The sequence below is a fragment of the uncultured Bacillus sp. genome, from assembly GCF_958411575.1.
In the GTDB taxonomy this organism is placed as follows: Bacteria; Bacillota; Bacilli; order Bacillales; family Bacillaceae; genus Bacillus; species Bacillus spizizenii.
Genome location: NZ_CATYRA010000010.1, coordinates 1 through 57,247 on the forward strand (window position 1 = coordinate 1; position 57,247 = coordinate 57,247).

Here is a 57,247-nt window from a genome sequence, read left to right on the forward strand (position 1 = left end):
ATAAAAATGAATTAACAGGTACGTTTTGTCTTGTTTAGTTTTCAAAGATCATTTTTCACTTCTTGCCGAAGCGACTTTATTAATATAACATTTTGACTTTCTTTTGTCAAATGTTTTTTTGATTTATTTCTCCGCCGCTGTGAGCTTGTTTTTTCAGAAGCGCATCAGCGACGTTTAATAATATAACACGGTCAAGAATCAGAGTCAATATCTTTTTTAAAAGAATATCCTCGATGATAAATGGCCTGTCCTTTTGTTTCTATCTGGCAGACGTTGATAAGTCCCTTGTCCGTCAGGTAATCAAGCATAACACCAAGGTCTTGGGTAAAGTGCTTTAAGTCAGGATGCTGAAGAAGCTCACCGAATTGCCAAATGCCTTTTTCTTTCATTACTTCGAAAAGATGAGCCGAACCGATCTCAGCTTTGGAATGGATGAGAAAATCATTTGCTAAGAATAATAATTCGAGCCTTTTTTCCAAGCTCTCGTGGCTTTCGATCAACTCGGAATATAATTTGTACACTTGAGGCTCCATCTGGCGCACTTGGCTCCATACCGTGGTTTCCGGATGAAATCCCCTGTCAATTACTTCAATACGCGCTAAATGATGCAGCGCATGAACAACCGCGTTGTAGGCATCTAAAAATTGATTCGCTTCAAAAAAAGCTTTGCCTTCAACATATCTTCTGATTAATTTGCCGTATTCGAGCCCGATCTTCAGTTTGCGTTCGGCAAACGGAAATGTATTCAGCCTGTCAATCAGCTCGACAATGTATTCGTTACGGTCAAACAGGACTCTGCCATTTACAATCCAATCTATGATTCTTCTATTTGTCCCGAGCAAAATCCATTCTTGAATCTGAGAATCTGTTACCACATGCAAAGAAGCTGTTTTTTGATCAAATTCATAATGCTTTATAAAAACAGGCTCGTCAGCCTCCTTTACAATCACCAGCAAAGCAGCATCAAAGTTATCTGTTAAGGAAGAGGTTTTGTTTCTTCTCTCAATCATAATGACAGCCAATGTATTGGGATGACTTGCTCTTTCTTGGTAAATTGGACGGAGAAGATTATCCATCACTATTCCTCCAATGCAATTGTTCAAAATTTTTTATTCTCTATTTGATTCAATTCTATGGTCAAAACGAAATCCCTCTTTTTCTAAACACATTGAACTATTATAAACAATTTCACAGTAAGTCTCCATATATAAATTCCAGTTCAACCGAAAACATGAAGAAAATCCCATTGGGTTTGTGCTATAGTTAAATCAGAGGGGGATGGACATGGCGAAATACTCCAGCAAAATTAATAAAATCAGAACATTTGCGTTAAGTTTGGTTTTCGTTGGGTTTATCATTATGTACATCGGTATCTTTTTCAAAGAGTCCGTTTTGTTATCTAGTTTGTTTATGATACTTGGGCTTCTATCCATCGGTCTCAGCACGGTTGTTTACTTTTGGATCGGAATGCTTTCGACCAAAGCAGTTCGTGTCATATGTCCGGCCTGTGCAAAAGAGACAAAGGTTTTGGGAAGAGTGGATATGTGCATGCATTGCAGAGAGCCGCTGACTCTAGATAAGGGTTTAGAAGGAAAAGAATTTGATGAGTCTTATAATAAAAAGAAAATGTCCAAATAAAATAAGCTGACCGTTTCGTGCGGTCAGCTTATTTTTAATGGTTTTCTTTTTTCGAACACTCTTGGCAGACGCCGTAAATTTCTAAACGGTGGTGGCTTACTTTAAAGCCCGTGACATGGGCAGCGAGCTGCTCCACTTCATCAAGGCCCGGGTAATGGAAGTCCACAATTTTACCGCAGTTTTCACAAATCGCGTGATAGTGATCGGATGTGACAAAATCGAATCTGCTGGAAGCATCACCGTATGTGAGCTCTTTTACCAAACCGGATTCTCGGAACACACGCAAATTGTTATATACCGTCGCTACACTCATGTTAGGAAATTTCCCTTCCAGAGCTTTATATATATCGTCCGCTGTTGGATGAGCCATAGAGTTAACGAGATATTCCAGAATCGCATGACGTTGAGGAGTAATGCGAACTCCGGTTTCCTTCAACGTTTCTAAGGCTTCTTTTAGTTCATGTGCAGCCATCCGTCATGCACCTCTCTTCTAAAAAAAATTCTTACATTGTAATGTTTATAATTAGTGTAACTCTTTCTACGATAATTTGTCAATTGATATCAGGGTAAAAGTAAGCATATCATTTGAGGCTGACAGACGAATTTACTTTTCCGACATATCTTTGAGGGTTTGAAGCGCTTCGGCTACATGGTCTTTCACTTTTACCTTTCTCCATTCTTTAACGAGCCGTCCTTCTTTATCAATTAAAAAAGTGGAACGCTCAATTCCCATATATTCTTTCCCAAAGTTTTTCTTCAGCTTCCATACATCAAACGCTTCCGCCAGCTTATGTTCGTCATCAACAAGAAGCAGAAATGGAAGGTTATGCTTCTCTTTAAATTTTCCGTGTTTTTCCTGACTGTCAGGGCTGACGCCGATAATAACGGCATCCAGTTCAGCGAAGCTTTCGTGGCTGTCCCGAAAATCGCATGCTTCAGTTGTGCATCCCGGTGTCATGTCTTTTGGATAAAAGTAAAGCACGATATACTTTCCTTTATAATCCGATAATGTTACTGTTTCCCCATGATCGCCTTTTAACTCAAGATCAGGTGCTTTTTGTCCGATTTCTATAGTCATTACGTTACCTCCGGATGTTTTTTTATTAAGCGTATCCAATTCTTGTCCAGATTACAACTGTGTCCCTTGCATCTTAAGCCCGAATCCGTTGTTCTTGTTCGGAAGCATGCTACAATAGAAAGGACGCATGGAGATATAGGAGGTTTTTATTCTTGCATACAAAATCAATTGAACTTCACAATGAGGCATTAGAGCACATTGTCGGCGGTGTAAACAGTCCGTCTAGATCATATAAAGCGGTCGGCGGCGGTTCTCCCGTCGCAATGGAAAAAGCAAACGGCGCTTATTTTTGGGATGTGGACGGCAACAAATACATCGATTACTTAGCGGCGTACGGTCCGATCATTACCGGACATGCCCACCCGCATATTACAGAAGCGATTAAAAAAGCAGCAGAGAACGGTGTATTGTATGGAACACCGACAAAACATGAGGTTACATTTGCAAAGATGCTCAAAGAAGCCATTCCTGCTATGGACAAAGTAAGATTCGTCAATTCGGGAACAGAAGCTGTTATGACGACCATCCGCGTGGCTCGCGCATATACAGGCCGGACAAAAATCATTAAATTTGCAGGCTGTTACCACGGACATTCAGATCTTGTGCTTGTCGCAGCCGGTTCCGGTCCATCTACTCTTGGCACACCAGACTCAGCCGGTGTACCAAAAAGCATTGCCAACGAAGTGATCACAGTTCCATTTAATGATATCGAAAGCTATAAAGCGGCCCTTGATAAATGGGGCAGTGAAATCGCGGCGGTTCTCGTCGAGCCGATTGTCGGCAACTTCGGAATTGTTGAGCCGAAAGAGGGCTTCTTGGAAAAAGTAAATGAACTGACACACGATGCGGGCGCTCTCGTTATTTACGATGAAGTCATTACGGCTTTCCGCTTTATGTATGGCGGCGCGCAGGATCTGTTACAGGTGAAACCGGATTTAACAGCACTCGGAAAAATTATTGGCGGCGGACTTCCGATTGGCGCCTATGGCGGTAAAAAAGAAATCATGGAGCAGGTAGCTCCGCTTGGACCGGCTTATCAGGCTGGAACAATGGCCGGTAACCCCGCTTCGATCCTATCAGGCATTGCTTGTCTGGAAGTGCTCAAAGAGGAAGGCGTGTATGAAAAGCTTGATCACCTTGGGGCTATGCTGGAAGAAGGCATTTTACAGCACGCAGAAACACACGGCATCACAATTACTGTCAACCGCTTAAAAGGCGCACTCACGGTTTATTTCTCTGATGAGAAAGTCGAAAATTACGAGCAGGCTGAACGCAGTGACGGAGAAACATTCGCTACGTTTTTCAAGTTGATGCTGGAACGCGGAATTAATTTAGCACCTTCTAAATATGAAGCCTGGTTTATTACAACAGCACATACAGAGCAGGATATTAAAGACACGCTTGCAGCGGTCGAGGATGCTTTTAAACATCTTAAAAAATAGAATCAGACACCTTGGACAGGAGCATTGAGCTCCTGTTTTTTTATGGATTCAAACAGCGTGTAAGATTTTGGTCTTTTTCTAGAAAAATAGCTTGAATATTTGTATTGATCCCTGTATATTACTTAATTGTTTAGTAAATAAACTAACCGGGAATTTTAAGGATTAGCCATTTGCTATGTTACACAATTTACTATAGAAAGGAATGCACGCACAAACCAATGAAACTTGGTGCCCGCATTTTCAAAACCGGGATTGCGATTACACTTGCCCTTTATTTAGCTTCGTGGATCGGGCTTCCCGCGCCGATTTTCGCTGGGATTGCAGCGATATTTGCGATCCAGCCGTCGATTTACCGCTCTTTTCTCATTATTATTGACCAGGTTCAGGCAAATATCATCGGAGCTGTGATTGCCACAGTGTTCGGCCTTATTTTCGGACCCAGCCCAATTATGATCGGGTTAACAGCAGTTATTGTCATTACAATCATGCTGAAACTTAAAATTGAACATACAATTTCGATTGCTCTTGTAACAGTGATTGCGATATTAGAATCTGCCGGTGACGACTTTTTAATGTTCGCGCTGATCAGAACAAGCACAGTTATCTTAGGGGTGCTTTCTTCCTTTATCGTCAACCTTGTGTTTTTGCCTCCTAAGTACGAAACAAAGCTGATTCATAATACCGTCGAAAACACCGAAGAAATTATGAAGTGGATCAGATTGTCCATGCGGCAGTCAACAGAGCATTCGATTTTGAAAGAGGATATTGAAAAACTGAAAGAAAAAATGATCAAGCTTGATCAGACATATCTTCTATATAAAGAAGAAAGAAGTTACTTTAAGAAAACGACTTATGTGAAATCAAGAAAGCTTGTCCTGTTCAGACAGGCCATTATTACTGCAAATCGGGCGCTTGATACATTGAAGAAGCTGCATCGTCTGGAAAACGAGATCTATCATATGCCGGAAGAGTTTCAGGAAACACTGACTGAAGAGCTTGATTACCTGCTTTACTGGCATGAACTGATTTTGATGAGGTTTGTCGGCAAAATCAAGCCGCATGATGACGCGGATGAAGAAGGCATTCGATATAAGCGGCTTTTAACAAAGTCATTTTTAAAAAATCAGCAAAACACGGATGATGAGCTTATTGATTACAACATGCTCAATATTATGGCAAGTGCCGTAGAATATCGCGAGCAGCTCGAACATTTAGAAACACTCATCACAAGTTTTCAAACGTATCATCCGAAAGACTGCGAAATAGAAACAGAAGAGTAACCCGGTTAACCAGCCGGGTTTTTTTATATACAAAAAAATCTTATATCCTTCGTTAAAAGGATATAAGATTGATGTTCAGCTCAAATTTTGAATGGTAAATAAGTGTTTGTATTGACTGTCATAGTCCATGAGTTCATCATGGGTTCCGATTTCGATGATTGTACCGTTTTCCATGACGACAATCTTATCCGCATGTGTGATCGTCGATAAACGGTGGGCGACAACAAAAGTTGTTCTGTCCTTCGCCAGTTTGTCCATCGCTTCTTGAATATAATGCTCACTTTCCAGATCAAGAGCTGATGTAGCTTCATCTAAAATAAGGAGCGGCGGATTTTTCAGAAATACCCGCGCGATTGAGATCCGCTGCTTTTGTCCGCCTGACAGCTTAACACCTCTTTCTCCCACCCGGGTCTCATACCCTTCAGGAAAACTCATAATAAATTCATGGGCATTAGCAGCTTTGGCGGCTTTCATAATCTCTTCAAGGGTGGCATCAGGTTTGCCGATTGCGATATTTTCCCGAATTGTTTCACTGAATAAAAAGGTATCCTGAAGCACCATGCCAACCTGGTTGCGAAGGCTTCTCGCCTCATAATCGCGAATATCTGTTCCGTCAATCAGCAGTCTGCCACTTGTCACATCATAAAATCTCGGGATCAGACTGACGAGTGTTGATTTACCTCCTCCACTCATGCCGACAAGGGCTACGGTATCTCCTCTATTTACTTTTAAAGAGACATCATGGAGAATGTTTTCTTTTTCCTTTTCATATTGAAACGAAACGTTTTGAAATTCCACTTCTCCGCGGATCTGGTCAGCTTTAATGGCATTTGGTTTGTCAGTGAGTTCATATGGCTCGTCAATAAATTCAAACACCCTGTCCATTGATGCGATTGACTGTGTCAATGTTGTTGAGGAATTAATCAGCCTTCTCACAGGGTTGTACATTCTGTCTATATATCCGACAAACGCGACCATCGTTCCAACTGTCAGCGGTCCATTAATGACAAAATAGCCGGCGCACGCAATTACGATGAGCGGCGCCAAATCTGTAATGGTATTGACGACCGCAAAGGTTTTGGCATTCCAATTCGTGTGGCTGATGGCTTTGTCTAAGAAATGGCTGTTTTTCTCATTAAAATTAGCCTGTTCATGATCTTCTATCGCAAAGCTTCTGATGACCGGCATGCCTTGGATGCGCTCGTGCAAATGCCCCTGCACTTGAGCAAGCGCCTGCGAGCGCTCCCTTGTCAGCTTTCTTAAACGGCCGTAAAAATACTTCACTGATATGCCGTATAATGGGAATAAAACGATAGAGATCAGCGTTAATTTAATGTCCAGTGTCAGCATGATAGAGATCACAATCAAAATCGTCAGCATATCAAGCCATATATTCATCAGGCCTGTGATGACAAAATCCTTTGTTTGTTCCACATCATTAATCACTCGGGAAATGACTTCCCCTGTTCTTGTATTCGCATAAAAACGAAGGCTCAATTTCTGTATATGGTCAAACAGCTTGGCTCTTATATCGTAGAGCACCTTGCTGGCTGTCCACTGGGCAAAATATTGCCTATAGTATTCAACAGGCGGACGTAAAATTAAAAATAAGGCGAACATGATCGCCATAATGGTAAACAATGACGTTGTTTTGTCACTGGCCGTGCCGCCTCCTTGAATAATGTCGTCAACTACGTACTTCAGCAGCAATGGGAGAGCAAGCGGAATGGAGAATTTTACGATCCCGATTAACACCGTAACGAAAATTTGCTTCTTATAAGGTTTGACGAATTGCATGTAGCGTTTCATAACCCCCACGTTGATTCCCCCTCTCTCTTTATCATGATGTGTGTGAGCCCATGTGAAAAACCTGTTGTACCCCGCAACAGGTTTTTACGTAACCATTATTTTGTATAGCGCAAATACCGTTCATACCACATATCGACAAACTCGGGCGCAAACGGTCCCTGACGCTGGTGAATCCAGTGGAGCAGCGTGTTTAAGTAGTCTCTTAAAATACTGTCGATTTCTTTTGGATAATTCATGGCTTTCCGATGATCATCATATTCGTCTTCATCGAGAATATTGTAGGTCATATCAGGAAAAACCTTAACATCTAGGTCATAATCAATATATTTAATTGCTTCGCCATCATAGGCAAACGGAGAACTGATGTTGCAATAGTAATGGACCCCGTCTTCCCTCAGCATTCCGATGACATTAAACCACTGTCTTGCATGAAAATAACAGATTGCGGGCTCTCTGGTTATCCATGTCCGGCCGTCCGATTCGGTTACCATCGTCCGGTCATTGGCTCCGATGACACACATTTCTGTACTTTTTAAGATTGTTGTCTCATTCCAAATTCTATGAATCAGCCCGTTATGCTTATAGCTGTGAATTTGAATGGTTTCTCCTTCCTTGGGATAACCCATATTTCTCCCCTACTTTCTATAAAGCCCTACAGTTAGTATGTCCAAATTTGCTTACCGACAACGTCTTTTACCTATTATAACGTTACAAATTGAAAAATGAAAATAAAAGAGCCATTCCGGCCGGGGAATGGCACATTCCTGCTCTACACAAAGGAAGACGGCTTTTCTGAGCTGCGATAAGAACGAATCACTTGCTCTGTCTGCTTTTGAAACATATCCTGTATATCGGCAAGTTGTTTCCGTTTTACCGCAATTTCATCCTGAATGCCGCGCAGCCTTGCATCCCTTTCCAAATGCCGGAGTTCTGCTTCAATTTGTTTGCAGCGGTCGAGTTCTGATTGGAGATCGAGAAGCTTATCCATCGTTTTCATCTGTTCGCTTACCAGCTTTTCAAATTCCGTCATCGGTTCCTCCTTCAGCCTGTTGAAAATATAAACGAATCCTCCTTTTATCATTTCGATCCCAATACAGCAAACCCTTTGACTCATTCTGTAGACCTTTCACAAGTTTTGTCGTTTTACAAACAGAAAAAAAGCACTTCCACCCGAAGATGAAGTGCTTTTTTCTGTTTCAGTGATTAGCTGTTTTGTTGTTTGTTTTGTTCAGCAGATTGGTTTTGCTGTCTTACCTGCTGTACGTCAGTTTCACTAGCGAATTCAGTGCCGAATTGACCTTGTTGGCCAGCAGCTGATTGCTGGTTTTGTTTTCTGACTTGCTGAGCGTTTGTTTCGCTAGCAAATTCAGTGCCGAATTGACCTTGACCAGCAGCTGATTGTTGGTTTTGTTTTCTAACTTGTTGTGCGTTTGTTTTGCTGAAATTGTTTGAGTTAGCCATTGTTATCACCTCCACGGTCATTAGAATGTGCAGGTGATCGTATGGCTATTCCTCTTTTTTAAAAATTTTTAAACGAGCAGTGAGCGTCCGCCGTCAACGATTATTGTCTGTCCGCGGATCATGTCAGCCTTGGAAGAGACTAGAAATTCAACAGTATCAACCATGTCTTTAATTTCGACCATGCGTCCTGCCGGCGTGTTTTGACGCGCATCCTCAAGCAGATCCTCTCTGTTCGGGAAGTGTTTGAGCGCATCTGTGTCAATCGCTCCGCCTGATACGGCATTGACGATAATTTGTTTTGGCGAAAGCTCAACCGCAAGATAACGGGTTAAAGCTTCTAACGCCGCTTTTGATACGCCAACTGTCGTGTAGTTTTCAAGGTAGCGGATTGAACCTAATGAACTGATGCTGACGATATGCCCACCTCCGTTCTTTTCCATAAGCTTGGCCGCTTCCTGAGCGCAGAAAAGCAATGCTTTCGCATTAATGTTCATCGTCCAGTCCCAGTGAGTCTCTTCTAGTTCCATGACAGGTCTCAGAACGCCTGAAGCGGCATTATTAACAAAAACATCAAGTCTGCCGAACGTTTCATCGATTTGCTGAAACATTTCTTTGATTTTTGCCGGCTGTCCTACGTTTGCTTTTACAACAAGCACTTTGACGCCAAGCTTTTCGATTTCCTCCGCCGTTTCTAAAGCGGCTTTTTTGCTGCGTGCATAGTTAATGACAATGTTATAGCCGTTCTCAGCAAGTCTGATCGCGGCCGCTTTTCCGACACCGCGGCTGCTTCCTGTTACGAGTGCGCATTTATTTTGTTCCATTTTTCCTCATCTCCTTGTAGCGTATAGTTCTTATATTTCCACAAACAATAATGGCAAGAACTTAAAAGGGGGTCTTCTGTTATGTATGTCGGACGTGATATGAGCGAATTAAACATGGTTTCCAAAGAAGATTGGAAAAACAGTGAACTCGCCTATTTTCATCATGCCTTTCAGCAAATTATGCCTTATCTGAACGAAGAAGGCCAATCAAAATACCGGGAATTAACGCAAGAAATTGAAGCGCGCGGCGGAATGAAGCGCAATGAAGCTGACTACAGCCACGGCACGCGCGTCTCCTACGATTAACAATGTTTACGGAGCAGCCGAGTATGCGGCTGCTTCCACTGCCATCTTCCAGATTTTTTGATGTGATACCGGGAACGCAAATTGTTCGAGTTCTTCCTTCGTTACTTTTTTCAGCTCTGAGGTATCCGACACTTGTTTTACTTTACCGAAAAACACAGAAATATTCCATACCAGGTGGGTGAAAACGTGCTCAACTACACCTTGCAGATCACTGATATCAGCTTGTATCCCGCATTCGTTTTCTAAAAATGCTGTAAGCTGTTCACGCTCGGTTTTGATCCCTTTTTGTGTTTCAAGATTAGGGAATTCCCACAGGTTGGCGAGCAAACCTTTTGACGGCCGTTTGTGTATAAACACTCGTCCATCTTCATCAGTCAGCACGATCGCGGCCATTGTTTTGATGCCGGGCTTTTTCTTTTTGCTTTTTACCGGAAGCTCCCGTTCAGTGCCTTCTTCAAATGCTGAGCAATGCTTCTGAACCGGGCATAGCAGGCATGAAGGTGATTTAGGCGTACAGATCAAGGCTCCAAGCTCCATCAGACCTTGATTGAACTCTGATGGTTTTTCTTTGGAAATAAATGCACGGACTGCGTCTTCAAAGATCGTTCTTGTTTTCGGTTTGGCGATATCATCCCAAATGGAAAGAATTCTGGACATGACACGCATTACATTTCCGTCAACCGCGGGAATGGGTTTATTGTAGGCAATGCTGAGCACCGCTCCCTTTGTATATGGGCCGACGCCTTTTAAGCTGCCAAAGTCTTTCTCGTCTGGAGGAACAATGCCCCCGTACTCCTGTTTCACTTCTTTTACCGCACTTTGCAGATTTCTGACTCGCGAATAATAGCCGAGTCCTTCCCATGCTTTTAACACTTTTTCTTCATCAGCATCAGCGAGCGCTTCCACTGTCGGGAATTGTTCCACAAACCGCAGAAAGTAAGGAATCACTGTCTCTACTCTCGTTTGCTGCAGCATCACTTCAGATACCCACACTTTATATGGATCTTGGTCCTCTCTCCACGGCAGAACGCGCTGCTCTCGTTCGAACCATGAAATTAAATCATCGCGAAATCGCTGTATGTCTTTTTGTTTTAATTTGTCTTCAAGTACGTTCATATGTGTTTCTCCCCAGTCTTTCGCGCCCCGCTTTTCTTTAGACTGTTTTTTGTTGTACACTAAGGGCACAGTACGATAATATGTTACATTAAATAGAAGTAAAGAAAAAGCGGAAACATATGAGAACGATTGAATCAGGTTAAAAATTGGGTATATGAAAATGGGGAATATCTTACAAAAGTGAATGTGCAGGACAATCCTGCAAGGAGGTCACCTATGGATACGGGCACACATGTCGTGATGGGCATCGCACTTGGCGGTATTGCGACGCTTGACCCTGTTGTCGGATCAGATCCGGCAATGGCTCACGCTGTTATGATCGCAACACTTGCGGGCTCTCAGGCTCCGGATATTGATACTGTGTTAAAGCTAAAAAATAATGCTGTTTATATAAGAAATCACAGAGGATTTACCCATTCAATTCCCGCCGTTTTGTTTTGGTCTATCATCATTCCGGCGATTCTGTATTTATTTTATCCGCAGGCCGATTTTCTGCACCTGTGGCTGTGGACGCTGCTGGCAGTCGTTCTGCATGTCTTTGTTGATATATTCAACGCGTACGGAACACAGGCCATCCGTCCGTTTTCGAAAAAATGGGTTGCGCTCGGGCTGATTAATACGTTTGATCCGTTTATTTTCATCAGCCATCTGGCGGCTATCGCGATTTGGTATGCGGGCGGCAGCCCCGGCATCACGTTTCTCAGCTTATATATCATATTGGCAGGCTATTATTTGGTGCGCCTGATCATGCAGCTGAGAATTAAACGGAAGCTTCATGAGATGATTCATGATGAGATCGAAAGCATTATTATTTCTCCAACGATGAAATTCAGGCAATGGCGGATCGCAGTTACGACAGCCCATGCTTTCTATGTAGGAAGAAGCATGGAAGGGCATGTAGTGATTCTGGATACGTTTAATCGGGTGCCTGTTCCTGAAACCGAAGTGATGCATGCGGCAAAGCAGGATGATAACATCGCGGCGTTTCTGTCATTTTCTCCGGTTTACCGGTGGGAAGTCGATACGTTTAAAGATCATTATGAGGTGAGATTTATTGACCTGCGTTATCGGAGCAAAGGCCATTATCCGTTTGTGGCCATCGTTCATATCGGCCATGATCTCACGATTCGCTCATCCTATACAGGATGGATATTCAGCGAAGAAAAGCTTCAGAAAAAATTAAAGCTCGGCTCTATTTAGAGCCGGGCTTTTTTTCGTCTTATATATAAAACAGCAAGCAGCAGACTGACGAGAGATATGAGCGCCGATATTTTAAAGTATGGCGGATAGTAGGCCAGCTCAATGTGATTGTCTCCCTTTTGCGCCTTAAAGGCGATGAAAGCATAGTCCGCTTTTTCGATCGTCTGTGTTTTCCCGTTAATCTTTAACTCCCAGCCTTTTTCATAGGGGATCGGAAGCATGATGTACTGATTCTTTGGAAGACGATACGCGAACGTCAACTTATTTTTATCCCGTTTCAGATTGTCTTCTTTGTCTGTTTTATTTTGCAGCACAGCGCTTTTCAACGTTTGGTAATTTTCTTCATAGAGCGCTATATTTTTAAGCTCATACGTTCCTTTCGGGAGTTTGATTGAAATATGGTCTGATTTAGGCACTCTGACCGTGATATCATTTACTCCAGTTTTATAAATCGATTGGTTCGATTTCCTTGTTGTGACATAATCATTGACTCTTAACGTAAATCCTTTGTCTTTCGCTTTGCTTTTCAAATAAAAGCTGACATAGTAGTCTCCAGGAGAGGATGACGCCTGTTTCGGAGTGATGATTAATTCTCCTCCGTTTTCTCCAGTCACAGTAAGCAGTCCGTTTTGATACTGTGCATGTTTTGCAGTGGTGTCCGACTTAGGAATGAGATTAGCCAGTTTTGGTGTCTGCTCCGTTTTTCCCGATGGATTTTCTAATACAATTCCTTTCAGCATTGCCTGTTCTTTCGCAAGAGCGGGCAATTTGTCCAGCTCGCTTTCACTGTATATGGCATCGGCTGTTTTGATGAAAGGAAGCATGTATTGATTTTCATAAACCGCATAATGCTCTGATTCCAAGTGCTTTTTGAAGCCGTACGGGACACTGGCTTCGTTTGTTTTTTCCGTCATATAATATTTGCCGTAAAGCAGGCTGTATAAATTCGCCCTGTCTCCCAATGACGCATAACGGCTGACGCTTTCTCTCCCCATATCGATGCTCAAATCATTCCAATAGAAAGTCAGCAGATGTTTGTTTAAAATGCTGGAATAAGCACTGAATCCATTAAACCCGTAAATAATTGGCGTATTATTGCGAACCCCGTTCATCCAATCGATTCTCATGAGCGAATCATCGTCTTCCTTCTGCAAACGCCTGATGAGCTCAGATGATTCTTGCCCTTTGTATTCCTCACCCGTAAGATATGCTTTTGTCACACTGTCCAGCCCGCCACCTTCTGAGAGTGCGTATTTTTGATAGGTGTTGGCAACAAACAGCGAAGAAAGAATGATCACACCGTACACAGCCACCTTTGCCCTTTTTTTCGCAAAAGCTGCAGCAAATAAGGCTGCGATTGTCAGCAATAATAGCAATAAAATGCTTTCATTCGCAGGCTTCCATATATCCAGCTTATACCTTTGGATATGATACAAGTAAAGAAGCAGCACAACAGCTATGGCCGGTAGCAGTTCTTTCCATTTCAGTTCAGACAGCTGTGACAAACCAGCCGCAGCTGCTCCCGCAATGGTAAAGGCCAGAACATATTCAAACCGGTTTTGCGGGGCGGAAAAACCGTTAAATACGCTTGCCGCATACGGGCTGAAATGAAAAAGAATAAACAGCAGGCTCAATCCGGCAAAGAGACGAAATACGCGGTTTTTGTAAAAAGAAACTAGAAATAAAAACAGCAGAAAGGCTGCCGGCACAATAATGATCCGGCTCGAAAATAAGATATTATCATCGAAATTAAGCCATTCTATTTTCTGGCTGTACGGAGGGCGCAGGTTGTTTAAATAACCGTATACCACCGGCACAAACACCACCGCACTGATGCCAAAAGAAATGAGGCCTGAAACCAAAAACGTTCTGCATTGAATCCATCTTTTCTCTTCATGCTTTTCCAGTCGGATCAGCCATCTGAACAGCACGTAAATCCCGATGAATATGAGGTTTATGTATGCAAAGTAAAAGTTGTTGATTAACGTCAGCGAGCACGCAATGATAAACCATGCCGGACGCCGCTCTCTAATGATTTTTTCTGCTCCGAGAACAAGGAGCGGAAGCCAAATCATTGTATCGGTAAAGAATTCCCAATACGCTTCGTGGCGGAAATAAATGATGGAGGCACCGTATAATACGGCCCCCGTAAACGACGCCGCTCTATGTTTGAGAAGATAATGAAAAACAGCAGCGGCTGTAAACATGATCAGACTCAGTTTGAAAATACTGATAAAAACAGCTGACTCCGCCCAAAAAAGCGTATCCGCTTCTCCGATCAGCTGGACAGCTTGAAGAAGCCAGACGGCGGCGGATACCGCAAGAAAAAGAAAGGAAGCAGAAAAATAATAGCCGAGTTGACTGAACGTGCCGCCGCCGAGTCCGAATGAATAATTATAGAAAAAATTCCCGTGTGTATATTGGTCATATAATAATTTTTTAAATACGATCATTTGCGCAAGCCCGTCACCCGGACCTGTCATATATCTGCCGTCCGCCCATTCTTTCACAAAAAAAGCGTGTGCCAGAACGGAAACCAGCAGACTGGCCGCATAGATCATGACATATTTTCTTTTCATATGAATTCTCCAGTCTTGCTTTTAAGATGGTAGGCACGCAAAAAAAAGCACTGCCGATGGCGCTTGGTGATTTCAGTGCATTTTTGTCAGACGCCGCATGCTTTTCAATTCGTTCGTTTCAGGCAGGTCTTTGTTCGGGATATTCGCTTCTTTAATCAAATAATGCGGGCGTTTTTTTGTTTCATAATAGATTCGGCCGATATATTCACCTATGATTCCGAGACTTAACAGCTGAACCCCGCCGAGAAATAACACTGCTGAGATAATTGTGAAATAGCCGGGTACAGAAATGCCGTTTGTCAGAATTTTAACGAATGTGGCAATGATATAAATGATGGAAAGCAGCAAGATGAAAATGCCGGTATAAAAGCATATTCTCAGCGGCTTATGGTTAAATGAAACGACGCCGTCCATTCCGTAGTTAAACAGACTGCTGAACGACCATTTGGATGTGCCATTTTTTCGTTCGACATTTTCATAAAACACAATTTTCTGATCGAAGCCGATCCAGCAAAACAGACCTTTGGAGAAGCGGTTGCCTTCGCTCAGCTTTAAAAGAGCGTTCACAGCTTGGCGGCTTAACAGCCGAAAGTCTCCGACACCATCACGCAAATCAACCTCCACCGCTTTATTGATGAACTTGTAATAAAGAGATGACAGGAGTGAGCGGACAGGGCTGTCCCCTTTTCTGTTCCTTTGGGCAATGACTTGATCATAGCCTTCTTCATAGCCTTTGATAAATTCCTTCAGCAAATAGGTCGGATGCTGCAGATCGGCGTCCATAACAATAACCGCCTCGCCTTGAACATGTTCAAAGCCCGCAAGAATTGCGGCTTCTTTTCCGAAGTTCCGAGAAAAAGATATGTATTTTACTCGGCTGCATCCGGCTGCCAAGTCTTTGATCTGCTGAAGCGTGTCATCAACACTTCCGTCGTTTATGAAGAAAATTTCATAGTCATAATGAATGGTCTTGAATTCCTTTTTCAAAGATTCATGAATGAGTTTGACATTATACCCTTCATTGTAAGACGGGATAATAATCGAGATTAATCCTTGCTTCATTAAGGCACCTTCTTTTTTTATTCTATTTAAGTATTGCCTTAGGGGGAGTGGTAGACAGATCTTCAGTAAGGCTATTCCTTTTTTAAAAGTCGTTTAAACCTGTTTTTTGTTACATTTTATGGTGACATTCATCATTTTTATTTTGTCATGTTTAAAACAGACTATGAAAAAAACGCACAGAAAAAGTCTGCCATTATGACAGACGGATGGAGAGAAATTCTGACTTATTGTTTTTTAAGGTATTCCAGAATAAGATGATTGACGATGGCTGGTTTTTCGTGGTTAATCCAATGGGAAGCTTCATCAACAAAAATGAGGTGTCCATTCGTGCAATGCCTTTCCGTCTCTTTCGCAAGCTTTCTGCTTAAAAAGCGGTCTTCCATTCCCCAGATCATCCGGTAAGGTGCTGTTTCGTAAGTGGTTTTCTCTGAAAGGCTTCCTTTTCTGAGGGCTCTATACCAGTTCAGCATAGCTGTCAGCGCACCGGGCTGTTTCCACGCTTCTTTGTACTTGCTGACATCCTCTGACGTAAAAAGCTCAGGACGGGTCGATAATCCAATCGCTTTGTCTAATGTTTCATAATCATTTTCCTTTAGTGATGCCTCCGGTATGTCGGGCAGCTGGAAGAAAGCGATATACGAGCTTTTCAGCCATTGCGGCGGATAAATCGGCGTTACGGTTTTCATGATGTACGGATGCGGGATGTTGATGGCAATTAGCTTTTCTAGATATTCCGGGCGTGTGGAAGCCAGATGCCATGCGACAGCTCCTCCCCAGTCATGTCCGATGACAATTGCTTTTTCATCTGTGAATTGGGAAATAAGTCCGATGATATCATCTCTTAATGTATCAATCCGATATGAATCAATTCCGTCCGGTTTGTCACTGAGATTGTAGCCCCGCTGATCGGGAGCAATGACCCGGTAACCCGCATCGGCGAGCGGTTTGATTTGATTTTTCCAGCCGTACCAAAACTCTGGAAATCCATGGAGCAGGACAATTAACTGGCCGTTCTCCGGCCCTGCAGCCGCAACGTGAAGCGTGATTCCGTTTGTTTTGACAAAATGGCATTTAACTCCGTCCACTTATATCTCCTCCTTGACTGTACGTCATGTTTTTTAGCCTTTTCTCCGTTAGCATAAACGTAATGACACAGGCGGCAAGCAGCAGAATAAGCTGAAGAATGATCAAATTTGATCTCAGCAGCAAACCTATTCCCGCAATCACCAAGCCTGACAGGATCATCAATGATGCACTGTAACGGTTCGCTTCATCCCATAATCTTTGATCTGACATTGAACGTCTCGTTCTGTATCCGTACACACTGTTGATGAATTCGGGAGGAAACAGTTTGATCAATATACCCGCAATGATCATAAGCCCTCCGCCGACTAAACCAGCCATATCATCATCTCCTTTCTCATTGTTACGTGCAGAAAGAAGAAATGTTTCATACATAGGCAAAAAGACAAGCCTCTGCCTGCCTTATTTATCGTATTTGTAAGTCCTTTGTCTGAATATATCCCTTGACTCCGCCATAATCAACGAACGCCCATGTGAAGTCAAATCCGCCGTTTTCACTGAACCCCCATCCAAGTAATGTCACCTCTGTTCCGGATGAAAGCTGTTTTGCTTTTCCGTTTTCAGGTGTCGGTGCATAGAAGGCTGTCTGTTTCGCTGTTTTCGCTTGGCTTGCGGTTTTCATTAAGAAGTGTGTTGAAATATATGCTTTTTTTCCTTTGTATTGAATTTGAGCCCAATCGGCATTTGCGAAACCATTGACTGTGACCTTTTTTTCTGATGATATAGTGCCAAGAATTTTACCTTTATGATTTGGCTCAGTCCGGACATTCAGCTTTCCTGCTTTTATGATGTAAGAATCGGATGATGGCATGCTGACAGATATGTCGTGAAGGGGCGCAGCTTTTGCTGCGGGAGCGGAATAAAGTGCTGTCAAACTCAGTCCTGCGGCAGCTGTTAAAGCGAGCATTACTTGTTTCCTTTTCATATAAAGCTCCTCCTCGCATTTGACAAGATATAAGTGGTATTCCCTGATTGACAGGCGGGTGAAACACGTTTTGTTTAGTTTTTCTGCCTGTTAAGGTAATTTTAAGGAAATAAAAAACCTGCCGGATGATAGCGGCAGGTTTTTTAATGCAAGAGGCCTCTGCTTTGGTTTAAGTAATCATTTACATCGTTACGGGAGCTTTGGAAAAGATGGAGCTGGCCGCCATAGTTTTCGATCCATTGTGTAACGATTTTTTCTGTCATTTTTTCACCCTGATAGGCGTGTCCGGCTTTTGCATAAGTTGCTTCAAAATCGCTCCATAACAATTCCACCCATGTTTTTGCCTGAATATAGCTAATCATATCGTTCTTTTCCAGAAGCAGATTTGTCAGTTTCTCAATATACGTATCCATGTGTACAGTCTCCTTTCTTCAGGAAATAAATGACGCTTTAAAACGTGCTGTTCTCCATATACTAACCTTACGTCTTCATTTGGAAAGACGCAACTTTTTGATCTCGAACCTAGGGGGAAATGACATGGTCCGGAATAAAGAAAAAGGATTTCCTTACGAAAACGAAAACAAATTTCAGGGTGAACCGAGAGCAAAGGACGACTATGCTTCAAAGCGTGCTGACGGATCAATCAATCAGCATCCTCAAGAAAGAATGAGAGCCTCTGGCAAACGATAAAGAAGAACAGCTGCATGTGCTGCAGCTGTTTTTTTACCCTTTATTGACTTGATACTCATAGCCGCTCTTCTTTTCAGATAAATGTGCGAAGGTAGAAAGCACGAGTCCGCATGCGGTCATAAGCGCTCCGCCCGCGAACAGCCAGGAATAAGAGCCTGTTCCGCTTAAAATCATTCCACCGATCCACGCACCTAGCGCATTAGCAAGGTTAAACGCCGACACACTGACAGCAGCGGCAATGGTTGTGCCGCTCTCAGATGAGGAAATGACCTTCGTTTGCAGCAGAGGCGGTGTACCGAATGCGCATGCTCCAAATAAGAATGTTGCAACAATGGCTGCAGCCGGGTAAATGGAGATGTAAGGAAATACGGCCAGCACACCGATCAAACCGATCATCACGCCGATCATTGTTCGAGTCAGTAGAGGAAGCGGCACTTTTCCCGCAAAGAAATTTCCTGCAACGCCTCCCAATCCGTACGCAAAGAGAGCGCCTGTAATACCGACCGTGCCGAATCCGGCTGAATGTCTCAAAATCGGTTCGATAAAGGTGTAGGCGATAAAGACGCCGGAATAGCCTAAAATTGTAATCGCGAAAGAATACAGCACTTGTTTGTGTTTAAATACCCCCCACTCATTCATAAGCATTGGGATCACTTTTGGTTTTCTATTTGGCACAGCAGCCATGAGTCCTAAGAATCCGATGACACCAAGGGCCGTAATGATGGAAAACACAGCTCTCCAATTCAGAACATCTCCGAGAAAAGAACCGAATGGAACACCGAGCATGAGAGCTACTGTCAGCCCGCCGTTCATAGACGCAGCCGCAGCCGCTCTATTCTCTGGCGGAACCATTTCACTGGCAAATACCATGGCGATCGCAAAGAAAGCACCATGAATGGATGCAGATAAAACTCTTGAGACAGCCAATACCGCAAAATTCGGCGCCAGCGCACTCATCAGGTTGGAAAGGATAAAAATCGCCATCAACCCAAGCAGCACAGGCTTTCTCGGGAGCTTGACGGAAATGATGGTGACAATCGGGCCAGTCAAACAAACGCTTGCCGCATAGGCCGTGACAAGGAGCCCCGCAGAAGAAACTTGTATATGAAAGTCATTGGCAATCGACGTCAAAATACCCATCACTGCGTATTCTGTGTATCCGATTGAAAATGTACAAATCATAAGAACAAATATAATAAATTTTACAGATGGGTTTTTGATACTCAACGTCATCGCCTCCTTCGGTTTTTAAAAAACAACGAGTTTCATCTTAAAAGATTTTCGAAGTGAGTTCAATGATTTTTTCTTTAAGATGTCGTGTAAATGTGCTGCACATAAAAAGAGGCTGATATCCAGCCTCCCTGTTACGCTTGCTTCTTTTCTTGCAATACTGAGATTGGCAACGCTTCCTCTTGTTGTGGGGACGAAGTTCTGTATCCCCATGCGAAAACGCCATTTAAATAGCTGATGGTAAACTCGTCTTCAGAGTCTCCCACACGATATGTTTCTCCCGGTGAGAAATCTTCCGGGTTCAGCAAATATGCTTTTGCCATCGTAATTTTCCGTTCGAGCACTGCCAGTTCGTTTACGATTCCATGTTGTTCCGCTTTTCTTGCTTTTTCAGAAAGTGATGCGATTTCGGTATTGAGTTCGTGCGGTGTCATTTGACTGTATCGTTTCTCCATTTTTTCAGCTACTCCTCTTCCTGCAGAAATTGCTCGATTAAATCGAGTGAGAATCCTTTGCGGAATAAAAATTGTTTGACCTTCATGGCGCTTTCATATGAGCCGTCGTAGCGGTATTTTCTAAACGCTTTTTCCGCGTGAAGGCGCAGCGCTTCTTTTTCTGTGTCTTCATCATTTTCATATTCAATCTGCTCCAGTGCCGCGCTGATGACATCAAATGAGAAGCCCTTGCGCTGTAGCTGCATCTGGGCGCGCTGTTTGAGTTCTTTTGTTGAAAGTTTTTTATCCTTTTTGAGAAGCTTTTCAACATGCTTGACCGCTTCTCTCGTCTGATCTTCAAAGGAAAAGGAACTCAGCGCCTCCTTAATTGTATCGTCGTCGATTCCCTTTGCTCTCAGCTCTCTGAACAAAACGTCAGGGCCTTTTCCGTTCGTTTTTTTGTGGGTGCTGACATAGGCCGCGGCAAATTCCTGGTCGTTTAAGTACTTGTAGTCGTTCAGCTTATGGATGACTTCCGCAATGACGGGCGCCGAAATTTCTTTTTTCTTTAAGTGGTCCTCAACCTCTTTCGTTGACCTCATCCGGTAGGATAAAAATTCAAGCGCACGGTTGAAGCCTTTCTTTACTTCATCGCCGTATTGAATCTCAATGATGTCAAGGTCATCAAGTTCTTTTCCCTTTTTGAGCTCAAATTTCACGAGCACGTCCGCGTCCACACTGAAGGCGTATTTTTCATCGAGAAAGATATTGAAGCGTTCCGTATTCTTCTTTTGCGTTGATATTTTTGTAATAAATGGCATCTTAATCTCCCTTCTCAAGCCTGAAACGCGTTTTCTTTTATTCAAATGAGGTAAAGTATATTTACTAGAACGATGAGGAGAGATATTCATGAATATAGCAATGACGGGCGGAACCGGTTTTCTCGGCCAGCATCTGACGGGCGTTCTTACCCGACAGGGACACCATGTTTATATTTTATCAAGAAACGCAAGGGAAACTGAACAAAAAAATATCACATATGTCCAATGGCTGACGGAAGGAGCCGCGCCGGAGCAGGAACTTCCTCATATTGATGTTTGGGTAAATCTTGCGGGAAAATCGATTTTTAGCCGCTGGACAGGAAAAACGAAGCAGCACATTCTCTCCAGCCGTATCAATGCGACGCGTGAAGTCCAGCGGCTTATTCATAAACAGAAGGAAAAACCGAAGGCATTGATCCAAGCCAGTGCCGTGGGTATTTACGGCACTAGTCTCGAGAAAACCTTTACAGAGGATTCTGTAACGTCAGATGAGGATTTTCTCAGCCATACTGCGCATTTGTGGGAAAAGGAAGGACAGAAAATTGAGGCGATGGGCATCAGGACGGTTTATGCGAGATTTGGCGTGATGCTTGGAGAAAAAGGCGCTCTCCCGCTCATGATTCTTCCCTATAAGCTTCTGGCCGGCGGAACGATCGGAACCGGCAGACAGTGGCTGTCATGGATTCACGTCGAGGACGCGGCCCAGATGATCCGATATGCGATGGAAAACGCCGGAATCTCAGGTCCAATGAATGTCACTGCGCCCAATCCCGTGGAAATGAAACAATTCGGAAAAACGATTGCACGGGTGAAGCACCGCCCGCACTGGCTCCCTGTCCCGAAATTCTTTTTATCAAAAGCATTGGGTGAAATGAGTCTTCTGATTGTGAAAGGACAGCGCGCTCTGCCTAAAAAAGCGATGATCTCTGGATTTCGTTTTACATATTCAGACCTTGAATTTGCACTCTCACAGCTGATAACGGTCCGAAAGACTGTATAAAAACGGAAGGAAGCGTCAACCTTAAGAATAACATGGTTGAAGGAGGTCCTTTTTATGGAAAAGAAGAGGGAGAAGCATCAGCAAGGCGCCAACCTGAAGAAAATGCAAGAAGTTCTTTATTCAGGCGAGTTTAAAAAAGCGGAAAAAGCTGCTAAGCGGAAATAGGAATACATAGCCCCTTTATGCCAGATACTATGTTTGTTTGATATCACTTTTTAGGGGGAATTTGATATGGGCAGAAATCATATCCACAAAAACCGTGATAAAAACAAACAAAAGCTTCCTCAAGTTCCCGACGCATTAAAAAGGGAAACTGACGGCGTTTACGAAGAATATTCAAGCGAGCTTGCTGATGCGGATGACCGCGAAGCGCAAGAGCGTGCAAAAGCAGCAGACAGCAGAGCGAAAAAGAAAAATCGTTAATAAAAAACCCCTTGTCTCCGTTTGAGACAGGGGGTTTTTTACATGTCGGTGAACCGTTCACGGATCGGCGTGCGTTTTTTTACTTCCGGTGCTTCATCCGGATAGCCCGTTTGTATGATGGCGGCGAATCGTTCATTATCCTGTAAACCGAAGGCTTGATGCACTTCTTTGTCGTAAAGGATCTTTCCGCTTTTCCAAACCATGCCGATTCCTTTTTCCCAGGCAAGAAGCTGAAGATTTTGGATCAATGAGCTGGTTGCCGCAAAATCATCGTCTCGCGCTCTTTCGTTTTCATCTTCTTGAAACACGACGAGCAGAAACCCGGGGACGCCTCCAAGTGTGTTTTTGAAATTTTGAAGCTTTTCCTCTGTCATATCCGGCTTGGATTTCTTAGAGAATGCTGCAAATGTGTTGATCAGGTTTGTTTTTCCTGTTTCACTGGAAACGTAAATAAATCTCCATGGCTCTGTCACTCTATGATTCGGCGCATATTTTGCCGTTTCAAGCATGTCAAGAATGACTGCTGAAGGCACTGGCTCTTGTTTAAATTTTCGAATCGATCTTCTGCTGCGTATGATGTCCCGCAGTGCTGAATGTTGATTTATCTGTTCGGATTGAGGCATATCGTCTCACCTTCCTAAGCAATTGAAAATGATTATCATTCATAATAATAACGGAAAGTGCATCTTTTTGTAAACCATCACCTGTATTAGATTTTAAGAATACGGGTTTCTGAGTATACTGCCGTTCCTGTCATGTTCACTTTCACATGATCGCCTTCTTCGTTTATTTCGATTTCCACTTTTCCGTCTTTCCCGATTTCCTGCCCTTGTTCAATGATAAATTTACGCTGCTCAGTATTGCCGTACTGTTTCATATAAGCCCCCATCACACCGGATGCTGTGCCCGTCACAGGGTCTTCTATCGTTCCCGAATATGGGGATGAAAAGTGGCGTCCATGCAGGTCGCTGTCAGGATGAACGGTTTCAAAGGTAAACGGGTGGACTGAAGCCTTTGGCAGGTCAACTAACACTTCCGGAAATTGTTTGTTATCGGGCACCATTTTTTTGGAGGCCTCTAATGATGCAAGCGGAATGATAGCTGTCCATATGCCAGTGCTGCCAAACACAATCGGAAGGTCTTCATGAAAATCTTCTTCCGTGATTCCCAATGCGGCCGTCTTTTTCAGAAACCTTCACAGGCAGGATACCGGCTTTTGTCTGGATGCTGTACGTTTTATCGCACTCCAGCATCCCTTTTTCACATAGTGCGTAAAGAGAAGCAACTGTTGCATGACCGCACAAATTCATTTCGTGTCCAGGGGTAAAGTAACGGAGTTCAAGATCAGCCGACTCGCTTTTCCTGATAAAGGAGGTTTCTGAATATCCGGCACGCTCAGCTATGATCTGCATCTCTTCTTCAGTATAATCGTCTCCCTGCAATACGACACCTGCGGGGTTTCCTTTGTCGGGACTGCTTGTAAATGCTTCATATTTTAATACCTCTATTTCTATCACTTGTCTGCCTTCCTTTCTTTATCAATGTCTCTGTCAGTATAGCAAAAATAATTATGAATTTTCAGTCATTACTGAAAAACCCATTTTCTTTTTTTAGAAAATGGGAGTAACAATCAAGAGTTTCTCGTTTTATAGAGCAAATAAATAAAATAAGGTGCACCGATAGCCGCTGTAAAGACGCCAGCTGGCACTTCCACCGGAGCAAATAAGGTTCTGCCGACGATGTCAGCTGTTAAGACGAGCAATGCCCCGATGAGTGCCGACGCCGGGAGCAGCGCGCCATAAGACGAGCCGACGAGGCGCCTTGCAATGTGAGGCGCCATCAGCCCGACAAAACCGACTGTGCCGGCAACCGAAACCGCACAGCCCGTAAGAGCCGTACTCAAAAGGAGCAAGAAAAAACGATTTCGCTGCACGGCACTTCCCGCACCCGCCGCAATATCTTCGCCCAGTACCTGTATATTCATATTTTTCAGCGCGATAAAACAAGTAAATAAGAGAATGACAGATAAGATAATAGCTATTTTTACATGCTGCCAGTTTGACCCATAAACTGACCCGGTAATATACACATTGGCTTGTGACGCTCTGTAAATTGGGCCTTTAATCATCAGCAGGGTAGTCAGAGCCTGCGCCGACATTGAAAATCCGATCCCGATAAGCACCAGCCGAAATGTGGAGGCACCATTTTTGTATGCCAGTAAATAAACGATGAGTCCAACAGCTGAGGCCCCAATAAATGCGGCCGCCGGAAGCCATGACAGGCTGATCGTAAGTGAACTGCTGCGGTCTGAGAAGAACATCATCAAAAGCACAACTGCTACCGCCGCTCCTCCCGTTATTCCAATAATATCCGGAGATGCGAGAGGGTTTCTGACGAGTCCCTGCAATATCGCGCCTGCCGCCGCCAGGCAGACGCCGGCGCATAAAGCGGTCAAAATTCTTGGCATACGAAATGACATGATCATCAGCTCATCCAGCTTTGAACCTGCACCAAAGAATGTTTTTGCGACATCCCAGGGAGGAATAAACCTTTGTCCGAGACCGGCGCTTATCACCAGTACGCCCGCTGTTAATCCCAGTAAAACCAAAAAGACGATCCATGCTTTCTTTTCAGCAGCAGTAACGCCAAAACGAAGTTTCATAGTTTTGCACCCCTTCTTGCGATGTACACAAACACAGGCATACCGATGATGGCTGTCATGGCCCCGACAGGAACTTCCTGAGGCATAATGATAAATCGCGCCCCGATATCAGCAGCTACAAGCAAAATCGCACCCAAAACAGCGGAAAACGGCAGAACCCAACGATAATCATTGCCGACGATAAATCGGGCAAAATGCGGAATAATGATGCCAATAAATGAAATCGGCCCGGCAATTGCGACAGCAGACCCGGCTAGCAAAACAACGCAAAGTGCCATCACAAATTTCAGCAGGCCCGTTTTTTGGCCAAGTCCTTTTGCCACATCTTCTCCCATGACGAGGAGATTGATTTTTTGGCCAAGAAAGAAGCTGATCATAAGCGCTGCGGCTGCATATGGGAGCATTGTCATCAGCAGATCCAGACTCCTGCCCTGCACAGAGCCGGTCAACCAAAAAAGCACTTGAGCAAGCTCGAGTTCATTGACAGAAAGCAAGCCTTGTGTCAGAGAAGAAAACATGGCCGCCATGGCAGCTCCCGCCAGCGTCAATTTGATTGGCGTCAGCCCTTCCCTTCCCAGAGAGCCCGCGGCATAGACGATCGCAGCCGTAAATGTTGCCCCGAGAAACGAGCTCCATACCAGTGCCTGAGGTGATTGGATATGCAAAAAAAATGATCCGGCCACAATAAAAAAGCCGGCACCGGCGTTAATACCGAAAATACCTGGTGACGCAAGCGGATTTTTTGTGAGCGCCTGCATGAGAGCGCCCGCAGCTGCAAGCGAGGCGCCGACAACTGTGGCAACCAAAGCACGCGGAAGTCTGACGTCTTTGATGATGACATGCTCATTTGTTCCGTTGAAGGAAGTAAACGCCTGGTAGACCTGTCCCCAAGACGTACCTGTATAGCCGTAAACGATGCTTGCGCAGACAGCCGCCAGTAACATCAAAATCAGACATACTAACACAATCCATTTTGAAGATGCCTTTTTGCAGATCATGATCTAATTCTCCTAGTTATTTACTATGTAATCTTTGTTTTTGAGAATAATCCTTCATTAGGGATTGACACTCTTAACACTGCTTATTATGATCTAAATGATAATGAATTTCAATATCGGGAGGAAAAAGATGAAAAAGCATATCAGCATGCTATTCGTATTTTTAATGGTCGTTATGGTGCTTTCTGCCTGTAATGGTTCAGAAAGTTCAAGCAACAGCGAGGAGTCAAGCAGCAAAACCAGAGCGGTTAAACATGCAATGGGGACATCAGACAACATTCCCGCCAATCCAAAACGGATTGTGGTTTTAACTAATGAAGGAACAGAGGCGCTCTTAGCGCTTGGTATTAAGCCGGTCGGAGCCGTAAAGTCATGGAAGGGCGACCCGTGGTATGACTACCTGAAAGATGACATGAAAGGTGTTAAAAACGTCGGTCTTGAAACGGAACCGAATGTGGAAGCTATCGCAGAATTAAAGCCAGATTTGATTATTGGAAACAAAGTACGCCAGGAAAAAATTTATGATCAGCTAAATGCGATTGCGCCGACCGTTTTTGCTGAATCTTTGGCCGGGAACTGGAAGGATAATCTGACTCTATACGCCAACGCGGTAAATAAGGCGGACAAAGGCAAGGAAGTTATTGCCGATTTTGATAAACGCGTTTCTGATTTGAAAGACAAGCTTGGCGATCAGACTAACAAAACAGTTTCTGTCGTACGCTTCTTATCCGGCGAGTCAAGAATCTATTATACCGACTCATTCTCTGGGATTATTTTAGACCAGCTTGGCTTCAAACGCCCTGACAAACAGGTGGAGCTGTTCAAGAAACAGAAGGACCAATTTACATTCTCAACAGACAGTAAAGAGTCCATTCCTGATATGGATGCCGACATGCTTTTTTATTTCACGTATAAAGCCGATAATGCAAAAGAAAATGAAAAATGGGCCAATCAGTGGACAAGCAGTTCACTATGGAAAAACCTGAAGGCCGTGAAGTCCGGTAACGCCCATGAAGTCGATGACGTCGTATGGACAACCGCAGGCGGAATTAAAGCTGCAAACTATCTGCTTGATGATATTGAAACCTATTTCTTAAAAACGAAATAAAAAAAGACTCCGTCTGGTCAGACGGAGTCTTTTTTGCTTTTACCGATCAGCCGCGTGACGAGGAACATGGTGACGGAAAGAGATCTGTTTTTCCGGTACGCCAAGTATTTTCCGCGCCATTCCGGTTTGTATTTTTCTTTAAAGGCCCTGAGCCCGCTGAAGCTGTACATGTATCTGACATTATTAAAAATGACAGCGGCAAATCTTTCTGACCAGAAGGATGTAAAGGCGGTGCCGACATTGGCCAAGGGTGCCATTCCCATGTTAAACGACGTGCAGCCTTCCTCCTTCGCCCATAAAAACATGCGGATGAATAATGCGTCCATAATGCCATTCGGGGCATCGTCGCGGTAGCGCATCAGATCGACCGATATTTCTCCTTCCTGATACATCGGCATGACATTTGCAAATGCAACGATCTCTCCTTCTGCATTTTTCATGTAGGCAATCGGCGCTTTCTGTAAATAGGAGGGATCAAAAAATCCGAGCGAGAATCCCTTCTCCTTTTTCGAGCCGAGCCATTCATCTGAGATTTGTTCCAGCTCCTTCAAAAACGCATCAGAAAATGGGGGATGATCCACATGGAAGGTATATTCCTCCCGCTCAAATCGGTTATTGATTGCCCGAAGGCCGGCTTTTTTCTTCCCTGTCAGGGTAAATGTATTTAAATCCACATAGGCTTCCTCGCCCAGCTTAAAGAAGTTATAGCCAAAATCGTGATACAGCGCCATGTCCTCTCGTTCAATTTGATAGAACAGAACACTGAATCCCTTCTGATGCGCTTCATTCAGAAATTCTTCCAGCACAAGCGGGAACGATTCTCTTTGGCCTGACGGATCGCCGAGCACGACCAGCCTTCTGGCTATTTTTCCAAACAGAAGAAGTGCATTCCCGTCACTTGAAAAATAAAACCGCTTATCTCCAAGATAGCCAAGATGGCTCAGCGCGTTGCCGCCTTTTTCATTTAAAAACGCAGCAAGGCGTCCGGGATCAGCTTTTTCCCCGATTGGTTTTGTCTTCTTATGATATACCATTGTAAATATGAAGAAGAACAGCGGCACGATGATAATCGCCATGATCGTCGCATGCGTGATATGAGAATCGCTGTGGACGAAATATTCGTGGCGCATCACCTTCTTCATCCGGTCCCAAATAAAGCCCGCGATCAGATTGTAGTTAAAGAGTGCCACGGTAAACAGCGCCGCAGCGAATATCAATTGTCCCAGCGTATAGGATGCCTGTTCTCGAACAAATTGTTTTTTCAAAAGCACTAGCAATACGATAATCATCGGCAGCACGAATATCGCACTGATGTTAAGTCCTTTTAAAAAGCTGAATACAAAGCCGCCGACAAGCGCTGTAATAGCCATCGTATAGGAGCGTTTTGTCCGTTTATAAAGCTCGATCGGCAAAATCAGCAGAATGAGCGCTGAGCTTAAGGACAGGCCGTTGAACAGCAAAAGAGCCGGGCGCGGAATGTGCGGTATGACGGTCAGCCTGTCAATCGGCAGGGATACTGAAGCCAGAACAATCAGGCCTGCAACGAACACAATGAGCGAAAGTGAGCCTTGCAAAATTTTCACTAATACCGCCCGCTGTACGACAAGCAAAACGTTTGTCGTCTCAATTGCAGGTGCGATACGCGGGTTCGTTTCGAGCCGTTTCATTGTATTTTCGGTCAGATCGCCGGCAGCAAAGAACAGTCCCAAAACGAATGGGATAAATGAATAGACGAGCCTGTATAAAACAATAGAAGTAACAATGGCCTCCTGATGATAGCCAAGCTGCTCCATCCCGAGCAAAAACAATAGGTCAAACGAGCCGAAGCCGCCCGGCACAAGGCTGATCATTCCTCCGATCGCCGCAATGACGAACACTCCGAACACATACCTGATATCAGCATGAATGCCCATAGCGAACAATGACAGATAGATGACGATTCCAGCCATAAGCCATTCGGCAACGGAAGCGCCGATATAAGCGAAAATTGGATTTTTCACTTTGTCCGCATTCTCTTCGTCTCCACCTTTACGGCCTCTTATTTTAGCCACTGCCAAAGATACCGGCAAAATCAGTGCGAAACCGATAACGACTGCCCACAGCCAAGGCTTTTCATTAATAACTTCATCCACTGGAAGCACTCGTGCGGCGACGAATATGCTGAAAACTGATAACCCGAGCAGCATAGATGATGTAAGCCAGGCGATTCCTTTGACGAGCGCCTTATGGTCTTTCGTATGCTCTTTATAAAACATCATTCTTAACCCGACTCCGGCTAATCCGCCGAATCCGAGAACATTATTAAATGAATTGGCGATCCAGGAAACCCTGAATACCTTTCCGTTTGTGATTGATAGGCGCAGTGAATATTTCAAGACGTAATCATACAGCGACATGGCCGCAACAGCCAGCAAGCCGATCAATACAAGGATGAATAAGTCCGTTCGCTCAAGTCCGTTGATGACCATGAGTGTGCGTTTGAATGACAGATTTGTCAGTTCTTTTTTCGATTGATAAATAACAAATAATAAAACAGCAATAGGAAAAACGATTTTTAAAATTGATAAAGCATTCTTTTTAATCAGCAATGGTCTCTCCAATCATAATCTAGTTCGATCTTCTCCCCCCAATAATCTCCAACTCATTATACACTACCGTCATTTTTCGGACAAAGTCCCGCATGCGGTTTCTGCTCACTTTCTTTCAGAGGTGAAAATCGAGTAATATGGTAAGAGGAGTGAATGATGAGGAAGTGATGAAATGGAATACAATCTACATGATACAACGGTATTAAACGAAGACATTCTTTCATCTGAGGAACGGGAAATATGGGTGCTCTATATGAAAGTACTAACCTCTGCCGGCCTCGGTGATGTGTCCGAGTGGATGAAGCTAGATATGAGCATGCCGCAAATGAAAGTGCTGATGCTATTAAACAACCATGGAACACTGAAGGTCAGCGACATTGCAGAAAAAATGGGGGCTTCCCTGTCCAATACAACAGGACTGCTTGACCGTCTTGAGAAATCAGGTTTTGTCAAACGCTCACATTCTGAGGAGGACCGCCGTTCAGTCGTTGTTCAGTTGACGGAGAATGCAAAAAATATTTTTCGGGGGCTTTATGAAAAGGGCCACCTGAAATTAAAGCGTTCATTGGAGCTGCTGTCCCCTGAAGAAAAGCAGGCTGTTTCCGAAGGGCTGTCTATCCTTTCAAGAGCATTAGAGAAAGCGAAAAAAGAATAAATCTGTAAGTCTGTCACCCGAACTGCGCGGTGGCAGGCTTTTTTTATTTGACATTTAGTTCATTTAAAATGAATAATATATTTAAAGTGAATTAAAAAGGAGTTGAAGAATATGTCTGAAGCATTGACAGAGCAGAAAAGCCAAAAGTGGGCGATCAGCCTGTTTACGATTGGTGTGTTTATGGCTGCGCTGGATAACGGAATTATTTCTGCTGCTTTAACAACGATAAACGAGTCGTTTGCCGTTTCTCCTTCCTGGGGGTCATGGGGCATTACCCTCTATACGCTCGGCCTTAGCGTCAGTGTGCCGATCGTCGGAAAGCTTTCCGACCGCTACGGCAGAAAGAAACTTTTTCTCATTGAGGTTTGCCTGTTCGGACTTGGTTCTTTGCTTGTTGCTTTGAGCCAAAGCTTCCCGCTCTTTCTAATCTCACGGCTGATTCAGGCGCTAGGGGGAGGCGGGATTTTCATTATCGGCAGCTCTCACATTCTCGCTACACTTCCAAAGGAAAAACAGGGAAAAGCACTTGGGCTGCTTGGCGCGATGAACGGGATGGCCGCTGTGCTCGGGCCGAATTTCGGAAGCTTTCTGCTTGATTGGACCGGTTCTTGGCATTGGCTGTTTTTAATTAATTTGCCGATTGCGGTACTATTGGTTGTTTTCGGTGCATGTTTTATTGCGGAAACAAAAGCGCCTGAGGCTAAACGCCTCGATACGGCCGGAATCTTCCTTCTGTCCCTGTCGATTTTAGCTGTGATGTACGGCATGACGAATCTTGACGCGGCAAATCTTTTAAACAGTTTGGGAGACCCGGAGGTTTATGGGTGTATTGTATTTGGCATTCTCTGTTTTGCAGCGCTTATCTCGTTTGAAAAGAGGGTTGAAATGCGGGGGGGCGATCCGATTTTGGCGTATTCTCTGCTGCGGAACCACATATTTCAGCGCACGCTTATCATCGGTTTGTTATCCGGGGGACTCTTGGCGGCGGTCATTTTTATCCCGTCATATGTTGAGCAGTATTTGGGTGTCCCCGCCGCAAAAGCAGGCTATTGGATGACACCGCTTGCGTTAGCTTCCGGCATCGGCGCTTGGCTTGGCGGAGCGCTCACCGACAAAAAAGGACCGGTGAAAACGGTTGTTCTTTCGGGAATCATTTCTTGTGCGGGATTTGCTTTATTTCCGCTCTGGGTGACGGAGAAATGGGAGTTTGTGGTCGCAAGTGTGGTAGCTGGGATCGGTTTTGGCTTTCTGTTAGGCGCGCCGCTGAACGTCCTTGTATCAGAGGCAGCGAAAACGAATAAGGGCACAGCGCTCGGCACGCTTTCACTGGTAAGGCAAATTGGCCTGACCTTGGCGCCTACTCTTTATGCAGGTTTTATCACAGCCGGATTTAATCAAATAGGTGATGAGATCAGCAGTCGCTTATCGGACAGCGGGCATTCAGAAAAGGCGATGCAGATGATTCCGGAGATCGACAGTTCTGATGTTTCTTCTTTACAAGAACAAATCGAACGCATTCCCGTGCCTGAAGTTAAAACCGCGATAAGCGATGCCATTCATGCGAGTGTCGCCAGCGGCTATGATCATTTATATGCAGCAGCTGCTGTGATTTCACTGCTGGTGATCGCTGCTATCACTCTTCCTGCTTTCCGCCGGCAAAAGCGTTAAGACCACCCCATCCGTTTGGAAAGTTCCGTAATATGGGCGATATGATGATGTGAGTGCCAGACATACAGCCCGAGCGCGTTTTCTAGGGTCATGATCTCCTTTGTATCGGGATGGTAAAATCCGCGCTGAAATTGCTGCTCCGTTAGACTGCGGAGTAAAGCCGTCCATCTCCCGTGAAGCGCTTGTAAAAGCGCGAGTGAACCGCTCGGATCTGCTGTTTTCGAGTCCTTTAGCTCAGACCACGCTTTTTCATTATATGGACGGATGGCCGGTGTCTCTTCCGTCAAGCTCAATTTAAAACGTATATAGCTGTTCATATGACTGTCAGCCAGATGGTGAACAACTTGCCGAACGGTCCATCCCCCGTCCCGGTATGGTGTGTCCAGCTGGCTGTCCGTCATGCCTTCTACGGCTTGCTTCAGTTTGGCAGGCACTTTTTCAAGCGCTTGAATCCATTCATCTTTTTGCTCCTTCGATATGGATTCCCTCGGCTTGTATTCTCCTATTGGGTAGCTTAGATTTGCTGTTGTCATGTATGTTCCCCCTTCTTTTCAATCTTCTCCTTTATTTTACAAGAAAAAATATTGTGCGTGCTGTATGATTTAATCAGTTCTACAGTAAAAAAACATACAACAACGGCAGGAGCCTCTCTCCTGCCGCTTGTTTTCACCCTGCGTGATCACGCACTTCTACTGTTACTTTCTTCTGTTTTGGCTGATAGATCTTCCCCACAAATAAATAACCATATTTGAATTTATTCAGTGCCCATGAGGTCAGGATCGGGCCGGCTGTGCACACGGCAAACAACAGGAGAACAGCCGGTACGGCAGGTATTTCAGGCATATTTAAAAGCAGCACGTAGCCTATGATCATAAAATAAGCATGGAGCAGATAAATCGAAAAGGAATAGTTGCTGATAAACATCATGATTTTCGGCACATGCTTTATTTTAGAAAACAAGTGAAAGCACAGGAAAATCATGCTTGTCGAGTACAGCATGATATCAGGCCGTTTTGAGCTGATCATGCCGATTTCGCCGACATAAGAAACAATGACAACCAGCGCACCAGAAGCAATTGCGGCGCCGTATACCACCCAGTGGTATTGGTTCAGCAGCGCTAAAAAGCGCTTGTACTCTTTTCCGCAATAGTAGGCTAGACAAAAGTAGAAAAGCCAGCCTGCGAACGGAACCCAGAAGAACGGAAACGCCCCGCCCTCTTCTGAAGCAGGAGCCGGGCTGACTGCTGAGAAATAGCTTAAATAAACGGCTGTCACCACAAATGAGATGGACAGCACCCATTTTGGCGATGTTTTTTTCAAATACTTATGAAACATCATATGCAGAATGTAAAATTGAAAGATGACGAGAATGAAGTATCCGATAAAGTTTCCTAACAATACGTTTGCTAGATACTTTTGCACAAACGCGAGAAAGGTTACCTCTCCCCCCATCGCACTTGTCATCAGCAGTGCATCGATGGCCGCGATAAATAAAAAAGGAACGAAAATCACTTTTCCCCGCTTCTTTAAAAAACCGTCCGGCACCCTGTCAGGATAAGAACGGGCCAGCAAAAATTCAGAGATGAAAATGAAAGCAGGCGTGCTAAACATCAGGAGTGTGCGAAAAGAATCTACGGTGTGAGAAATATTTGCGAGAGCTTCTGCCTGAAGCATCAGGACCATTGAAATGATATGGAGCAAAACGACACTTAAGCACGAAATGCAGCGGATCATAAAAATTTCTTTAATTTGCATAACAGCGCTCCTTTTATTTCAAATTTTTAGAAATCGATGGTTGTACCTTAACATGTCTGCTTTATTTGAAAAAGTGCCTGATGTCATAAATTGGAGTATGTATTATTGACTAAGTCCATAAAAACCTCTGACTTTTTGGCTTATCTTTCTCAGACGAGATTGTTCAGAGAATCCAAAAAACCTGCTGTAACGGAGACGGCAGGTTTTTTATGGAGATATTAATTTGTATTGAGGCCTCCGCCATTCAGCCCTTCTTTGATATAGCCGTTCACTTGGCTATTCGAAAGCAGGCCAATATGGCCGATGCCATAAAGCTGGATGTTTCTCGCTCCTTGTAACCGAGACAAGCTATTGATTACAATTTCATCATTTAGACTGTATATAGATGTATAGAGGATTTTCTGGTTTGGATCTGTACCCGGCAGTGCCTTTGATGACACTAAACCATTAGCCCCTCCAAGCGTTACGACATTTTGAATCTTATTGCCCCCGCCCAAATATTTAATATAGTACAGCGTGTTGGCGCCTCCCATACTATGAGCCACAATATCTACTTTTTTGGCCCCCGTCTCTTTTAAAACACGGTCAACATATGAAGCGAGCTGCGGGCCGTTATTTAGATTGTTCCCTGTTTTATCATAAAAATCAATTGCATACAGTTTGTTGCTTTGCCAGCCTTGAGAAACTAAGTAGTTTTTAATAGCGAAAAAATTGTATGAGGCACCACTTATTCCATGAACAAGAACGACAGGATTATGTACTGATTCAGCTTTTGCGCTAGATGGCGAAGTGGCTAGAACAGATAGAATCAGCGATAAACAGATAGCGAATGTCATAAATACTTTTTTCACATTCATTCCCCCTTAAAATGTTTGTACCACCAATTTCCTATTATACATAAAACATCAATATAGTTAATAATTTTTCTGAAGATTAAATTTAAAAATCTTATCGATGAATCCGCCACCTTCGAAATCATTACATACCTTTTATCTTAATTTCACAGGTAGACAGGTTGTGTTCCCTTTCTCCCTTTTCTATAATAAGGGGAATAGGCAGTTAGGATCACAGATGAGCACTTGCTCATCTTTTTTTGCGAAACAGCCATAGATACGGAGGATAGCATGAGAGTATTAAAATACGCCATATTAGGGCTTTTGCGAAAAGGCGAATTGAGCGGATATGATATTACAAGTTATTTTAAAGAGGAACTCGGCCAATTTTGGAGCGCCAAGCACAGCCAGATTTATCCTGAGCTCAAAAAGCTGACGGATGAAGGGTTTATTACATTCCGGACAACAATTCAAGGCACAAAGCTGGAGAAAAAGATGTACACCCTGACAGACAGCGGTAAGCAGGAGCTGCATGACTGGCTGATCCGCCACCAGCCGATACCGGAGACGGTGAAGGATGAATTTATGCTGAAGGCATATTTCATTTCATCTCTATCGCGGCAGGAAGCTTCTGATTTGTTCACAGACCAACTGCTGAAACGCAAGGCCAAGCTGTCTGATCTGCAGGGAAGCTATGAAAAGCTTATGGCTTCAGCGGAACCGATGTCGTTTTCTTCACCGGACTTCGGCCACTATCTCGTGCTGACGAAAGCGCTGGAGCGGGAGAAAAATTACGTTTCTTGGCTGGAATCGATTTTAGCTATGATAGATGAGGATTAGCGGGAGCGGCCTTCGGGCTGCTCCAATTCTTAATGCGGGGGACGAACAATGAATGTGACATTGCATGAATTAACAGGGAAACAGATCCGAGTGGTGCCGATGGACAAAAGCCATATCCTGGGATTATATGAAGCTGCAAAGAATGAAAACATCTGGACCCATTTACCGAAAAAAATTATAACGCAGCATGATATGGAGGCTTTTGTAGAGGAAGCACTGCAAGCGAAAGAGTCCGGAGCAGAATTTCCGTTTGTGATTATTCAACGTGAAACTGACAAAATCGTCGGAACGACGCGATTTCTGTATATGTCATCCGCTTCAAGGAGCCTTGAGATCGGCTGGACATGGTTTCACCCTTCTGTGTGGGGCACCTCGGTCAACACTGAATGCAAATATTTGCTGTTACAATCCTGCTTTGAACAGCTGAACACGATTCGGGTGCAGTTCAAAACGGATGAGCGGAATATCAGATCGCAAAAGGCGATTGAACGGCTGGGAGCAGTCAAAGAAGGCATATTGCGGAACCAAATGATCAGAAAAGACGGAACATTCCGCAATTCGGTATTATACAGCATCATCGACAGCGACTGGCCTTCCGTGAAACAGCATTTGGAACAGAGACTGAAGCTTGCAGAAAACACTAAATGATTGCAAAAAACATCTGCCCCGGGGGCAGATGTTTTTTAGGCGCGGAGCGCTTTCAGCCCCGCTGTGAAGGTAATTGCTGCGAAAGCAAGCAAGATGCCGCAGATCCCGAGAATATCTGTGACGTTGGCACCGTTAGCCATAATCTCAGTCAGCCCGCTCATCGCCCACTTTTGCGGAAGAAATTCAGCGATGGACGGCATCAATTTCGGTTCAATGTCTATCGGCCAATACATTCCGCTTACCATACACGTTGCGATGACGAACAAGTTGCCGAACGCAAGCTGCTGTTCTGGCGTTCTGACGTTGGCCGCAATCACCAATCCGATGCCGACAACAGTCAGCAGAAAAAATGATACCAACACAATAACTGCAGCAGGGTTGCCCCAGTTGATGCCAAACAGCCAATGGGATGCGAGTAGCAATATGCCAAATTGAATCCAGCCAATGACAAAGAAGGACAGCACATAGCCTGCACCGATTTCCGCTCGGTTGACAGAGGCTGTTAGCAACCTGGACCAGACGCCATTTTTTCTTGCTTCTAAAATCGTCCCTGTTGCCCCCATCATTGTCAACATGACAAACAAGATAGAAAAGCCAGCTGCTCTGGACGCTGTGTCACTTACGCCCGCGCCTTCTTTTTTATCGCTGAGCGTCTTTTGTTTTACGGGTGGTGCTGCCTCTTCATGATCTTTGGCAATAACTGTTTTATAAGCCCTCTTCCAGTTCTCCCCCGCTGCCTGAGCTGCCGTTTTCGCCGCGGAAACCTGAATATTGAGCTTTGCCAATGTGCTTTCCGCGTACTGTTTAGCCATCGGCGCTTCCGCCAGCTCCGGGCCGTGGCGGAAGATCAGCTCAGGATTTTCTCTTTTCTCGAGCTGTGCTTGGAACGAGCGGGAAATGACGATGATCCCGGCAATTTTCTTTTGTTTCAGCTTTTCTGACGCTTTGCTTTCAGACATGTTTTCGAATGTGTACATACCATCGTGTGCCTTCAACTGCCGAATATAATGCTGTGAGAGAATCGTGTCGTCCTGATCAACGATTGCAAGGCGCAGCTTGTCATCATTACTGCCGAGCATACTCCCAAATACAAAGGTCAGCAAAAGCGGGGCAGCAAACATCATCAAATAATTCTGGCGCTTCTTGAAAATGAGAGAAAGCTCAATGCCGCAAATAGCTATGATTTTTTTCACCTTGGTGTACCTCCTTATCTTGTATGAAGCCGTCTGATACCTAGCACCAGTGAACAAAGGCCGATCGCCGCAAAAAGAAGCACAGGCGTTTGAAGGTCAGCCCAGCCTCCCCCTTCCATTAAAGAAAGAAAGCCGTCAAGCGCCCATCGATTCGGCACCGCTTTGGATACAGACTGTAAGAAGTCCGGAAATTGGTAAAGCGGCAGCATGGACCCGCCGAGAACTGCAAGCAATTGAATGCCGAAGCCGCCTATCGCATCGGCCGATTTCATATCGCTGATGCACGATGCAAGCAGCATTGAAATGCCTGATACAGCTGCAGCGTAAGCAAGCCCGAGTACACTCACAAACAGCAGATTGCCGCCCCAGTCCACACCAAATACATTGATCGTGACAATCAGAAATATGAAAAATTGTATGATGGCAAACAGATAGGTTCCGAGCCATTTTCCGAGGAGAATGGCGTATTTTTGCGCAGGCGTCATCAGCATTCTGGAAAGCGTTTCCGTCTCCTTTTCCTGTAAAAATGATTTCGCCCCGACTGTCATATGAAACAGCATGAACATGCACAGCATTGCCGCCGAATAGTATTGAAAACTGGTAACAGCCTCACTGCCGACTGATTTTTCTGTAATCGTAAGTTTGTCTCCCGTTTCTTTTTCAAGCGTCTTTACCAGCTTTTCTGCAAAATGTGAAGGATCAAGTTTTCCTTGTTTTACAGCAGCTGTTTTGCTGATGTAGTCCATGGAGGCTGATGCGGCTTCTTTTACTGCTTTATATTGCTCTATAAAAGATGCGGCGGCTGTTTCAATGATGGAACTTTTTAATGTTTGATCAGGATCCGCATAAACAAAAGCTGACATGTTGCCGGCTTCCCAATGATTCGGAATGACGATACCGACATCGATTTTCTTTTTATCAAGCAGTTTCTTTATCTCATCTTCGCTGCTGGCTTCTGTGACCTTTATCGACTTCATTTTTTCGAGCACATCTGTTTTAAACATGTTCGCTGCTTCTGACTGGTCTGTTTGGACATAGCCGACTTTGATGTCATCAATCTGGCTGCCACCGTCAACAACCGATCCAAGCGCCGCCCCTAAAATACAGGTTAGGATCAGCGGCATTAAGATAAGCATCATAAACCCTTTTCTGTCCGTGATTCTGATTTTGACATCTTTCCATGCGATCCATATGCTTTTTTTCATAGCTGTCCCTCCTTAATCCCGCAAAGTGCGGCCGGTCAAATTCAGAAACAGGCGCTCCAAATTTGGTTCCTGCACCTGAAGAGACAGCAGGTTTGTATGATGGGCAGCGGCCTCCGCAAGCAGACTGGTAACGACTTTTTCATGATGAGCCGCAGAAATGTCAATTTTGAGCTCTGACTCATGTACTGTCACATCATTCACATGGGCCAGGGAACGGATTGCAAAAAGAAACGCTTCATCGATCCTGCTGACAGTGAGCTGAATGATGGTATCGCCTCCAAGGCGGCTGCACAAATCGTTTTTCGTGCCGATCGCAATCATTTCTCCCTGATCAATAATGCCGATCCGGTCACATAAATACTCAACCTCTTCCATGTAATGACTCGTATAGATGACCGTCATGCCCATTTCATTGAGCTGTTTCACCGTTTCTAAAATATGATTTCTCGATTGAGGGTCGATACCGACAGTCGGTTCATCCATGATCAGCAGCTCAGGCTTGTGCATTAAGGCGGCACCGATGTTGATTCTCCGTTTCATTCCGCCTGAGAACGTTTCAATTTTATCTTTGGCCCGCTCAGTAAGTCCGACATATTCAAGGACCTCTGCCGATCTTTTTTGGGCCTCGCCGTGCGTAAGTCCGTACATTTTCCCCCAAAACATAAGATTCTCATGGGCCGTCAGCGTCGGATATAAAGCAATTTCCTGCGGAACAACGCCGATTTTTTGTTTCGCTTTGGTTGTTTCTTTTCCGATGACATAGCCGCCCACGGTGATGTTCCCGCTGTCATGCGGCACGAGGCCGGAAATCATTGAGATGGTTGTGGACTTTCCCGCACCGTTTGGCCCGAGCAGCCCGAACGCTTCCCCCTTTTGCAGGGAAAAAGAAATGCCTTTCACGATTGTTTTGTTCCCATATGCCTTTTTGATGTTTTCTGCTTGCAGCACGTCATTTCACTCCTTTTTTAATCCCATTGCCATTGTAGAAAAAAGAAAGGCGTGCGGCATGTAGCGCCAGATAGAATGTAAGGCATGAAAAAAAGGCCTGTAAAAGGCCTTTTCAGAGAAACACATATGCTAAATGTCATATGTCAAAAGTCAGATACACCATATCTGACCGAATAGATGGCGGCTTGGGTTCTATCCCTGACAGACAGCTTGCTGATAATGTTAGAAACATGATTTTTCACTGTACCTTCTGTAATGAACAGCTTCTCAGCAATTTCTTTATTATTCAACCCGTACCCCAGCTCAGCCAAAACTTCCATTTCGCGCTCGGTTAGATCGAGCAGCTCCTTAGGTTTTTCTTTCTCATGTATTCCTTTCAGCTGTTTTTCACGCTTCAAATCATTCAGCATTTGGGCAGTCAGTTCCGGAGGAAGCACCATTCCGCCAGATTGCACAGTCATCACCGCTTTGACAATCGTATCGGCTGACATGTCCTTCAGCAGGTACCCACTCGCTCCTTCTTCAAGCGCTTCTGCAATCAGCTCTGAATCCTTGAAGGTTGTCAGCATTAAAACCTTTACGCCGGGCAGCGAGCTTGTAATTAATTTTGTTCCCTCCACCCCGTTGGAAACCGGCATACGGATGTCCATTAACACGATATCCGGTTCCAGCTCTTTCGCCTTTTCGAAGGCTTCCTGTCCGTTTCGCGCCGTGGCGATGACATCGAGCTCATCCCGGAGCTGGAGCAAGGACGCCAGCCCCTCTCTGACGATATCCTGATCGTCGGTAATGATGATCTTAATCATGATAAACTCTCCTTTTGCTGCATAGGCCCGAAGCTCCATTTTTTATTGGCCAGTGAAAATTCCGCGATTACTGTAAATCCTTGATCCGGTTCGCTCTCAAAGCGAATCATTCCGCCATGCTCCGCTGCCCGCTTTTTCATGTTCAAAAGGCCAAAGCCGAGTGCTGCCTCCGGATTTCCTTTTCCGTCATCCTTAATGACAAGGCTGATGCTGTCCGTTGTGCAGGCAAGCTGTATCGAACAGGCTGTGGCGCCGCCGTGCCGTTTGGCATTGGTCAATGCTTCCTGCAGCGTTCTGACCAGAGTCGGATGAAGAGACAGCGGGATCATCGCCGGATCGCCGCTGACCGCAAATTCAGCTGTGACTCCTGCATTTTTGTAAAAGTCTTCTATCAGCTGTTTCAGTGAATCGATTAACGAATGATCGTTTTCCGTTTGCAGGGTGCGTACTGATAAGCGGACAGCATCAAGCGCTTCACGGGCAAGCGTTTCACATACCCCGACTGTCTCCTCCGCTTTTTGGCTGTCTCTTTTTTGCCATTCACGCAGAAGCTGCAGCTGGACAAGGAGCGCCGTCATTTTGTGACCTACTGTATCATGGATTTCCCTTGCCATTCTGTTCCGCTCATAAATGGCAGTTAGCTCTTCAACCTGCTTCGCATATAAATGCAGCTCCTGGTGTGCAGCAGACAGCGCCAGATGGGACTCCGTCAGTTTCTGAAACTGCTGTTTTGCCGTTTCCTGCGCATCCAAAAGCTTGCGGATTAATTTTCCGACGACTCCGCAAAAGACAACAAATGTCATGCTGATACAATGATCCATCACATATTCATCGCCGAACATACGATATGTGCGAATGAGCACAATCAGCCACATCATAAAACAAACTATAAGGACAGACCATACTGTTTTTCGGTCAAATCCCTTCATAAAAAAGGTAACTGCAACCGGGCTGAGCAATGTGATATATAAACCTGTACCCGGAAACATGAAACCGAACGAAAAGCCAACTGCAATATCAATCAAACAAAACAAGATGCCATATTTCTCTACTCTTAATAAGAGATGATTTGCTAAGAACACACCCGCACCGCCAGCGATGAATAAATACTCAAACCAACGGTCATCTTTTACAAGAAAAAAGTAAACTGAACAGCTTACCATTAAGGTGAAAATCCTAGTAAATATAAGAGCCTTCACGCTCATCACTCCCATTACCCAATTCCCTTCTAATCATACCTGCCTCAGGGCATTTTTGACAGGAGTTTCTGGAAAATAAAAAATCCCCCTGCCGTTTTTTTCGGCAAAGGGATTACAGTCAAATCACAAATAGAATATGGGCCCCGGAAACAGGATCTTTTACGCGGAAGCTGTTTTCCGTTTCTTCGATCGAATATCCGGCATGTTTGACTCGGTCTGCCACTCGATCCAGTTCCTCTCGATGAGGCAGGACAACCGTGTAATAGTCTAATCCGCTGGCATTTGTCGGTTTAGGCGGCGCATTTCTTCCAGCCCAAATGTTTAAGCCGATATGATGGTGGTAGCCTCCGGCTGAAACGAAGAGAGCGGACATGCCCGCATAGTTTCCGACAATGTCAAAGCCCAGCACATCTTTATAAAACGCTTTTGCTTCGTTCAAATCACTCACATGCAAATGAATGTGTCCGATGATGGTATCGTTCGGAAGTGCTGTTTTCCGCTCATCTCCTGCTTCTTCCATAAGGCCCTCGATGTCAACAGCAGTTGTCGTCATGACGTAGTTTCCTTCTAGGTCACGCTGCCACATGCTGCGGGGGCGGTCAGCATACATTTCAATTCCGTTTCCATCAGGATCAGACAGGTAGAGTGCTTCGCTCACAGCATGATCCCCATGTCCGATTGCAATGCCGTGTTCAATCAGGCGAGCGAGCGCGATACCAAGTTCCTTCCTGTTCGGAAGAAGAATCGCAAAGTGATATAAACCCGTCACAGACCGTTCAGGCAAGACGACAGCGCTCGGATTTTCTTCAAGAATAAGCAGTACACGTTCTCCGTCAGCGGTTAATTCAGCTTGGCGATCCGTCTTTTGTAAGATTTGAAAGCCGATAACGTTACAGTAGAACTGAAGGGAACGCTCCAGACTGCGGATTGTGAGTTTGACATAGCCAATATTTGTATCCTCATGAATGCTGGTCATGCTGTATGCCTCTTTTCTTATGCTGATACGTTTTCGCTCTTTTTTGCTTTAAACACAAGTGGATCCAGCGCCAAGAAACGACTTCCAGAAAGAGCCAGGTGGATTGATGTTAAGAGCAGAAGGTAATCAAATTCTGCATTGCCCATGAAAGGCGCTTTCAGCTTGACTGTAATGATGGCTCCGATCAGCGTGAGAGCAAACAGAACACCGACAATACGTGTAGCCAATCCGAAGAAGACAAGCACTCCGCCTACCAATTCAATCGCTGCGATGACATACGCCATAAAACTTGGAAGGCCTATGCTGCCAAAAAATTGGATCGTGCCCTCCATTCCCTGAAACTTTGATAAACCATGGACAAAAAAGATAATACCTGTCATAACTCTTAAAAGTAATGTGCCAATTTCAACTGATTTATTCATTTTATCCTCCTTGATAAATGTTTTCACTTACTTAATGTAAGCTAGTATATATACATAACTTGTTTACGTCAAGTAATTTTGTTACATTTTACGAAAATGAAATAAAAGAACTATAAAACTGTAACAAAAAAGACCTTTGTGCAGGACAAAGGTCTATTTCTCAAATTGGCTTTCATATAAGTCACTGTAAAATCCTTTTTGCCGGATCAGCTCGCCGTGGCTGCCTTTTTCAATCATTTCTCCGTCTTTTAGCACCACAATCTGGTCCGCTCTTTGAATGGTGTTCAGCCTATGGGCAATAATGACGCTTGTTCTTCCCTCCATTAAACGGGCGAGCGCTTCTTGAATGTTGACTTCTGTTACGGTATCAATGTTACTTGTCGCTTCATCCAATATGAGAAGAACCGGATCGGCAAGCACCGCCCGCGCTATGGAAATCAATTGTTTCTGTCCTTGGCTGATGCCTGATCCGTTTTGCGTCAGCACTGTATCATACCCTTTTGGCAGTCTAACAATAAAACTGTGGGCATTCGCTGCTTTTGCAGCGGCTTCGACTTCCTGATCAGAAGCATCGAGCCTGCCGTAGCGAATATTTTCTCTGATCGTGCCCTGAAACAAAAACGAATCCTGAAGGACAAACCCCATGTTTTTCCTTAGGCTTGCTCTAGTGAGGGTTTTAATATCTGTACCGTCGATTAGAATCCTACCCTCATCAGGTTCGTAAAAACGGGCGAGAAGATTTGTGACAGTTGTTTTCCCCGCTCCCGTCGGTCCGACAAACGCGATGGACTGTCCGGCAGGCACGGTAAACTGTAAATGCTTCAGTGTCTGCTGCCCCTCGTCGTAACCGAAGGACACATCCCGGAATTCAATACTGCCTGTTTGGATCGGCTGATGTACGGCGTTCTTTTCATCCTCGCGCTCCTCTTTTTCATCAAGCACGTTAAACACCCGTTCAGCGCCGGCAATCGCGGACAGCATTGTATTAAACTGGTTGGCCAGATCGTTTAAAGGGCGTGTGAATTGTCTTGAATACTCGGCAAAGACAACGATGGAGCCGATCGAGATCCAGCCTTTCAGCGCGAACAGACCGCCGATTGCCGCAATCATCGTAAAGCTTAAGTTATTCAAAGAGTTCATGACTTTCGGGATAAATCCGGAAATCGTCTGTGCCCAAAAACCTGAAGTCTTGAGCGCAGCGTTTTTTTCGAGAAATTCGGCAGTAATCTGCTTCTCTCGCGAATATGCTTTGATGACCTTTGCGCCGGAAATTGATTCCTCAATATATCCATTCAGCTCACCAAGGTTTTTCTGCTGTTCTTTAAACAGCTTTCCCGTCCGGTTGGTGATCCATTTCAGGCTCGCTGCCATCACCGGAATAATGGTCAGCGTAATCAATGTAAGGAGCGGGCTCATGTACAGCATCACCGCAATCGTCCCGACAAAGGTGATGACGCTTGACAAAATTTGAATGACTGACGTATTTAAGGTAGAACTTACATTTTCGATGTCATTCGTCACCCGGCTCATCAGCTCGCCGTGCTGCTGTTTATCAAAAAACGGAATCGGCAGCTCATGCAGATGGGTGAACAACTCGCTTCTCATTCTGAAAACCGTGCCTTGCGAGATCGTAATCATCCAATAGTTTTGAAACCAGAGCGACAGGGACTGAATCATGTAAATGACGAGCAGAAGAAGCAAAACGGGAATCAATCCGCTGACCGTTTTCCCGACGATAAAATGGTCGATGGCCTTTCCGATCACAAAGGGGCCAAGGAGCCCGAATATGGAGCTGATGACAACCATCAGCATGACAAGGATGAGCAGTCCTTTTCGTTCAGCCAAGTAAGACCAGATTCGCTTCAGTGTGCCTTTTGCATCCTTTGCTTTCGCCCGCTTTTTCGCGCCTTCTTTTTTGTCTATTGGCAGTTTGGGATATTGGAAAGGCTTGCAGATGTCCTTTAGCATTCGCTCCCCTCCCTTCCGAATTGTGACTCGTAAATGCGCTTGTATAACCGAGATTCAGAAAGCAGTTCACTGTGCGTGCCTTTTTCAATCAGTTCGCCATCCTCAAGCAGCAAAATCTCATCAGCTTTCATTGCCGTCGTAATTTTTTGCGTAATAATCAAAGTTGTGCACTCATATGTGCTGATTGCCTCAAGCAGCTTCGCCTCCGTTTGCAGGTCGAGCGCGCTTGTGCTGTCATCCAAAAGAAGGATGGCTGGCTTTCGGATCAGTGCCCGCGCAATGGAAATCCGCTGCTTCTGGCCGCCGGACAGGTTGACGCCTCTTTGCCCCAAAACAGTGTCATATCCATTTGGGAGCTTTATAATCGTTTCATGAATTTGCGCATGTTTGGCCGCTTCCATTATTTCATCAAGTGAAGCATTTTCTTTGCCCCAAGCGATATTTTCTTTGATTGTGCCGGAAAACAGGAGTACTTCCTGCGGTACATATCCAATTTGCTTGCGAAGCCTCTCTGCCGGAAAATCATGAATCGGCTTTTCATCTATGTAAATGCTGCCTGAATCCGGCTGATAAAGCCGCGGAATGAGCTGAAAGAGCGTGGACTTGCCCGATCCCGTCGCACCGAGAATCGCGATCGTTTCCCTCGGCTTTGCGGAAAATGAGACATTCCGCAGCGCTTCTCTGTCCATTTCAGGATAACGGAAGGATACATGCTGAAACTCAATCCTCCCCGACAAACGATCAGATATGATGCCTTCCTCCCGCTCATCGCCTTCCGTTTCAAGCACCTCGCCGATTCTATCACCTGAAGCCTTCGCCCTAGTGAAAATCATAATCAAAAACGGAAACATCGAAAGCGCACCCGTAATTCGTGTTGCGTAGTTAATAATCGCAACAACATCACCGACTTGAGTGCTTCCGTTCGTGATACTGTAGGCCCCTGCCCATAAAATCAAAAGGATGCAGAGGTTCATCAGCAGCATTAGCACAGGCATCGTGAATTCCACAAGCTGAAAGGCTGAAACTGTTTTTTCCATCAGCCTCGTGTTGGCTTTGATAAATCTTTTGACCTCGTGGCTGCCGCGAAGCAGTGCCTTAATCAGCTTGATTGCGGTTAAGTTTTCCTGCATGACGGTGTTCACCTGATCCAGTCGTTTCTGCACTGAGCGGAACAGCGCCCCACCTTTCTTTAATACCCAAAGTAAAAACAAGATCAGGATCGGAATGGTCACAAGCAGAAAAAAGCCGAGCTTCACGTTAACGGCGAGCGACAGCACAATACCGCCTACAATCATTAACGGAGCCCGCAGCATGAACCGCAAACTCATAAAAATCATATTTTGAACCTGTGTGACATCGTTTGTCAGCCTCGTGATATACGAAGAGGACGAAAACTGTCCAAATGTAGAATAGGAGAAGGACTGGATTTTTTGAAAAAGCCCTTTTCTCGTATCGTAGGAAAAGCTTTGGCTGACATGGGCGGCATAAAAGGAATTCAGCATTCCCGCCGCAAATGATAACACGGTCAGTCCGACCATGACCGCGCCCCATGTCCACACATGCCGCAGGTCTTGCTTTAAAATCCCATCGTCAATGATTTTTGCGATTAATAAAGGCTGCATCAGTTCAACCGCAAGCTCCGTCAACATGAGAATCAGCGCAATTCCCACCAGCAATGAGTATGGTTTTAAAAACGATAAAGCCTTTTGCATGTAAAAGCCTCCAAACCCCTTTTTACTCGATTGTCTCTTTCTTTACTTTACTATGGCGGTCTTTTTGACGGCAAACGAAAACCCTCCCGAAAAGGAGGGCTGGCTTTATTGATTTAATATTTTTTCCACACGCTCCCGCATCTGCGGCACGCTCAATCCGATAATCACCTGAAACGCCTTCCCGTTCCTGACAACGCCGTGTGAGCCGAGTGCGCGGAATACACTGTCGGGCTCTACCTTTGTTTCATCCTTGACGCTGACTCTGAGGCGGGTGGCGCAGTTTGTCACTTCTGTGATGTTGTCTTTTCCACCCAGCGCTTCAATATACAGAAAAGCGGTGTCATCTGCCGTTTCAGCAGCAGAAGCTGTTTCATCCTTGTTTTTTCTTTCTCTGTATTCCTGTTTCGAATACAGCTTTGTTTCCTGCTGATCATCCTTTTCCCGTCCCGGTGTGGCGATATTGAACTTGAGGATTAAAAATCGGAAGACGAAAAAATAAATAGCGGTAAAAGAGAGCCCGATCAAAACTTGATACACATACGTCATACCGTGGCTGCCAAAGAGCGGAATCCAGTTCAAGGTCACCGCTTCGATCAGCCCGCCTCCCATATTTCCGACGACACCGGCCATATACATGACTGTCGACATTGTTGCGGCAAGCACGGCGTGAACCGCAAATAAGAAAGGAGAAATGAATAAGAAAGTGAACTCAATCGGCTCTGTAATACCCGCGACAATCGCTGTCAGCGTGACAGGAATCAGCAGCCCTGCGACAAGTTTTTTCTTTTCCTTTTTGGCCGTGACATAAAACGCCAGTGCGATCCCCGGAATGCCGAAGATTTTCGAGTTGCCGTGAAGCGCGAATCCGCCTTGCGGGAAGAGCTCCTTCAGCGGCTTGGCGCTTTGCGAATATTCGCCGAGATGCTGTGCCCAATACGTGACGATCCCGCCTTCTGCTACAGCAGGCCCATAAATAAACGGCGTGTAAATAAAGTGATGAAGACCGGTCGGAATCAAAATCCGTTCCAAAAACGTGTAAATCCAAACGCCCACCGCTCCGGAAGCAACCAAGAAGCTTTGAAGCGAGCCGATTCCCGTTTGAACGATCGGCCAAATGTAAGACACGGCCAAGGCGATCGGGATCATAATGAAGAAGGAAATCATCACGATATACGTTGAGCCTTGAAAGATGCCAAGAAAATCGGGCAGTTTTTTATCAAAATAGCGGTTATGCAAAAAGACGACAATCGAGGAAATAAAGATGGCTCCGATAATGTTGGTATCAAGCGTTTTGATACCCGCGATCATCGTTAACCCGCTCGTTCCGCCGACCTCTTGGTTCATATCGACGCCAAATGCTCCTCCCCATACCGTCAAGATCGAGCTGACAAAGTAATTGAACGTCAAGTATACCGTAAGCGCTTCCAAACAAGCGCGCGCCTGAGCTTTCTTCGCCAAAGCAACCGGGATGCCAATGGCGAATAAGAGCGGCATTTGATTAAATACTGTCCAGCCGCCCTGCTCAATGATATACCAGCACTGATACCAAAACCCGTCAGGATCGGCGAGCGGGCCCATGAGGGTTTTATTTTTAAAGAGCGTGCTGACACCGACGATAATGCCGGCGAAAGCAAATAATAGAACAGGCACAAACATCGCGCTTCCAAAGCGCTGGATCTTTTGCATCATACCAAAACCCCCTGCTACTTCATGTTATTTTCTTCTGCCTCTTTGTAATCAACATATGCGCGGAACAATGCTTCGCCAACGAGAAAAAATGGTGTAAAAGCGACAATTTCCGTTTTATCGCTTAATGTCACAGGTTTGCTTGTCGCATAAAGATTATGCGGAGTCAGCTGGGCGAGGACATTGTTTTTTAAATTCGTAATGGAAATAAAGGGAATACCCTTTGCAGAAAGCATTCTTGCCTGAGGAATCAGCTCCGGTGTTTCTCCGGAAAGAGAAATGATGATAAATAGATCGTTCACTTTAAAATCATCACGCATCAGATTAAATTCATTTCTATCTTCAATCAAAATGAGATATCGGTGGCGCGGAATAAACATTCTTTGCAGATCGCGGGCGCATATCTTTTGCGCATTTCCTGATCCGTACACGAAAATGCGGTTAGCTTTATCAATCAGCTGGCACATATCCGTCATGTCCTTTGTCCGTAAGAACTTCAGATTGGATTCAATATCATCAAGCAACTTTTGAAAACTCATACTCTCGCCTTCTTCCGGCTGATCTTCCCACTTTAAATAGACGCGAAATTCGCTGTAACCGCTGAAACCGAGTTTTTGGGCAAGCCGCAAAATCGAGGAACGCGATACGCTGCAAGCTTTGGCCAGCGCGTCGATTCCAAGGTGATAGCACGTGTGCTTGTGATTCAATATATATTTTAAAATATGAAAATCGTTGTCATTTAATTTGCTGTAGTGCTGATTAATCAGTTCTTCGAGCTGCATGTCAGATCCCCCCATTTTCTTTCTATTATATACAATTACAGATTCGAAAATGGGGGAATTTCAGTTATGAAATGCGAGTTGGGCTTTGATCAAGCTCTGGCCAATAGTCTTTGTTGGCCTCTATTAAATCCTCGAGAATGAGCCTTGCTACACGCGCGTTCGGCACTGTTTTTGACAGGATCAGCGCCTGCCACAGCTTTTGGAACGATTTCTCCGCCCAAGCTTCAACAGTCAGTTTCTCAACGGATACCTGCTGCTCCATCAGCCCTTTTTGGAATTGCGGAATAGTGCCGACGGTGATCGGTTCAGGTCCGTTTGAGCCGACAATACATGGCACCTCGACCATTGCAGTCGGGTCAAAGTTCGCAATCGCGCCGTTATTTTCAACGATCAACAGCATTCTTTCACCCGTGTTGTAAGCAATCGCCCGGGCTAGATCAACGATATATGATGCGTGATCATCGATTTTGATTTCGCTGTTTTCCGAGGACTGCTCGCGTGTGATCATGTCACATTGGCTGAAAATAAAGGCTTCGCGCCCTTCCATCACTTCATTTGCCCGCGTATGATTCGGATTTGATTTTTTCACCATATCATCCGGGAACAAATAATATTGCAAATACGTATTCGGCAGTGTGTCAGGATCTGCAGCCTGCACATCACGCGCTTTGACGAACGTGTCATTCCAGCTCGCCTCCACTGCTTCAACCTCCGTCTTCGGAATGTACCCGTATTGAGATACATGCTCCTTCAGCTTCGGCATTAAATCGTTGCCCTCTTGATCCTGAATCGATGTCCACCAGCCGAAATGATTTAATCCGTAATAACGGACCTTCATTTCTTTTCTTGAGGACAGGCCGAGAATTTGCGCCATCCGGTCTTCGATTCCAACCGGCATATCACAGATATTGAGAATTTTCGAATTCGGTCTGAGGCGTCTCGTTGCTTCGGCTACGATCGCCGCCGGGTTGGAATAATTGAGCATCCACGCATCAGGCGAATATTTTTCCATGTAATCTAATATTTCAAGCACGCCGCCAATGGAACGCATGCCGTATGCAATACCGCCCGGCCCGCACGTCTCCTGGCCGACAACTCCGTACTTCAGCGGAATTTGCTCATCGAGCGCACGCATCGCGTATTTCCCTACCCTGATGTGCGCCATGACAAAATCGACATCTGTAAAAGCTTCTTCCGGGTCAGTCGTCGCTGTAAATTCAATATCCGGCGCTTTTTCTTTGATAAAAACGTCACAGGCGCCTGCAATGCGATCCTGTCTCTCCTTATCATTATCATACAGCTTCAGCTTTCTGATCGGAAACTCCTCCAAATGGTCCAAGAGCATCAGAACGATCCCTGGAGTGAAAGTGCTCCCTCCGCCCGCTATTACGATTGAGAATGATTTTTTCTTCATATGACGACCTCCTTGATAACGTTTACAATTCCATTTATACCATGGAAGGGCCCGTCCCGTAACACGTTTGGCGCACTTAGGTCATTTGATCAACTTTAGTGTTTTTTCCCATAGAGCGGGAAATTTCTCACTTACCTTACGTCTGGGAGATTTGATTTTTTTACCTTTTTTGTAATCTTAAAGTCTCACCAACTGTGAAATTTAAGTGAATATACGCCCTTCCAGTTCTTATGAAAAGGTTCTTTTGTACGATTCGGATACATGCCGAATTATTTATAATCATTTATATAAAACATCCATTTGTGCGTGAATTTAGAAAAGGCAGGGGACAAAAGTTGGACTCATATAAAGTCATTGAGCTGGCAAACAAGTACAGTGCGGCCGCGGAACAGGTCAGAAGCTCCAAAATGCTGCTTGAATCCCGGTTATCTGCATTGGGGGATGCTTGGCAGGGAAAAGCAAGAGATTCGTTCGACCAGGATTTCGAGGAAACGAAAGCCTCCTATGATCAATTCGAACAGGAGCTGCTTGAAACAAGCCAGGAGCTGAAGGCAGCCGCCGTCAAAATAGAAGAACGAAAAGCTGAAATTGCCAGAATGGAAGAACTGGAACGTAAAGCAAGAGAGGAAAGACATAAACGCGGGGGGTGAACGGTGTGTCAGGAAACATTGCAGTTGATCCGGATAAGCTCGAACAGCTGGCAAATGATGTAGTCACTGAATTAACCGATATGGAAAACAAATATAAGGACCTGCATGTGGAGCTGGGGCAGATGATTTTGCAATGCGATCCCCGCTACAGCAGCTGTTTTTCCGGAGTCGGCGATGCATGGAGCTCAGGGAAAGCGCTCGTCACCAAACTGAGTGACAATGAGATTTTTATCAGAAAAACGAGCGACAAATTTGTTGAGCAAGATGATATTTTACGAAAGCTCTATCATGCTTATGACAAATACGGAACGATGACAAGCTTAACCGCCCTTATGCTGACACAGGGAAAATACTACGGATTAGGGCTTACGAAATTTGTAAAACAGCCAAGCGGCTTGCATACCGCCCAGCACTCAAAACTTCTATTAGATATTTCCAGAGCCGTTGACAGCTCACGTTATCAAAAAGCGGCCAGAGTGCTTTTGAATCCTAAATATTTGTTTAAAAAGACAAACCGACCATTTTCAGATTTGGTACATAAAAAGTTTACAAAGTACTTCCCTCAGGATACGGTGGATTTTTCTAACAGCGTCAGAAGCTACACAAGAGGATTTCTTAATGAAGCCGGCGTACGCTCAACTTTGAAGGATGTCGGAAAAACGGGATTAAAATTCGCAAAAGGAAATGCCATTACCGCCACACTGATCACAGGTGCGACTGAAACGTTCGGAGCGGGCTTGAAAATTGCTGAAAATTACGCGAAATACCAAGACAAACCGGAAGTTCTCAAGCGTGAAAATGCCAAGGCCGTCGGGAATGCTGTGAATAATACTATTTTCATCGCAGGAGGGGCAACGGCAGGCGCTGTCGTCGGCGGTGCCCTTGGAAGTGTGTTAGGCCCTGTTGGTACAGTAGTCGGAGGCACAATCGGATCAGCCGTAGGAGGTTTTGTGGGAGAAAAAATCGCAAAATTCACATCAGGCTTTGCTGAAAAAGCAGCTGTAAAGCTGAAAGAACCGATTCACGCTGTCGTTGATACTGCCAAGAAAGGATTGGAATCAGCCGGCAAAGTCGTCAAATCAGTGAATGACGGCATAGATGCGGCGAATCAAACGATACATAAAGGGATAGACAACGCGAAAAAAGGAATGGAAACAGCAAAGAAAACAGCGGACTCACTTATACAAGGCGCAACCCATTTCCTTAAAGGGAAATTTTCATTTGGATAGGAGAATAATGAATGAAGCAGTTTACAATTAGCATAGAGGAACTCTTATTTTGTTTTTATAGCGAAGGGTTTTTTGAACAGGGAATGGCCTTGAAGCAGGCCTATTTTCCAGAGATAGAAGATGAACAGCTCGGCGCTTTGTTTGAAGCGGCGTGCCGCTCACTCTTAGCCAAGGATGCCGCGGAATTTCGGAATCATCAATATCGGTTAAAGGACGAGTACTGTCCGTTTATCCATGTATTAAACGACGCTGACTATACAGTGAAGCTGTCTAAATTTAACGGGCAAGGCGCCGAACGGAATGTGTCCTGCCATTTATCAAAATTCGGCACCTACTCTCACGAACTCCTTTTTGACGAGCAAGTCCACCGCATTACAAAACTAGAATCGAATGAAGGCCTGCTTACTAAGACAGATGAATTTTTACATATAGTAGAGGAAGAGAATAACAGAGGTTTGCTTCTGAGATTGACATCAAATGAATTTGAGAAGCTCTTAGAGGGCGCTTCAGACAACCCCTCTTACCTAAAAGAATTCCTTGAAAAACATGACCATCAAGAGGACGTTACCCGATTTGTAAATGATCTGGCTTTGCGAAAAGGGAAAATGGATACACTGATGCGTCTTGTTTATGACAAAGACAATTCGCCGGAAGTGGCCGACATGGCTTTCGTATTGCCTGGCAACCGTCATACTTGGCTGGTAACAGGCATTACTCAAAATGAATTTTCTATCGTACCAGCAAATAAGGATGTTATAAAAGGTATACTTTTTTGCTAAAGAGCGATAAAGGAGAATAGCAATTGAAAAACAATGAAGTAATTAAGGTCAAAAGCAGAATGTTTTTTAGAATATGGCTGTTCCTCGCCACAGGGGGCGCTTTTATTGCAGGAGTATGGCTGGTGTCTGAAGCTCTTACATTTGAATCTAAGTATTCCCTGCTTTATTTGGGCGGCGGATTAATGGCAATTGTTTATGGCTTGATCACATTTTTTATGGCTTTCCCGGCGTTTACAAGCCGGGGAAATGTCATTTTCAGTGTAAAAACCGGACCTGATGGCGAGATCTTCTCAAAAAAACGCAGTGCGCGTTTTTCTGAGATCAAACGGATTTATATGGGACGGCATCATTACAGTTTGAAAGGGATCTTTTTTGAAGATATTATCATCGAGAAAACAGACGGCAAGGTCGTTCGCATCCCTACCTGGAACATTATCGCGAATCCGCTGTTCTTTGAAGCGGTGGAACGCTATATCCTCCCCCATCTGAGTGATGAGGCGAAAAACAATTGGATCGGCCAGTTTACGGAGATTCAGCGAAAGGCGTATTTGAAGGAATTTGAGAATCATCCAAAGCTTTAACAGCACTCCTCCTTTATAATGATAGAGAAATGCAAGTTGAGGAGTGCGCGTGATGCTGATTTCCATTCTATTATTTCTTGCGGCGGGGCTTGCCGAAATTGGCGGCGGGTATTTAGTTTGGCTGTGGCTGAGAGAAGCAAAGCCAGTCGGCTATGGGATCGCCGGAGCGCTTGTCCTGATTGTCTATGGCATTCTTCCGACGTTTCAATCCTTCCCTTCCTTCGGCCGTGTATACGCCGCATATGGCGGAGTATTCATCGTGCTTGCGGTCCTGTGGGGATGGCTTGTTGACCGGAAAACACCTGATCTGTATGACTGGATCGGCGCATTCATTTGTCTCATCGGCGTCTGTGTGATTTTATTTGCGCCGCGCGGATAACAAAATGGCCTGCTTATGAAGCGGGCCATTTTTGTTTAATCCTCTTTTAAGCTTGTCAGCTGTACTTCATGCTCCTGCTCAGGTTCGTCCAGCGGATAAATTCTCGCTGTTCCGTTTTCTTCATTCACGTGCTGAATGTAAATAGGAACTCCATTATATGTTACTTTCTTCATGTCGGGAGATTCTACAATTTCTTTCGCCCTTTGACTATTCATTCTAACACCCTCCTTCATACATAACGTTTCCGTTTCTTGAAAGAAGTATGCTTTATGATTCAGCGGACAAGTTGAATTTTTTCAGCCGTTTGTAGAAAGTGCTCCGGGGTATCCCGCTGATTTTGGCGGCTTGAGAGACGTTTCCTTTTGCGGATTCAAGCGCTTTGATGATGACATCTTTTTGGATTTGCTCCCGAAGGGTCAGCGCGCCGGCAGCAGCCGGCTTTTTTTCTGCCGGACTGATCGGAAGTCCTGCGGCTTCCAGTAAAGCCGTAAGCGGCTCATCCCTCAGCCGGCCGTCCGGAAATCTAATGGAAAGACGTTCAAACACATTGAACAGCTCGCGAATATTCCCCGGCCACCTCCATTGCTTCAGCACATCCAAAAAAGCAGTGGGAAGTTCGCCAGGCCAATGATTCTTCTGTTTGTAGTACTGAAAGAGGTCTGGAATATCCTCGGGGCGGTCGCGTAAAGGAGGAAGCTCGATCGGATAGACATGAAGGCGGTAAAACAAGTCCTCTCTGATTTTCCCGCTTTCGGCAAGCTCGCGTAAATCACAATGTGTGGCGGCAATGACTCTGATATCAACCGGAATTTCTTTCGTCCCGCCAACCGGTGTAATCTTACGTTCCTGAAGCACCCGTAAAAGCGCAACCTGCATCGAGTGGGAGATTTCTCCGATCTCATCTAAAAATAAGGTGCCTTGATTCGCTTTTTGAAAGGCGCCTTTGTAGCCGTTTCGTTTCGCTCCCGTAAAAGCGCCCTCCGCATAGCCGAACAGCTCGCTTTCAATCAAATCAGACGGGATCGCTCCGCAATTGACAGCAACAAACGGGCCGTGCCGCCTCTCGCTGTTTTCATGAAGCGCGCGGGCTGCGACTTCCTTCCCCGTGCCAGTTTCCCCTGACAGACAGACCGTTGTATCTGCTGCAGCCGCTCGTTCTAGGCTCTTCAGCATTGCTTGCGATCGGCTGCTTTGCCCGATGACTCCATTGAATCGAAACGCCATCTTTTTCTTTTGTTCCGACAGATAAAAACAAGTACCGCCATCCCCCATGGTGACGGCTTTTTCGATTGAGAAGCCCCGTTCCTTCACCTCATACAGGTGCCGGTTCTGCCAATCCGGCATTGAGGTTCGAATCGGTATGCTCGCGCTGATGATGTGTTGTTTGTTATTGCAGAGCACCATCGGCACATGGGATGCAGCTCTATCGCCAAAATAGCTGATCAGCTCCAGCTCTTTCTCACGGCTTTTAGCTGCCAGTTCCCGTTCCGCGGCATAGGCGATCGCCGTGGCAATACCGAGCATATGAGGATGCGCCCCTGCCGCCGGACACGATATGTCAATAACACCTGCAAGACTGCCATCCTCATGGTGAATCGGAGCGGCTGAACAGTTCCAGTGATGGGAAGCAATGGAGTAATGTTCTGATCCTTGTATGGCAACCGGCTCACTGATGTGGAGCGCCGTGCCAATCGCATTTGTCCCGACAGCCGTTTCCGTCCAGCACGCGCCTTCGACAAAGTTGATGCGTTTAGCTTCATTGAGCGCACGGGGATGGCCGTCCAATGCCAGAACAACACCGTCTGAATCAATTAACAGTGCCATCATTTCCATTTCTTTTATGGCAGGCAGCAGTTTTTCCAGGTAAGGCTGTGCGGTCGTTAGGAAAAATGAATGCTTCTTTGACTGCTGATCCAGCTCCGTTTGCTGTAAAACCTTCGGGCCTTTTTCTAAATAAGGATTGACCTCAGCATTTTTGCAGCGATGCCACGACTCGGCAATCCGTTTTCTTAACCGGGCTTCGTCAAGCACACCGTCTTTCACAAAACGTTTCCAGGTTTGCAAATCGTTTGGGATCGAATTCATTTCCTTGATCGCTCCTCCCTTACACGCTGTTTTCATCTATTGTAGGGGAAAAATAAAGCGCTTTCAACAATAAAAAAAGCAGGCGCCCTGTATTCTCTGCACCTGCTTTTTTTATTGTTACGCATGTACCGCAAGCCCGATCGTGCTTAACAGCGCCTCGTGCAATGTTTCTGACAGTGTCGGATGGGCGGCGATAAAATGCTCCGCCATATCAGCGGTCATCTCACCATTCATGATCGCAGCCACCTGGCCGATGAGCTCGGTCACATCAGGACCAATCATTGAAACACCGACGATTTCGCCGAATTCCGGTTCTGCCATGATTTTGACCTTTCCTTCCGCTTGCTGTTTAATGAGCGCCTTGCCGTTTGCGGAAAAAGGAAACTCGCCAATCTTCACATCCCCGTATACGCTTCTTGCTTGTTGTTCTGTCAATCCGATGCACGCGATTTCCGGGGATGTATAGATGCAACGGGGCACATGTTTCTCATTGATTTTGACATCCCTTCCGGAAGCATGAGAAGCAGCGATAATGCCCTCATGGAAAGCCGCATGGGCCAGCTGAATGCCTCCGATTGCGTCTCCGCACGCATAAATATGAGGCACGTTCGTCTGCATGTGCCCGTTTACCGGAATGCCTTTTGGAGAAAAATCAACTCCAGCCTGCTCCAGCTGTAATCCGTCAAGACGAGGTTTTCTGCCGATCGCCACGAGTACATAATCAGCCTTCGTTTTAAACTCCCGCTGCCCGCTTTTCCATATTGCTGTTTTGGCCGTTTGATCCACCCGCTCTAATCGGGATGAGGTATGCACTTCAACACCGTCTTCCTCAAGTTTCCCCTGAAAGAGACGGGCAATCTCTTCATCTTCAGCCGGGATCAGCTGGCCGGCTGTTTCAATGATGGTCACCTTCGATCCCAGTCTGGCAAATAGCCCGGCATACTCACAGCCGATGACACCGCCGCCGACAATGACAAGTGAAGACGGAATCTCAGAAAGAGAAAGCGCGTCCTTGCTGTCGATGATCCATTCGCCGTCATATGGGGCGAATGGCAGCTCGATCGGCTCTGATCCTGAGGC

59 protein-coding genes and 1 pseudogene (1 of these 60 cut by a window edge) are annotated in these 57,247 nt (G+C 45.1%); 19 read left to right on the top strand and 41 right to left on the bottom strand.

Annotation, left to right across the window (positions count from 1 at the left end; translation table 11 throughout):
* Positions 1–191 precede the first annotated feature (191 nt).
* The gene (locus Q5C82_RS15815) at positions 192–1,076 is read right to left on the bottom strand and encodes a nucleotidyltransferase-like protein (protein WP_003223288.1); all 885 of its coding nucleotides are present in this window, start codon (positions 1,074–1,076) and stop codon (positions 192–194) included.
* A 208-nt stretch (positions 1,077–1,284) separates the two neighbouring features.
* Here Q5C82_RS15815 and Q5C82_RS15820 point away from each other — a divergent pair, with 208 nt between their 5' ends.
* Positions 1,285–1,638: a YgzB family protein gene (locus Q5C82_RS15820; protein ID WP_003223287.1), complete on the top strand. Its 354-nt coding sequence runs from the start codon at positions 1,285–1,287 to the stop codon at positions 1,636–1,638.
* 34 nt (positions 1,639–1,672) lie between these two features.
* Here Q5C82_RS15820 and perR read toward each other — a convergent pair whose 3' ends face one another.
* Both perR and bcp read right to left on the bottom strand, forming a co-directional pair.
* Positions 1,673–2,110, bottom strand: a complete 438-nt coding sequence (gene perR, locus Q5C82_RS15825; protein WP_003223285.1) for a peroxide-responsive transcriptional repressor PerR — start codon at positions 2,108–2,110, stop codon at positions 1,673–1,675.
* A 132-nt stretch (positions 2,111–2,242) separates the two neighbouring features.
* Positions 2,243–2,716 (bottom strand): thioredoxin-dependent thiol peroxidase, encoded by a 474-nt coding sequence (gene bcp / locus Q5C82_RS15830; protein ID WP_003223280.1) that lies wholly within the window; start codon positions 2,714–2,716, stop codon positions 2,243–2,245.
* Positions 2,717–2,868: 152 nt separating this feature from the next.
* Between bcp and Q5C82_RS15835 the strand changes: the two genes are divergently transcribed.
* Positions 2,869–4,158 (top strand): glutamate-1-semialdehyde 2,1-aminomutase, encoded by a 1,290-nt coding sequence (locus tag Q5C82_RS15835; RefSeq protein WP_003223278.1) that lies wholly within the window; start codon positions 2,869–2,871, stop codon positions 4,156–4,158.
* Between the two features lie 218 nt (positions 4,159–4,376).
* Positions 4,377–5,438: an aromatic acid exporter family protein gene (locus Q5C82_RS15840; RefSeq protein WP_003223276.1), complete on the top strand. Its 1,062-nt coding sequence runs from the start codon at positions 4,377–4,379 to the stop codon at positions 5,436–5,438.
* A 75-nt stretch (positions 5,439–5,513) separates the two neighbouring features.
* On the opposite strand, the gene Q5C82_RS15845 is transcribed toward Q5C82_RS15840, so the two are convergent.
* The 5 genes from Q5C82_RS15845 to fabL all read right to left on the bottom strand — a co-directional run bounded on the left by Q5C82_RS15845 (position 5,514) and on the right by fabL (position 9,529).
* Positions 5,514–7,256 carry an ABC transporter ATP-binding protein gene (locus Q5C82_RS15845; protein WP_003223274.1) on the bottom strand — a complete coding sequence of 581 codons (1,743 nt, stop codon included), beginning with the start codon at positions 7,254–7,256 and terminating at the stop codon, positions 5,514–5,516.
* 86 nt (positions 7,257–7,342) lie between these two features.
* Entirely contained in the window at positions 7,343–7,873 is a 531-nt protein-coding gene (locus Q5C82_RS15850; RefSeq protein ID WP_003223272.1) for a DUF402 domain-containing protein, read from the bottom strand.
* 143 nt (positions 7,874–8,016) lie between these two features.
* Positions 8,017–8,277, bottom strand: coding sequence for a YgaB family protein (locus tag Q5C82_RS15855; protein ID WP_003223268.1), 261 nt, complete (start codon positions 8,275–8,277; stop codon positions 8,017–8,019).
* A gap of 173 nt (positions 8,278–8,450) precedes the next feature.
* Complete coding sequence (gene sspE, locus Q5C82_RS15860) at positions 8,451–8,708, bottom strand: gamma type acid-soluble spore protein SspE (protein WP_003223265.1); 258 nt, start codon at positions 8,706–8,708, stop codon at positions 8,451–8,453.
* A gap of 68 nt (positions 8,709–8,776) precedes the next feature.
* On the bottom strand, positions 8,777–9,529 hold the full coding sequence (gene fabL, locus Q5C82_RS15865) for an enoyl-[acyl-carrier-protein] reductase FabL (RefSeq protein ID WP_003223262.1): 753 nt from the start codon (positions 9,527–9,529) through the stop codon (positions 8,777–8,779).
* Between the two features lie 81 nt (positions 9,530–9,610).
* On the opposite strand from fabL, the gene Q5C82_RS15870 reads away from it, so the two are divergent.
* Positions 9,611–9,835 carry a hypothetical protein gene (locus Q5C82_RS15870; protein WP_003223257.1) on the top strand — a complete coding sequence of 75 codons (225 nt, stop codon included), beginning with the start codon at positions 9,611–9,613 and terminating at the stop codon, positions 9,833–9,835.
* A 6-nt stretch (positions 9,836–9,841) separates the two neighbouring features.
* Here Q5C82_RS15870 and mutY read toward each other — a convergent pair whose 3' ends face one another.
* Entirely contained in the window at positions 9,842–10,951 is a 1,110-nt protein-coding gene (mutY, locus tag Q5C82_RS15875; protein WP_003223255.1) for an A/G-specific adenine glycosylase, read from the bottom strand.
* Between the two features lie 216 nt (positions 10,952–11,167).
* On the opposite strand from mutY, the gene Q5C82_RS15880 reads away from it, so the two are divergent.
* Positions 11,168–12,151 (top strand): metal-dependent hydrolase, encoded by a 984-nt coding sequence (locus tag Q5C82_RS15880; RefSeq protein WP_003223253.1) that lies wholly within the window; start codon positions 11,168–11,170, stop codon positions 12,149–12,151.
* On the opposite strand, the gene Q5C82_RS15885 is transcribed toward Q5C82_RS15880, so the two are convergent.
* From Q5C82_RS15885 to Q5C82_RS15910, 6 genes are all read right to left on the bottom strand, one after another.
* Positions 12,148–14,730 (bottom strand): YfhO family protein, encoded by a 2,583-nt coding sequence (locus tag Q5C82_RS15885; RefSeq protein WP_003223251.1) that lies wholly within the window; start codon positions 14,728–14,730, stop codon positions 12,148–12,150. The genes Q5C82_RS15880 and Q5C82_RS15885 overlap by 4 nt on opposite strands.
* A gap of 72 nt (positions 14,731–14,802) precedes the next feature.
* Positions 14,803–15,792 carry a glycosyltransferase family 2 protein gene (locus Q5C82_RS15890; protein WP_003223250.1) on the bottom strand — a complete coding sequence of 330 codons (990 nt, stop codon included), beginning with the start codon at positions 15,790–15,792 and terminating at the stop codon, positions 14,803–14,805.
* Between the two features lie 224 nt (positions 15,793–16,016).
* Positions 16,017–16,877, bottom strand: coding sequence for an alpha/beta fold hydrolase (locus Q5C82_RS15895; RefSeq protein WP_003223248.1), 861 nt, complete (start codon positions 16,875–16,877; stop codon positions 16,017–16,019).
* The gene (locus Q5C82_RS15900) at positions 16,864–17,196 is read right to left on the bottom strand and encodes an SdpI family protein (RefSeq protein ID WP_032727352.1); all 333 of its coding nucleotides are present in this window, start codon (positions 17,194–17,196) and stop codon (positions 16,864–16,866) included. Before Q5C82_RS15900 ends, Q5C82_RS15895 begins: the two co-directional genes overlap by 14 nt.
* Before the next feature lie 85 nt (positions 17,197–17,281).
* Complete coding sequence (locus Q5C82_RS15905; protein WP_003223245.1) at positions 17,282–17,800, bottom strand: SH3 domain-containing protein; 519 nt, start codon at positions 17,798–17,800, stop codon at positions 17,282–17,284.
* A 143-nt stretch (positions 17,801–17,943) separates the two neighbouring features.
* Positions 17,944–18,213, bottom strand: coding sequence for a YfhJ family protein (locus Q5C82_RS15910; RefSeq protein WP_003223243.1), 270 nt, complete (start codon positions 18,211–18,213; stop codon positions 17,944–17,946).
* Between the two features lie 124 nt (positions 18,214–18,337).
* Here Q5C82_RS15910 and Q5C82_RS15915 point away from each other — a divergent pair, with 124 nt between their 5' ends.
* Positions 18,338–18,490 (top strand): small, acid-soluble spore protein K, encoded by a 153-nt coding sequence (locus Q5C82_RS15915; protein ID WP_003223241.1) that lies wholly within the window; start codon positions 18,338–18,340, stop codon positions 18,488–18,490.
* 33 nt (positions 18,491–18,523) lie between these two features.
* Here Q5C82_RS15915 and Q5C82_RS15920 read toward each other — a convergent pair whose 3' ends face one another.
* The 3 genes from Q5C82_RS15920 to recX all read right to left on the bottom strand — a co-directional run bounded on the left by Q5C82_RS15920 (position 18,524) and on the right by recX (position 20,975).
* Positions 18,524–19,717, bottom strand: coding sequence for an MFS transporter (locus Q5C82_RS15920; RefSeq protein ID WP_003223237.1), 1,194 nt, complete (start codon positions 19,715–19,717; stop codon positions 18,524–18,526).
* A gap of 137 nt (positions 19,718–19,854) precedes the next feature.
* On the bottom strand, positions 19,855–20,175 hold the full coding sequence (locus Q5C82_RS15925) for a YfhH family protein (protein WP_003223235.1): 321 nt from the start codon (positions 20,173–20,175) through the stop codon (positions 19,855–19,857).
* 8 nt (positions 20,176–20,183) lie between these two features.
* On the bottom strand, positions 20,184–20,975 hold the full coding sequence (recX, locus tag Q5C82_RS15930; protein WP_003223233.1) for a recombination regulator RecX: 792 nt from the start codon (positions 20,973–20,975) through the stop codon (positions 20,184–20,186).
* A gap of 88 nt (positions 20,976–21,063) precedes the next feature.
* Here recX and Q5C82_RS15935 point away from each other — a divergent pair, with 88 nt between their 5' ends.
* The 3 genes from Q5C82_RS15935 to Q5C82_RS15945 all read left to right on the top strand — a co-directional run bounded on the left by Q5C82_RS15935 (position 21,064) and on the right by Q5C82_RS15945 (position 22,398).
* On the top strand, positions 21,064–21,975 hold the full coding sequence (locus Q5C82_RS15935; protein WP_003223231.1) for a TIGR01777 family oxidoreductase: 912 nt from the start codon (positions 21,064–21,066) through the stop codon (positions 21,973–21,975).
* A gap of 54 nt (positions 21,976–22,029) precedes the next feature.
* A complete protein-coding gene (locus tag Q5C82_RS15940; protein ID WP_003223230.1) occupies positions 22,030–22,140 on the top strand; it encodes a YfhE family protein in 111 nt (36 codons plus the stop codon).
* A 66-nt stretch (positions 22,141–22,206) separates the two neighbouring features.
* The gene (locus Q5C82_RS15945; protein ID WP_003223225.1) at positions 22,207–22,398 is read left to right on the top strand and encodes a YfhD family protein; all 192 of its coding nucleotides are present in this window, start codon (positions 22,207–22,209) and stop codon (positions 22,396–22,398) included.
* A 38-nt stretch (positions 22,399–22,436) separates the two neighbouring features.
* Here Q5C82_RS15945 and Q5C82_RS15950 read toward each other — a convergent pair whose 3' ends face one another.
* From Q5C82_RS15950 to Q5C82_RS15965, 4 genes and pseudogenes are all read right to left on the bottom strand, one after another.
* Positions 22,437–23,021, bottom strand: coding sequence for a nitroreductase (locus tag Q5C82_RS15950; RefSeq protein WP_003223222.1), 585 nt, complete (start codon positions 23,019–23,021; stop codon positions 22,437–22,439).
* Positions 23,022–23,107: 86 nt separating this feature from the next.
* Positions 23,108–23,915: pseudogene (locus Q5C82_RS15955) on the bottom strand (PhzF family phenazine biosynthesis isomerase).
* A 113-nt stretch (positions 23,916–24,028) separates the two neighbouring features.
* Complete coding sequence (locus Q5C82_RS15960) at positions 24,029–25,060, bottom strand: iron chelate uptake ABC transporter family permease subunit (protein ID WP_003223220.1); 1,032 nt, start codon at positions 25,058–25,060, stop codon at positions 24,029–24,031.
* Positions 25,057–26,058, bottom strand: coding sequence for an iron ABC transporter permease (locus Q5C82_RS15965; protein WP_003223218.1), 1,002 nt, complete (start codon positions 26,056–26,058; stop codon positions 25,057–25,059). The genes Q5C82_RS15960 and Q5C82_RS15965 overlap by 4 nt, the downstream gene beginning before the upstream one ends.
* Positions 26,059–26,188: 130 nt before the next feature.
* Here Q5C82_RS15965 and Q5C82_RS15970 point away from each other — a divergent pair, with 130 nt between their 5' ends.
* Entirely contained in the window at positions 26,189–27,166 is a 978-nt protein-coding gene (locus tag Q5C82_RS15970; RefSeq protein WP_003223217.1) for an ABC transporter substrate-binding protein, read from the top strand.
* Between the two features lie 17 nt (positions 27,167–27,183).
* Here the strand turns inward: Q5C82_RS15970 and mprF are convergent, their stop codons facing one another.
* Positions 27,184–29,754, bottom strand: a complete 2,571-nt coding sequence (gene mprF / locus Q5C82_RS15975; protein ID WP_003223215.1) for a bifunctional lysylphosphatidylglycerol flippase/synthetase MprF — start codon at positions 29,752–29,754, stop codon at positions 27,184–27,186.
* 172 nt (positions 29,755–29,926) lie between these two features.
* On the opposite strand from mprF, the gene Q5C82_RS15980 reads away from it, so the two are divergent.
* A complete protein-coding gene (locus Q5C82_RS15980) occupies positions 29,927–30,409 on the top strand; it encodes a MarR family transcriptional regulator (RefSeq protein WP_003223214.1) in 483 nt (160 codons plus the stop codon).
* Positions 30,410–30,520: 111 nt separating this feature from the next.
* The gene (locus Q5C82_RS15985) at positions 30,521–32,077 is read left to right on the top strand and encodes an MFS transporter (RefSeq protein ID WP_003223212.1); all 1,557 of its coding nucleotides are present in this window, start codon (positions 30,521–30,523) and stop codon (positions 32,075–32,077) included.
* Here the strand turns inward: Q5C82_RS15985 and bstA are convergent.
* The 3 genes from bstA to estB all read right to left on the bottom strand — a co-directional run bounded on the left by bstA (position 32,074) and on the right by estB (position 34,683).
* Positions 32,074–32,610 carry a bacillithiol transferase BstA gene (gene bstA / locus Q5C82_RS15990; RefSeq protein ID WP_003223209.1) on the bottom strand — a complete coding sequence of 179 codons (537 nt, stop codon included), beginning with the start codon at positions 32,608–32,610 and terminating at the stop codon, positions 32,074–32,076. The two genes, Q5C82_RS15985 and bstA, sit on opposite strands and share 4 nt — an antisense overlap.
* A gap of 133 nt (positions 32,611–32,743) precedes the next feature.
* Positions 32,744–33,832: an acyltransferase family protein gene (locus tag Q5C82_RS15995; protein ID WP_003223207.1), complete on the bottom strand. Its 1,089-nt coding sequence runs from the start codon at positions 33,830–33,832 to the stop codon at positions 32,744–32,746.
* Between the two features lie 218 nt (positions 33,833–34,050).
* On the bottom strand, positions 34,051–34,683 hold the full coding sequence (gene estB / locus Q5C82_RS16000) for an esterase EstB (protein WP_003223205.1): 633 nt from the start codon (positions 34,681–34,683) through the stop codon (positions 34,051–34,053).
* Positions 34,684–34,956: 273 nt separating this feature from the next.
* Between estB and padR the strand changes: the two genes are divergently transcribed.
* Together padR and Q5C82_RS16010 are read left to right on the top strand one after the other, a co-directional pair.
* Complete coding sequence (gene padR / locus Q5C82_RS16005; protein ID WP_003223204.1) at positions 34,957–35,505, top strand: transcriptional regulator PadR; 549 nt, start codon at positions 34,957–34,959, stop codon at positions 35,503–35,505.
* 48 nt (positions 35,506–35,553) lie between these two features.
* Positions 35,554–36,153 (top strand): GNAT family N-acetyltransferase, encoded by a 600-nt coding sequence (locus Q5C82_RS16010; RefSeq protein WP_003223201.1) that lies wholly within the window; start codon positions 35,554–35,556, stop codon positions 36,151–36,153.
* 35 nt (positions 36,154–36,188) lie between these two features.
* On the opposite strand, the gene Q5C82_RS16015 is transcribed toward Q5C82_RS16010, so the two are convergent.
* From Q5C82_RS16015 to glvA, 12 genes are all read right to left on the bottom strand, one after another.
* Entirely contained in the window at positions 36,189–37,346 is a 1,158-nt protein-coding gene (locus tag Q5C82_RS16015) for an ABC transporter permease (RefSeq protein WP_003223199.1), read from the bottom strand.
* Positions 37,347–37,360: 14 nt separating this feature from the next.
* Positions 37,361–38,551: an ABC transporter permease gene (locus Q5C82_RS16020; RefSeq protein ID WP_003223197.1), complete on the bottom strand. Its 1,191-nt coding sequence runs from the start codon at positions 38,549–38,551 to the stop codon at positions 37,361–37,363.
* 12 nt (positions 38,552–38,563) lie between these two features.
* Positions 38,564–39,499 (bottom strand): linearmycin resistance ATP-binding protein LnrL, encoded by a 936-nt coding sequence (lnrL, locus tag Q5C82_RS16025; protein ID WP_003223195.1) that lies wholly within the window; start codon positions 39,497–39,499, stop codon positions 38,564–38,566.
* Between the two features lie 143 nt (positions 39,500–39,642).
* Positions 39,643–40,305 carry a two-component system response regulator LnrK gene (gene lnrK / locus Q5C82_RS16030; protein ID WP_003223194.1) on the bottom strand — a complete coding sequence of 221 codons (663 nt, stop codon included), beginning with the start codon at positions 40,303–40,305 and terminating at the stop codon, positions 39,643–39,645.
* On the bottom strand, positions 40,302–41,504 hold the full coding sequence (locus Q5C82_RS16035; RefSeq protein ID WP_032727354.1) for a sensor histidine kinase: 1,203 nt from the start codon (positions 41,502–41,504) through the stop codon (positions 40,302–40,304). The genes lnrK and Q5C82_RS16035 overlap by 4 nt, the downstream gene beginning before the upstream one ends.
* A gap of 118 nt (positions 41,505–41,622) precedes the next feature.
* On the bottom strand, positions 41,623–42,480 hold the full coding sequence (gene catE, locus Q5C82_RS16040) for a catechol 2,3-dioxygenase (RefSeq protein WP_003223190.1): 858 nt from the start codon (positions 42,478–42,480) through the stop codon (positions 41,623–41,625).
* Positions 42,481–42,497: 17 nt separating this feature from the next.
* Complete coding sequence (catD, locus tag Q5C82_RS16045; protein WP_003223188.1) at positions 42,498–42,902, bottom strand: DoxX family oxidoreductase CatD; 405 nt, start codon at positions 42,900–42,902, stop codon at positions 42,498–42,500.
* Between the two features lie 153 nt (positions 42,903–43,055).
* On the bottom strand, positions 43,056–44,870 hold the full coding sequence (locus tag Q5C82_RS16050) for an ABC transporter ATP-binding protein (protein ID WP_003223186.1): 1,815 nt from the start codon (positions 44,868–44,870) through the stop codon (positions 43,056–43,058).
* Entirely contained in the window at positions 44,864–46,582 is a 1,719-nt protein-coding gene (locus tag Q5C82_RS16055) for an ABC transporter ATP-binding protein (protein WP_003223184.1), read from the bottom strand. The genes Q5C82_RS16050 and Q5C82_RS16055 overlap by 7 nt, the downstream gene beginning before the upstream one ends.
* 105 nt (positions 46,583–46,687) lie before the next feature.
* Positions 46,688–48,271, bottom strand: coding sequence for a PTS maltose transporter subunit IIBC (malP, locus tag Q5C82_RS16060; RefSeq protein ID WP_003223182.1), 1,584 nt, complete (start codon positions 48,269–48,271; stop codon positions 46,688–46,690).
* Between the two features lie 14 nt (positions 48,272–48,285).
* A complete protein-coding gene (gene glvR / locus Q5C82_RS16065) occupies positions 48,286–49,050 on the bottom strand; it encodes a MurR/RpiR family transcriptional regulator GlvR (protein WP_003223180.1) in 765 nt (254 codons plus the stop codon).
* 64 nt (positions 49,051–49,114) lie between these two features.
* Positions 49,115–50,464, bottom strand: a complete 1,350-nt coding sequence (glvA, locus tag Q5C82_RS16070) for a maltose-6'-phosphate glucosidase (protein ID WP_003223179.1) — start codon at positions 50,462–50,464, stop codon at positions 49,115–49,117.
* Positions 50,465–50,799: 335 nt separating this feature from the next.
* On the opposite strand from glvA, the gene Q5C82_RS16075 reads away from it, so the two are divergent.
* Genes Q5C82_RS16075 through Q5C82_RS16095 form a run of 5 tightly spaced genes read left to right on the top strand, consistent with a single transcriptional unit; the run spans position 50,800 to position 54,082 of the window.
* Entirely contained in the window at positions 50,800–51,114 is a 315-nt protein-coding gene (locus tag Q5C82_RS16075) for a WXG100 family type VII secretion target (RefSeq protein ID WP_003223177.1), read from the top strand.
* Positions 51,115–51,119: 5 nt separating this feature from the next.
* Positions 51,120–52,343 (top strand): hypothetical protein, encoded by a 1,224-nt coding sequence (locus tag Q5C82_RS16080; RefSeq protein WP_003223175.1) that lies wholly within the window; start codon positions 51,120–51,122, stop codon positions 52,341–52,343.
* Positions 52,344–52,354: 11 nt separating this feature from the next.
* Entirely contained in the window at positions 52,355–53,122 is a 768-nt protein-coding gene (locus Q5C82_RS16085) for a hypothetical protein (protein ID WP_003223173.1), read from the top strand.
* Positions 53,123–53,145: 23 nt separating this feature from the next.
* Positions 53,146–53,703, top strand: a complete 558-nt coding sequence (locus Q5C82_RS16090; protein ID WP_003223172.1) for a YfjD family protein — start codon at positions 53,146–53,148, stop codon at positions 53,701–53,703.
* 49 nt (positions 53,704–53,752) lie between these two features.
* Complete coding sequence (locus tag Q5C82_RS16095; protein WP_079996306.1) at positions 53,753–54,082, top strand: YnfA family protein; 330 nt, start codon at positions 53,753–53,755, stop codon at positions 54,080–54,082.
* A 35-nt stretch (positions 54,083–54,117) separates the two neighbouring features.
* Here the strand turns inward: Q5C82_RS16095 and Q5C82_RS16100 are convergent, their stop codons facing one another.
* The 3 genes from Q5C82_RS16100 to acoL form a co-directional block, all read right to left on the bottom strand.
* A complete protein-coding gene (locus Q5C82_RS16100; protein ID WP_003223168.1) occupies positions 54,118–54,297 on the bottom strand; it encodes a small acid-soluble spore protein H in 180 nt (59 codons plus the stop codon).
* A 52-nt stretch (positions 54,298–54,349) separates the two neighbouring features.
* Positions 54,350–56,167, bottom strand: coding sequence for a sigma-54-dependent Fis family transcriptional regulator (locus Q5C82_RS16105; RefSeq protein WP_003223165.1), 1,818 nt, complete (start codon positions 56,165–56,167; stop codon positions 54,350–54,352).
* Between the two features lie 117 nt (positions 56,168–56,284).
* Positions 56,285–57,247, bottom strand: the 3' portion of a protein-coding gene (acoL, locus tag Q5C82_RS16110; RefSeq protein WP_003223163.1) for an acetoin dehydrogenase complex dihydrolipoyl dehydrogenase. It continues 414 nt past the right edge of the window; the window shows 963 of its 1,377 coding nt (coding positions 415–1,377); its start codon lies beyond the right edge, outside the window; the stop codon is at positions 56,285–56,287.

Coding starts and splice junctions, on each gene's coding strand:
- Q5C82_RS15815 (WP_003223288.1), bottom strand. CDS start 1,076: ATGGATAATCTTCTCCGTCCAATTTACCAAGAAAGAGCAAGTCATCCC.
- Q5C82_RS15820 (WP_003223287.1), top strand. CDS start 1,285: ATGGCGAAATACTCCAGCAAAATTAATAAAATCAGAACATTTGCGTTA.
- perR (WP_003223285.1), bottom strand. CDS start 2,110: ATGGCTGCACATGAACTAAAAGAAGCCTTAGAAACGTTGAAGGAAACC.
- bcp (WP_003223280.1), bottom strand. CDS start 2,716: ATGACTATAGAAATCGGACAAAAAGCACCTGATCTTGAGTTAAAAGGC.
- Q5C82_RS15840 (WP_003223276.1), top strand. CDS start 4,377: ATGAAACTTGGTGCCCGCATTTTCAAAACCGGGATTGCGATTACACTT.
- Q5C82_RS15850 (WP_003223272.1), bottom strand. CDS start 7,873: ATGGGTTATCCCAAGGAAGGAGAAACCATTCAAATTCACAGCTATAAG.
- Q5C82_RS15855 (WP_003223268.1), bottom strand. CDS start 8,277: ATGACGGAATTTGAAAAGCTGGTAAGCGAACAGATGAAAACGATGGAT.
- sspE (WP_003223265.1), bottom strand. CDS start 8,708: ATGGCTAACTCAAACAATTTCAGCAAAACAAACGCACAACAAGTTAGA.
- fabL (WP_003223262.1), bottom strand. CDS start 9,529: ATGGAACAAAATAAATGCGCACTCGTAACAGGAAGCAGCCGCGGTGTC.
- Q5C82_RS15870 (WP_003223257.1), top strand. CDS start 9,611: ATGTATGTCGGACGTGATATGAGCGAATTAAACATGGTTTCCAAAGAA.
- mutY (WP_003223255.1), bottom strand. CDS start 10,951: ATGAACGTACTTGAAGACAAATTAAAACAAAAAGACATACAGCGATTT.
- Q5C82_RS15880 (WP_003223253.1), top strand. CDS start 11,168: ATGGATACGGGCACACATGTCGTGATGGGCATCGCACTTGGCGGTATT.
- Q5C82_RS15885 (WP_003223251.1), bottom strand. CDS start 14,730: ATGAAAAGAAAATATGTCATGATCTATGCGGCCAGTCTGCTGGTTTCC.
- Q5C82_RS15890 (WP_003223250.1), bottom strand. CDS start 15,792: ATGAAGCAAGGATTAATCTCGATTATTATCCCGTCTTACAATGAAGGG.
- Q5C82_RS15900 (WP_032727352.1), bottom strand. CDS start 17,196: ATGGCTGGTTTAGTCGGCGGAGGGCTTATGATCATTGCGGGTATATTG.
- Q5C82_RS15905 (WP_003223245.1), bottom strand. CDS start 17,800: ATGAAAAGGAAACAAGTAATGCTCGCTTTAACAGCTGCCGCAGGACTG.
- Q5C82_RS15910 (WP_003223243.1), bottom strand. CDS start 18,213: ATGGATACGTATATTGAGAAACTGACAAATCTGCTTCTGGAAAAGAAC.
- Q5C82_RS15915 (WP_003223241.1), top strand. CDS start 18,338: ATGGTCCGGAATAAAGAAAAAGGATTTCCTTACGAAAACGAAAACAAA.
- Q5C82_RS15925 (WP_003223235.1), bottom strand. CDS start 20,175: ATGGAGAAACGATACAGTCAAATGACACCGCACGAACTCAATACCGAA.
- recX (WP_003223233.1), bottom strand. CDS start 20,975: ATGCCATTTATTACAAAAATATCAACGCAAAAGAAGAATACGGAACGC.
- Q5C82_RS15935 (WP_003223231.1), top strand. CDS start 21,064: ATGAATATAGCAATGACGGGCGGAACCGGTTTTCTCGGCCAGCATCTG.
- Q5C82_RS15940 (WP_003223230.1), top strand. CDS start 22,030: ATGGAAAAGAAGAGGGAGAAGCATCAGCAAGGCGCCAACCTGAAGAAA.
- Q5C82_RS15945 (WP_003223225.1), top strand. CDS start 22,207: ATGGGCAGAAATCATATCCACAAAAACCGTGATAAAAACAAACAAAAG.
- Q5C82_RS15950 (WP_003223222.1), bottom strand. CDS start 23,021: ATGCCTCAATCCGAACAGATAAATCAACATTCAGCACTGCGGGACATC.
- Q5C82_RS15960 (WP_003223220.1), bottom strand. CDS start 25,060: ATGAAACTTCGTTTTGGCGTTACTGCTGCTGAAAAGAAAGCATGGATC.
- Q5C82_RS15965 (WP_003223218.1), bottom strand. CDS start 26,058: ATGATCTGCAAAAAGGCATCTTCAAAATGGATTGTGTTAGTATGTCTG.
- Q5C82_RS15970 (WP_003223217.1), top strand. CDS start 26,189: ATGAAAAAGCATATCAGCATGCTATTCGTATTTTTAATGGTCGTTATG.
- Q5C82_RS15980 (WP_003223214.1), top strand. CDS start 29,927: ATGGAATACAATCTACATGATACAACGGTATTAAACGAAGACATTCTT.
- Q5C82_RS15985 (WP_003223212.1), top strand. CDS start 30,521: ATGTCTGAAGCATTGACAGAGCAGAAAAGCCAAAAGTGGGCGATCAGC.
- bstA (WP_003223209.1), bottom strand. CDS start 32,610: ATGACAACAGCAAATCTAAGCTACCCAATAGGAGAATACAAGCCGAGG.
- Q5C82_RS15995 (WP_003223207.1), bottom strand. CDS start 33,832: ATGCAAATTAAAGAAATTTTTATGATCCGCTGCATTTCGTGCTTAAGT.
- padR (WP_003223204.1), top strand. CDS start 34,957: ATGAGAGTATTAAAATACGCCATATTAGGGCTTTTGCGAAAAGGCGAA.
- Q5C82_RS16010 (WP_003223201.1), top strand. CDS start 35,554: ATGAATGTGACATTGCATGAATTAACAGGGAAACAGATCCGAGTGGTG.
- Q5C82_RS16020 (WP_003223197.1), bottom strand. CDS start 38,551: ATGAAAAAAAGCATATGGATCGCATGGAAAGATGTCAAAATCAGAATC.
- lnrK (WP_003223194.1), bottom strand. CDS start 40,305: ATGATTAAGATCATCATTACCGACGATCAGGATATCGTCAGAGAGGGG.
- catE (WP_003223190.1), bottom strand. CDS start 42,480: ATGACCAGCATTCATGAGGATACAAATATTGGCTATGTCAAACTCACA.
- catD (WP_003223188.1), bottom strand. CDS start 42,902: ATGAATAAATCAGTTGAAATTGGCACATTACTTTTAAGAGTTATGACA.
- Q5C82_RS16050 (WP_003223186.1), bottom strand. CDS start 44,870: ATGCTAAAGGACATCTGCAAGCCTTTCCAATATCCCAAACTGCCAATA.
- Q5C82_RS16055 (WP_003223184.1), bottom strand. CDS start 46,582: ATGCAAAAGGCTTTATCGTTTTTAAAACCATACTCATTGCTGGTGGGA.
- malP (WP_003223182.1), bottom strand. CDS start 48,271: ATGATGCAAAAGATCCAGCGCTTTGGAAGCGCGATGTTTGTGCCTGTT.
- glvR (WP_003223180.1), bottom strand. CDS start 49,050: ATGCAGCTCGAAGAACTGATTAATCAGCACTACAGCAAATTAAATGAC.
- glvA (WP_003223179.1), bottom strand. CDS start 50,464: ATGAAGAAAAAATCATTCTCAATCGTAATAGCGGGCGGAGGGAGCACT.
- Q5C82_RS16085 (WP_003223173.1), top strand. CDS start 52,355: ATGAAGCAGTTTACAATTAGCATAGAGGAACTCTTATTTTGTTTTTAT.
- Q5C82_RS16100 (WP_003223168.1), bottom strand. CDS start 54,297: ATGAATAGTCAAAGGGCGAAAGAAATTGTAGAATCTCCCGACATGAAG.
- Q5C82_RS16105 (WP_003223165.1), bottom strand. CDS start 56,167: ATGAATTCGATCCCAAACGATTTGCAAACCTGGAAACGTTTTGTGAAA.